The sequence below is a fragment of the Henriciella sp. genome (genome assembly GCF_029936995.1).
GTDB lineage: Bacteria > Pseudomonadota > Alphaproteobacteria > Caulobacterales > Hyphomonadaceae > Henriciella.
In genome coordinates this window covers 336484-393059 of record NZ_JAPYRE010000001.1, presented here as the reverse complement: position 1 = coordinate 393059, position 56576 = coordinate 336484, and the positions used below count along the sequence as shown (strand labels likewise).

The following is a 56576-nucleotide window of genomic DNA, read 5'->3' as shown; positions in this document are numbered from 1 at the left end:
CAATGGCAAGCCCATCGAGCCCGTCCGTGAAGTTCACGGCATTGGCAGATCCCACGACGACAATCATCGCAAAGAGGATGAAGAAGCCCCCCAGGGGCACGAAGAACTCGTTGACGAAGGGAACAGCCACCCCGCCTGAAAAGCTCTGATCGTTCGGCTCGACTGAGGTTTCGGGGGCCAGCGACGCAATGAACTGCGCGACATCATTCAGCGGCCCCCACTCTGCGTGGCCCAGCGGCGTATGAGCACCGTGGATGCCCATGATGAAAGCACCCGCCAGGGCCGCCACAATGAATTCCACCATCAGTCGGGCGGGGGCGGAGACACCTGCCGCACTGTGCTTGGTCACCTTCGCGTAATCATCCAGGAACCCAAGGAAGGCATAGGAGACGGTCACGAACAGGACCGTCCAGATGTATGGATTGCCGAGGTCAGCCCAGAGAAGGGTCGCCAGAACCAGCCCGATCCAGATCAGGAATCCACCCATGGTCGGCGTACCCTGCTTGGACAGTTGCGCCTCAAGCGAGAGATCGCGGATTGGCTGGCCCTTTCCCTGCCGCTCGCGCAACCTGTCGATGACCCAATCCCCGGTCAGGACAGAGAACAGGAAAGCGGTAACAATCGCGCCGCCCGTGCGGAAGGTCGTGTAGTTAAACAGACGGAAGAGCCCGTCATCTGCTGCCAGAAGCTCATACAGCATTCGCACCCCCTGCAGCCCCTTCTGGACCGCGAGACATCACCTGCCCGTCCGCGGCCGCACTCCACTGGCGCAACCTGTCTGCGAGCCGTCCCATCCCGGATGCATTCGACCCTTTTATCAAGAGAAGATCGCCGCCTGTTAATGACTTTTTAACCACAGCTTCCAGCTCATCGGCCCTTGATGCCCAATGCGTCTCGATTCGCGCCTTGAGGGCATCGGCGAGCGGCTTCATTCCTGCCCCAGCGAGAAACGCAAGCGTGGCTCCGCTCTCCAGCACCGGCTCGGCAAGCGTGCGATGCTCAGCCTCTGAAGTGGCACCAACTTCCAGCATCTCGCCGAGCGCGACGACATGGCGCTTGCCTTCCCGGCTCGCAAAGCTGGACAGTGCGGCACGCATGGAGGCCGGGTTGGCGTTATAGGCGTCATCAATGAGCGTCACTTCGCCTTCAGGCAGGACGAGCGCCTCCGATGCCCCCCGCCCTGGCGGCGGGGCATAGCCCGAAAGGTCCTTGCCCGCCTGCACGACATCAAGGGCTTCATCGAGGCCAGCGGCGAGCAGCGCACAGGCGGCATTGTCTGCCCAGTGCTCACCGACTGCCCCGACATTCGTCTCAACCGAATGCCCCAGTACTGTCAGCCGGATTTGGCTCACGCCATTGGCAGAGGCATAAGTATCGACCAGCGACACGCCTTCATGCTGAATATCCTTTATATTCACGAGACCGGCATGCCCGCCAAAAAGATAGAGACCTGCTTCGGGCTTCATCTCCCGGACACGCCCGGCCAGATAGCCCAGCATATCATCACCGAGTGGCAGGCAGACAGACGCCCCCTCTTCTTCCAGAAGGCCAGCGCAAATGTCGGCCTTTTCCTTCGCAACACCCTGGATCGACCCGAGCCCTTCCAGATGAGCCGGCGCAATCCGCGTGATAACGGCAACGTGCGGCGCCACCATGCGTGAGCGCGGGGCGATTTCACCGGGCGTGGACATGCCGATCTCGAAGACGGCATAGCGCGTATCGGCTGGCATCCGCGCGAGCGTCAGTGGCACGCCCCAGTGATTGTTGAAACTCTTGACCGACCAGTGTGCCTTGCCCTGCCCGCGATGAATCCGCGCGATCATTTCCTTTACGCTCGTCTTGCCAACAGAGCCCGTGACAGCAATCCGTGTCGCGTCTTTCGCCCGGTCGCGCGCAAAGACACCGAGCGCCTCAAGCGCGGCCATGACATCTTCAACGATGATGAGCGGCCCCGTCGCGCCCTCGACCTCCCGGCTGACCAGCGCGGCACTGGCCCCGGCCTCGAAGGCACCGGGCACGAACTCATGCCCGTCACGCACATCCTTGAGGGCCACGAAGAGATCGCCCGCCTCGAGAGAGCGCGTGTCGATGGATACACCTGTAGCTTCGAACGGCGTGGTGACGTGCCCACCCGTGGCCGCGGCTATCTCTTCGGAGGTCCAGAGTGGACGGTTCATCCATCCACCTCCGACAGGGCTGCAGCTGCGGTCTCCTGATCCGAGAAGGGTGTGACAGTCGAGCCAATGATCTGGCCCGTTTCATGCCCCTTACCCGCGATAAGCAGCGTATCGCCTGCTTTCAGGCCAGCCACAGCCTTGCGGATCGCCTCAGCCCGGTCTGCGATCTCGATCCCGTTCGGGACAGCCTTGAGGATGGCCTTGCGGATAGAGGCCGGATCTTCCGAACGCGGATTATCGTCCGTCACAATGACGGTATCTGCCTGCCTTGCCGCAACTTCTCCCATGAGGGGCCGCTTCTTGCGGTCCCTGTCGCCCCCGCAGCCGAAGATGACCACAAGGTTGCCCGCCGTATGCGGACGTGCGGCACGGATGAGAACGTCCAACCCGTCTGGCGTATGCGCATAATCGACAAAAACGCCTGCGCCCTCCGCCGTCTTGCCGACAAATTCGAGCCGTCCCTTAACAGGCTGAAGCGCAGCCATGCCCTTGCAGACATCGGCAAGTGGCGCGCCCAGAGACAGCGCAAGCCCAGCTGCTGTCAGCGCATTGAGCGCCTGGAACTCACCGATAAGTGGCAGCTCCACTTCGCAAGCCTCTCCACGCCACTTCAGGAAAAGCTTCTGGCCTGTGGCGCGCGGCATCAACTCTTCGATCTTCAGGTCTTCCCCACGCCAACCGACAGACACCGGCACTAGACCTGCCGCTTTCGCCGCCTGCTCGAAAGCCCCCCGCTCAGGGCTGTCAGCATTAACAACCGCCGGTGCGCCTTGTGGCATGAGGTCGGCGAACAGACGCAGCTTGGCGGCCCGGTACTCATCCATGTCCGCGTGATAATCGAGATGGTCCTGCGTCAGGTTGGTAAAAGCGCACGCAGCAAGCTTTACGGCATCAAGACGGTACTGGACGAGGCCGTGCGACGACGCTTCCATCGCGCAGTGACTGACCCCCTGACCTGCAAGCGTTGCCAGCGTCTCATGAATGGCGACGGGGTCCGGCGTGGTATGGCCGAGGTCGATATGTCCTGACGGGCCGATCGCGCCGAGCGTGCCCATGGACGCCGAAGTCAGCCCTGCGGCTTCCCAGATCTGTCGGAGAAAGTCGACGGTCGAACTTTTGCCGTTTGTCCCCGTTACGGCGACGACTGTTTCGGGCTGGCGGGCATAGAAAGCCGCTGAGGCGACCGCAAGCGCCAGGCGCGGCTCATCCACCTCGATGGCTGCTGCAGCTTCCATCGACGGAAGCCCCTTGCCGATGACAGCCACCGCCCCGTTCTCAAGCGCCTGCGGAATGTAATCACGCCCGTCCGCGCTCACGCCCTGGAGCGCAGCAAAGACGAAGCCCGGCTTTACCTTGCGGCTATCCGCTGACAGTCCTTTGACTTCTATAGCTGTCGCAATGTCGTGACCTGGAAAAAGCGCCGCGAGCTTCATAGCGTACTCCTTCTCTCCGAGACGGAGCGGACCATCGGGTCCTGGTCCCGGTCCGGCTGATCGAAGGACGGCTCGATGCCCAGCATTGGGGCAATACGCTGGATCACACGGCCCGCTGTCGGCGCAGCATTCCAGGCCGCTGTACGTGCACGTCCCGCTTCATCCTTGGGATCATCCAGCACGATCAATACGACATATTCGGGGCTATCTGCGGGAAACACTGCAGCAAACGAGGACAGGTTCTCGTCATGCGAATAGCCACCGGGAATGGGTTTCTCCGCGGTGCCTGTCTTGCCGGCGACACGGTATCCGGCCACCTCGGCATGGCCGCCCGTGCCCGTCATGACGGCCTCGCGCAGCATCCGCGTCATGACTGCCGCGGTCGGTGCGGAAATAACCCGGCGCGAACGCCGGCGCTTTTCATCGAGTATCAGCGTTGGCTCGACCAGTTCACCATTATTGGCAAAAATCGAGAAGGCACTGGCAAAGGCAATTGGCGATACGGCGATCCCGTGACCAAAACTGACGGTTGCAGCGTGGATTTCGTCGAACCGGGCCGGCAGGATGGGCGATGCACTGCCAGACAGCTCCACCGGCGAACGATCGAACAGGCCGAGATTTGCGAGCATTTCCTGCTGACGCCTCGCGCCGAGCATGATGGCGATCTTGACGGTCCCGATATTGGAGCTTTCGGAAACGATCTCCGTCGGCGTCGCAGGGCCCGGAACCCGGTGAGTGTCGCGAATGGTACGCCTGCCGATGACGACAGGCTCACGCACATCGAACCGGTCACTCAGGCTGATAGCTCCGGTGTCTATACCGGCCGCGACCGTCAGTGGCTTGAAAACCGACCCCAGCTCGAACACAGCGTTGGCCGCCCGGTTGAGACGGGCCGGGTCATCCATTGAAAGACGGTGCGCCCTGTTGGGGTCGATTGGCGGCCAGCTGGCCAGGCCCAGCACCTCGCCGTCCCGCGCACTGAGCACGACGCCTGCACCGCCATCGACATCATATTCGCCCGCTGCCGCCGAAAGCTCCGCCTCCAGGGCAAACTGGACATTGGAATCTATGGTTAGCCGGAGCGGCTTTCCTCCATCGGCAAGCTCCCCATTCTGGGTGTACTCGACACCGGACAGGCCATTCCCGTCCGTACCGGCATAACCGATCACGTGCCCGGCCAGCGTGCCGCGCGGATAGGCCCGGCGGCTTTCTTCCCGAAACCCCAGCCCTTCAAGCCCAAGCTCATGCACGGCGCGACGCTGGCGGGGCGTCAGGCCCCGCTTTACCCAGACAAACGCGCGATCACTGTTGGAAAGGTCTGCCGTAAGAGACTGAACATCTATCCCCGGCAGAACGCCGGCGAGCCCCCTGGCTACTTCACCGGGCTCCCATATGGCGCGCGGGTCCGCGAAAAGGGAATAGACAGCGACCGATGTTGCCAGCAGCTCACCATTCCGGTCGACAATATCTGCGCGCTGAACAGGCTCCTCGAATGTTCGCGCTACGCCCGCATCGCCTTTTGCCCCCGTCAGGGCAACAAGACCAGCTTTTCCGGCAATCACCGCGAAACCGAGACACATGACGAAGGATACAAGCTTTGTCCGCAGTGACGCACCTGCGGATGACTCCTGAAAACGCCCGTCAGTCATCGCTGGCCTCCATTCCGGTCTGTGGCGCACTGGCCAGGTGAGCATCCACGGCCGGGCCGAGGCGCTCATCAAGCTCATCTGCACGGATGAACTGTTCCGCCCTGGCCGGCTTCATGCCCAGCTCATTGCGCGCGAATTCCTCGATCCATTCCTGACGCGACAAGTGGCTGAGCTCACCCAGAAGCACCTTGCGCTCCTCGATAGCCTCCTCGATGCGGTTCTCGACGGCCGCAATCTCGTCGGCACTTTCGCGCGCGCCATACTTTGCCCGGTACAGACTGAAAACCAGGAGGCCGATGACAGCCAGACCCACGAGGAATGCACGCCGGCTCATGATGCTGCCTCCAGGCTTCCCAGGTCAGGAAGCTCGACCCCTGTAGAAACGACACCCCCCATCGGCGCAGCCGAGGTGCGAACCGCCACACGCAGCCTGGAAGAGCGCGCCCGTGGATTGACCGCAAGCTCGGCCTCGGAAGGCTCGGTTGCCTTTTTCGAAGCAAGCGCGAAGCTGGGTGCGGGACCCTCATCTTTTTTCGGCATGTGGCGTGAACCGCCCCCCATGAGCCCCGCGCGTTCGCGCATGAACAGTTTCACCATCCTGTCCTCCAGCGAGTGGAAGGTCACGATGACAAGCCTTCCCCCTTCGTCCAGAAGGTGTTCCGACGCCTCCAGCGCCCTGGCAAGCTCGCCCAGTTCGTCATTGACGAACATCCTGATCGCCTGGAATGACCGGGTAGCCGGGTGAGTTTTCGCCCCACGCCTGCCGCCAAGCACGTCCTCGATCAAATCAGCAAGATCGAGTGTTGTGGTGAAAGGAGCCTTAAGGCGGCGCTTAACGATGGCCCGCGCGATGCGACGGGACTGCTTTTCCTCACCAAGCCGGAAGAAAATTGTAGCAAGATCGCGCTCATCCATCTGGTTCACGACATCCGCGGCGCTTGGCCCCGCAAGCCCCATTCGCATGTCCAGCGGCCCGTCCCGCATGAAGGAAAAACCGCGCTCCGCTTCATCGAGCTGGAAAGAGGAGACACCAAGGTCGAGCGTAATCGCATCTACACGCTCAAAGCCTGCGCCCTCGACCAGGGACCGCATGTCACCAAATGCCCCATGAAGCGGCACCAGCTGAGCTTCAGCCCCCGCAGCCACCCTGGCCCGCTCTATCGCATCTGGATCCCGGTCGATACCAAGCACCTTGCAATCGGCTGCCGCAAGAAGGGCCCGCGCATAACCGCCTCCGCCATATGTGCCATCAACATGCACTTCGCCATCTCGCGGCGCCATGGCAACGACTACCTCATCCAGAAGGACCGGGCGGTGTGTCATACCTCAACTCCCCCAGCCGCGAGCCCCGGCAGCCCCCCAGCCGCCATGGCCTGCTGGAACGGCTCCGCCAGCGCATCCTGATTATCCCGTGCGGTTTCAGCCATCTGGCTATCAAATTCGGCGAACCGCGACGGCTCCCAGACATGAAACCTGTCGAAAGCGCCCGCGAAAACGAGCTTCTTTTCTATTCCGGCCGCCTCAAGCAGGGGCGCAGGAATTGAAATGCGGCCCGTATCGTCGACCTTCAAATCGGCCGAGCGAGTAAAGATTGTGTGCATAAAGGCCCGGCGGTTGGGGTCATTGGGCGCCATGCGCGCGAGCGTCTGACGGTAGAGCCCCATCAGGTCATCGCCACCACCCTCCAGACAACCCGAACCATCGATGGCGGGCCAGAGAAAGATACGATTTCCTCCGGAGAGGGCCGCACGAAAGGGTGCGGGCACAGAGACCCGTCCTTTCGCATCAAGCGATGTTTCGTAGGTGGAAACAAACACCAGCCGCTTCCCTTATTCCCCATCCCCCATGATTTGGGACGATTTCATGATTAATTGGGATAGCATGGGTAAATTTGGGAACCAATGGGGCTGAGTCATGATTCGTCGCGTCCACAAGCGCCCAAATCATGAACAAAACAGGAAATTATCAGAACACTATCAACAACCCAAGGAAATCACCCTTGTTTTTTCGATGAAAATTCTTTGTTTACAGAGCGTTAAAAAGAAGCCCAAAAAGCACAGAATTTTTTTACCCTATGCCAGTCCAGACGTGACCTTTATCAGCGGCACGCTTACACGCCCCCAAATGAAGAAATTGACGGCTTCTCAGGATTTTCGGTGTTAGGCCCTTTTTTCTATGCAGATACGTGCCGTCATATTTGCCATCGGGATCATGATCGCCCTTCTGGGCGCCGCCATGCTCCCGTCTGCGCTGCTCGATATTGCCGACGGCAGCGACCAATGGTCGATCTTCCTGATTTCCTCAGCCATAAGCCTGCTTATCGGGGCCGGGCTCGCTGTTCTCTCAGGGGGCGCTCCGCCCTCTACCGGCGCAAGGGAAGCCTTCCTCCTGACCGTCGCGATCTGGATCGTCCTGCCGATTATCGCGACGATCCCGTTCATAAGTTACGGCATGTCCTTCACGGACTCGCTTTTCGAAGCCGTATCAGGACTGACAACGACCGGCTCAACAGTAATGACGGGGCTCGACAGCACGCCTCGCGGCATCCTTCTCTGGCGCGCTATCCTGCAATGGATCGGCGGCATCGGCATCATCGTGACCGCCATCGCTATCCTGCCAATGCTGCGCGTCGGCGGCATGCAGCTTTTCCAGATCGAAAGCTCTGACGTTTCCGGCAAGTTCCTGCCGCGGATCACCGAAATCACTGCACAGACGGGCATTGTGTACATCATCATCTCCATGGCCTGCGCGATTGTCTATGCCGCCTGTGGCATGAGCGCCTTCGATGCGATCGCTCACTCCATGACCACCATGTCGGCAGGCGGCTACTCGACACATGATGCCTCGTTCGCCTTCTTTTCCGATACCCCCGCCGCTTACGCCGCAACCTTCTTCATGTTTATCGCCGGGCTGCCTTTCAGCCTTCTGACACTCATGCTGCTGCACGGGCGCTGGCGCCCGATGATCAATGACCCGCAGCCGCGCCTCTATGTCTGCCTCGCGCTCGGCTTCTCGGCCGTCATCGTGATCTGGCATGAAGCTGTCGTGGACCCGCCCATCTTCGACCACATCTTTCACGGATTCAGGGAGGCGCTGTTCAACATTATCTCGATCATGACCGGCACGGGATACGCATCAGCCCCTTACGACACATGGGGCGAGCCGGTCGTCGTGATCTTCCTGATCGCAACCTTCATGGGCGGATGCGCTGGTTCGGCCGCCTGCGGAATCAAGATGTTCCGGCTGGAGATCAGCTTCAAGGCCGTCATGGCCTACGCAGCACAGATCGTACGCCCTAACCGCGTCGTACGCATACGTTATGCCGGTCGCACAGTACCTGGGGATACGCTCCAGTCCGTCATGGTGTTCGTCTTCCTTTACATGGCAACGTTCGTGGCCGCGACGATCCTGATCTCGATGACGGGGGAGGATCTCCTGACCTCGATTTCCGGGGCGGCCACTTCTGTCTCCAATGTCGGCCCTGGCCTTGGCCCGGTGATTGGCCCATCCGGTACCTTCCAGTCCCTGTCGGACCCCGCAAAATGGGTTTGCCTGATTGCCATGCTCCTGGGACGGCTTGAATTCGTTGCCGTTTTCACCCTCATGACAGCCCGTTTCTGGCGTGGCTGATAGATGCCCTGCTTGCAGCCCTGCTGAACGCGGCTTGTAGTTGCAGCTGCCGCGGCTTTGCTGCAAAAGGCTCGTCATGAGCCAGATCACTGAATCCAACGACCTGACACTGGAAGACTCCATGCTGGAGATGGGCCAGCGTGCCCGCGCAGCATCAACCCGGCTTGGCACGATCACGGCAGAACAGCGCACCACTGGCCTTAATGCCATGGCCGATGCGCTGGAAGCCGCCGAAAGCCTGATACTCGATGCAAACGGGCGCGATATGGCCGCTGCCCGGGACAAAGGGCTGAGCGACGCCATGCTCGACCGACTCGCGCTCGATCCAGAGCGCATCAGCTCCATTGCCCGGGCCGTACGTGACATCGCCAGGCTGCCAGACCCGGTCGGGGCGGAGATTGCCCGTTGGAGCGTTCCATCCGGCCTCGATATCGCGCGTGTTCGCACGCCACTTGGCGTTATCGGCATCATTTATGAAGCCCGACCGAACGTGACCGCAGACGCAGCCGCGCTTTGCCTGAGATCTGGCAACGCCGCCATCCTGCGCGCAGGCAGCGAAAGCCTGCAATCGGCACTCGCCATCGCAACAGCACTTCGCTCGGGGCTCAAGGGTGCCGGCTTGCCGATGGATGCAATCCAGCTTGTCGATACGCCTGACAGGGCAGCCGTGGGCCATATGCTTGCCGGGCTTCAGGGACAGCTTGATGTGATCGTGCCGCGCGGCGGCAAGGGGCTCGTTGCCCGCGTTCAGGCCGATGCGCGCGTCCCTGTTATCGGCCATCTTGAAGGTCTCTGCCACGCATATATCGACTCAGACGCCGCCCCAGAGAAGGCCGTCAGCCTTGTTCTCAATGCCAAGATGCGCCGCACCGGCATCTGTGGGGCGCTGGAAACACTGCTGGTCAACCGATCGCTCGCTCAGACCCTGCTACCGGCAATTGCCGCGCCGCTGCGGGACGCTGGCTGCGAACTGCGCGGCGACGAGGCCGCCCGGGTCATCCTGCCGGAAATGACCTCGGCCAGCGAAGAAGACTGGCGCACCGAATATCTCGCTCCAGTGCTTTCGGTCCGCATTGTCGAAAACCTTGACGAAGCCATGCAGCACATCGCGATGTATGGCACCGGCCATACGGAACTGATCATCACCGAGAACTCCACCACCGCAGAACGCTTCCTTGCCCAGGTCGACGCTGGCATTGTTCTACACAATGCATCGACGCAGTTTGCGGATGGCGGTGAGTTCGGGATGGGTGCCGAGATCGGGATTGCCACAGGCCGCATACATGCCCGCGGACCGGTCGGGGCGGAACAGCTGACCATCTTCAAATATGTCGTACGCGGCACCGGCCAGACACGTCCGTGACAAGGTTCATCCTTTGACGTCTCCCCTGCTGCCACCCGTGCGGACCCTGCCACCGCCTGCAACAACACAACGGATCGGCCTGTTTGGCGGCTCTTTCAATCCGCCGCACTCCGGCCATCTGCACGTTGCCGAAACCGCGCTGAAGCGGCTCGGTCTCGACTGGATCTACTGGTTACCCGCACGGGGCAATCCGCTCAAAACCCCACCCGCCGACTTTTATGACCGGCTGCACGATGTCCGCGAGCTTATCGGCCACAATCCGAGCATGTTCGTCAGCGATTTCGAGCATTGGGCAGGCGTGACCTACACCGTGGATGTGATCGGCCATTTCACGCGACATTGTCCGAATGCACATTTCGTCTGGCTCATGGGTGCAGATAGCCTGAGCAATTTTCATGACTGGCGGAACTGGCGCCAGGTCGCTGACACTCTTCCCATAGGCGTTGTGTCACGCCCGCATGCCAGTACGGATGCCCTGCACTCTCCTTTTGCCAATATCTATGCCGGAGACCGCCTGCGCGAACGCGATGCCGCACTCCTGGCGGAGAGTCCCGCACCGGCCTGGGTCTATCTGAAAGCTCCCTATGACCTGACATCATCCACACAACTGCGCACATCCGGTCAAAAACGCTAGAGAGTGTGCGCCACGCGTGTTATATTCCTCGGAATCGAGATGAAAGGAACTGAAGCCCTGCCTGCTACCAGTACGCAGCCCCTGAAGGCCAAGAATGTCAGCGCTGACGAAATTCGCGCGCTTGCAGACACCGTCACCAACGCCCTCGAAGACGACAAGGCTGAGGATATCACCCTCATCAATCTCGAAGGAAAGTCGTCGATCGCCGATATCATGGTCATCGCGTCTGGCCGTTCGGCACGTCACGTGGCCTCGATTGCTGATCACCTCGCCAAGACTATCAAGGACGCAACCGGACGTCCGGTTCGCCTGGAAGGCATGCCGAATGCTGACTGGGTCCTCCTGGATATCGGTGACATCGTGATCCACCTGTTCCGGCCTGAAGTCCGCGCTTTCTACAATCTCGAAAAGATCTGGTCGGACGGTAGCGCCCACGGCCACGCCTGATCGGCGCCGGGGCAACTGGCGTGCGTATTACCATCCTTTCTGTCGGGCGCCTGAAGTCAGGTCCCGAGCTCGACCTCGTAAAGGATTATGCCACGCGCTTTCGCAAGGCTGGTCGCGCGCTTGGCTATCGCAGCCTCGACATCATTGAAGTTGACAGCAGCAACCTGGACGGTGAAGCCGAAAAGCTCTTGGCTAAACTGCCCCAAGGCGCGCATGCCATACGTCTGGACGAGTTCGGACGTGAATATCGTTCCGAAGACTTCTCTGCCTATCTTGCCCGCCTTCGTGACCGGGGGATCAGCGATCTGTGTTTCATGATCGGCGGGGCGGAAGGTTATGGCGGTGCTGTTCGTGATGCGGTTAACGAAACAATGGCATTCGGCCAGCAGACCTGGCCGCACAGGCTCGTTCGCGCCATGCTTGCCGAACAGCTTTATCGAGCCATAAGCATCGAGGCTGGCCTCCCCTATCACAAGGCTTGAGCGTATATCCGATATGTCCAGAACCGATCTCGCAGCGATAGAGGCTCAGGCCGAACTACATCACCAGTTCTTACTCGGCCTGGAACTCATGGTCGCGACACGAGAAGGTCCGGCCGTCATCGGCGACTGGATGTTCCGTCTGTTCCGCGCCCAGCATGAAGAAAAATTCCTCTCCAGCTTCAGGAAACTCGGCCTCGACGGCCTGCCGGATGCCGTCGCCTGTGCACGTTACCACGTGCTATCCAATAATATGGGTGGAGTCGGCGTCGAATACATGGAAGAAAGCGACACCAAGGCCTGGGTCCGCTTCCGCTATCCGCGCTGGATGTATGCCGGCCCTGCCATCTGTGGAATACCGGTCGAGGCAAGCCGCGGCTTCCTCAATGGATGGTACGCGCAGAATGGGGTGAGCCTCGGTAATCCGCGGCTTGGCTTCGTATGTGTTTCAGAAGACATGACTGGCCAGTTCGGCCTCTGCGGTTATTTCCGGGAATTCGATCACGATCTCTCTGACTCTGAGCGCCTGCAATTCCGTCCGGACGAAGTACCGCCGCCTTACGATCCGGAACAGCAGCCCGCTCCGCCGCCCGGCGAATGGAACGAAACACGCCTCGCCAAGGCCAATCGCAACTATGCTATGGAGTATATCCGCAACGGAGTTCATGAGCTTTGTGGTGTACTCGGAACCCAGAGAGCCCTTGAGCTCGCCTGCCTTGCCGCACGGCTGACGGGGCTTCAACAGTATCGCGCCACAGCCAGCCTTGTCGGCGCAACCGATGGAGGCCCAGCCGATGCGGCCCGGTTTCTTGCCGCCATGTTTGCCGGTATGGGCGACGAAACCGAAATTTCTCCGGCAAGCGGTGACGTGTTCACGTTGACCCAGTCGGGATTGCGTATCGCCCGTGGCCTGGAGGGCCCACGGCGCAGTAATCTCCTTGCCTGCTGGAGCGAACTCTGGCGCGGAGCCATTCACGCGCACCGCCAGTTCATGGACATAGAAGCCCAGATTGGCGTGGACACCCTGGTCTGGAAAATAAGTCCACGCTAGGTCGCTTCCTGTTTGACAGTCTGTCCGGCGCTGAGCATTGGTGCCTGTAACAGCACCAATAATCCGGAGGAGACAGATATGGCGGAACAGGATCTTGCAGGCCGTAAGGCCCTCGTGACAGGCTCTGCAACCGGGCTGGGGCGCTCGATCGCAATTCGGCTGGCTGAACGTGGCGCTGACCTCATCATTAATTGCACGCGCAGCCTGACAGACGCAGAAGAGACAGTGGCGGAATGCAACAGGCTCGGCGCTCAGACACAGCTCGTCGCCGCTGATGTCTCAACCGAAGACGGCTGCCGGAAACTCGCTGATGCCGCCGCCAGCTGGGGACGCCTCGACATCCTGGTCAATAATGCCGGCATTACACGCCATGCCCGCGATCACGCCGACCTTGATGCTCTGACGCGTGAGGATTTCATGGACACCTACGCCGTTAATGTGGCCGGGCCCTTCCTGATGATGCAGGCCTGCAAGCCGCTACTCCTTAAAGCGCACGAGGAAACCGGACGCGCCTCGGCTGTGCTCAACACGTCTTCTATCGCGGGTGTGACAGGCATCGGGTCCTCAGTTGCCTACGCCGCCACGAAAGGCGCGCTCAACACGATGACGCTTTCCCTTGCCCGCGCCCTTGCACCTGCCATCCGCGTCAATGCCGTCTGCCCCGGCTTCATTGGAACACGCTGGTTCAAGGACGAGATGGGCGCCGAACAGTATGAGCGCCTGGAAGAAAGCGTGGCAAAATCAACGCCGCTCGGTGTTGCCAGCGGACCGGACGATATTGCCGATTCCGCCATGTTCTTCCTGACCGACGCGTCCCGCCACGTCACCGGCGAAACACTGCTCGTGGATGCCGGCACCCATCTTGGATATGCGCCACTGACGGCACGCTAGAGCACCGTTCAGCACTTTTTGCAGGCGATTTTTGCGTGCTTTGCCCGAATTTCGGGCGGTTGCGCAAAAATCACCGCCTCAGCGCGCTGCATCATGGAAATAATGCTCAGCTCACCTTCACTCTTGCTCCGTGATGAGGATGCAAAGGAGGTTACTTATGAGCAGATCATTCACGCGTGCCGCTTTACTTGCGGCAGTTGTTGGCATCGGCGCAAGCCCGGCTCTCGCCCAGGAAGGCGCATGGAGCGGCAACGTCACACTGACCAGCGACTATGTTTTCCGGGGCATTACGCAGACCGACGGCGCCCCGATGGTGCAGGGCGGGTTCGATTATGCCAATGACGACTTTTATGTCGGCACATGGGCTTCTGGCGTAGACTTCGGTGACGGCACCTCGACGGAAATCGATTTCTATGGCGGCTGGACGCCAAGTGTCGGCGTCTTCGATCTCGATATTGGCGCGATCTATTATTACTACCCTGACGCTCCGGACAATCCGTCCCAGAACTTCGTTGAAGTCTATGCTGGCGGCAGCACGACCCTTGGTGACTTCGTTGAAGTCGGGGCGTCGGTTGCCTACTCCCCGGACTTCTATCTCGAGACAGGCGACGCCTTCTACTGGTCAGGCAGCGCCGGCATTCCGCTTGGTGAGAACTTCGGCCTTGATGCGACGATCGGCTATTCCGACTTCGAGGAGAGTGTCGGCGGCGATTACACCGACTATTCGCTTGGCTTGACAACGTCCTTCTCGGGCTTCGATCTCGACCTGCGCTATATCGGTACCGATATCGACTCCAATGATGACACCTTCGTCGTCTCGCTGAGCCGCTCACTCTAGGCGCAAACACCTTCGGCTCGACTGGCGTTGCCCTCCTGTAATCGCCGTCGGGCGGAATGGCCGCTGTCCTTCCTCAAGGGCAGCGGTCTTTCTTTTGCCTCATCTCCTGCCATATGACAGAGAAGGAGGCTGGACATGGCGGACGCTGCAACAACACCTGTAGATGCACTTATCCCGGCAATGACGCTTTTGGCGGCTGGCGGGGCGTCTGCGCTCGTCTCGAAGGCGCTCAAGCTCTCGCCGATTGTCGGATACCTGGCCGTCGGCATACTGATTGGCCCACACGCTTTCGGCCTGATCGAGGAAAGTCCCACCACCCATTTGCTTGCTGAACTCGGTGTCGTCTTCCTGCTCTTCGATATTGGTCTGCACGTCTCTCTCAGGGAACTGCGTGAAAGTGGACGCGACCTGGTCGGTCTCGCCCCTGTTCACCTCGTCCTGACGAGCCTGCCCTTCACGATCGCGCTGTTCCTGTTCGGCCTTTCATGGCCCATTGCCCTTGCCCTCGGCATCTCATTCGGGCTGTCTTCCACCGCTGTCGTCTCCCGCGTCATGGTCGAACGCGGGCTTGGTTCCTGCCCGCTCGGGCGATCCTCGACGCATGTCCTCATTTTCCAGGACATTATCGCCATCTTCCTGCTGATCTTTGCAAACTCACTCGGCAATGGCGGCGCAGGCATGGCGCTCGCACTCGAGCTTGCCACAGCAGCAGGCTACGCGATTGTAGCTTTCGCGATCGCCTTCGCTGCGGGCCATTATCTGATGGGACCGATTTTCCGCGGACTAGCCCAGACGCGTAATCACGAGGCATTCACAGCTGTAACGCTGCTGCTTGTCCTGGGCGCTGCATCGGCGACCGCGCAGATCGGGCTTTCCCTGACTCTCGGGGCTTTCCTGGCCGGGCTGGCCGTTTCGGGCACAGCATTCCGTCACCAGATCCAGATGGAAACAGGTCCTTTCCGTGGCCTGCTCCTGTCCTTCTTCTTCATGTCGGTTGGCCTGTCTGTCGACCTCGGTGTTCTTGCGACGCACTGGCCGCTTATCATCGCCATCGCTGCAGCCATCATGGGTATCAAGACCCTGTTTGGCTTTGCCGCGGCACGGCTGAACAAGTGGAGCAATCCCGGCAGCGTACAGCTCGCCTTCCTGCTTGCACAAGGTTCGGAATTCACGCTCGTCGTCCTGTCCATCCTGACAATGACTTCCGGTGCCGTACCAGCTCTCATTTCGACAGTTCTTGTCGCCGCGATTGCGCTTTCCCTTGCAATCGCTCCCTTCTGGGCAGCAGCCGGTATGCGCCTGTCGCGCAAGATTGCATCGATCTTCAAGGGCCAGACGCGGCCGGTCAATGAGATGACACCTGTCGGGCCACGCCGCCCCGTCATCATTTTCGGCATGACCCCCGCCGGGCGACTGGCTGCCGACGCACTGGCGGATTTCGACATTCCGCATGTCTGCCTTGATGCAGAACCTGAACGTTTTGTCTCCGCCATCGCGGATGGCTACAAGGTCTCTTTTGGCAATGCGGCCAATCTGCGTCTCGTGGAAGCTGTTGCCGGCCCCAACCCACGTGCCGTCGTGATCGGGGCGCCGCGCTATGAAACCTCGCGGGACCTGACCCCGGCAGCCCAGCGGGAATTTCCTGATACGCCGCGTTTCGTTGCGGTCGACAATGAAGCTGACCGCCAGCGCTTTTCTGCACTGGGGATGCGCACCTGGCTTTCAATGGGCCAGCCAACCGGTATCGAGATGGCTGCCGATATCCTGCGTCAGCTCGGCGCGGAAGAAGCAAAGGTCGTCGAATGGATATCGCGGGAGGCCGACCGTTTCGATGTCGACAGCCCACCCGACCAGGCTACCGAAACGGTCGAGACCGAAGCCGCCTGATAAAGCCTACCGCAAAAAAAGAGCTGGCCATTGCAGGCCAGCTCCTGATGTCAGCCTTTTAAGGCGCGGACTTACCCGGCGATACGGCGCACATCACCTTCGTCATCCTTGCGCTTGCGGTCACGTTTGCGCTGCGGCTGGAACGCCACTTTCGCATGTTCACCGCAATACGGGCCACAGTCGGCCTTGCGACCGCAGAAGGCGAACTTGGGATCGGCCGGATCTCCGATCGGCCACTTGCACATGGAGTCCCGCAGGGTGAGGATTGTTGCAGCCTCACCATCAGCCACGGGAGCTGGCTGCAGAGCCGAGCTGATGGCCTGATGATCGGAGCGACGAATCCGTGTTTCTTCAGGCAGGTTTGGTGTGGTCGAGACATTCCCGTCCGTGCTCACTCTTGGCTTCGGCCGTGCCAGGCGCGGCGGACGTTTCACCGGCCGGGACGGGGTCGCGCGCCCTGACAGGCCTAGCCTGTGGACCTTCCCGATCACGGCATTGCGGGTCACTCCCCCAAGCTGTTTTGCAATCTGGCTTGCAGAATGACCTTCGGCCCAGAGCTTCTTCAGGACCTCAACTCGCTCTTCAGTCCAAGACATGGCTTGCCTCCTGGCGTTTTGCACCGCTATATATTGTGGCCGCTGTTCTCAGCCGCCCCCGCTAATGTCTATATATCGTATCAGCGGCGAAACGAAACACAATATCCTGATAGGCGTTCTCCACAACCTTTCAATATCTTGTGTCACCTGTGGACAGAGTCGAAAAAATCACGTCAGACAGGCCACTTACCTATCGTCATCGCGGGCAATCCTTCCTAAATAGCGGCGATGACCGAACAGACTCCCGCAGACGCTCGCCCGCTCCCCCAGCCTCCCAGAACCTATGGCGCCATGAACTGGCTCGGCCTATGGACGCTCTACAAGCGAGAGGTGGGCCGCTTCCTGAAAGTCTGGATGCAGACGCTGTTTGCCCCGGTCATTACGACGCTGCTTTTCATGACAGTCTTCAAGCTGGCCTTTGGCAATCGCGGCGAGCTGTCGGGTGATTTCGCGGGACTGGACTATAATTCCTTCCTCGCGCCCGGCCTGATCATCATGTCGATGCTGCAGAATGCGTTCCAGAACACATCCTCCTCACTGACGATCTCGAAGGTACAGGGCAGCCAGGTGGACTTCCTGATGCCACCGCTCTCCCCCCTTGAACTGACACTGGGCTTCATCTTCGGCGCCGTGACACGCGGGCTCATGGTTGGCTGCATTGGCGGTCTGGCGATCCACCTTTCCGGTCTTGCCAGCCTCGAGATCACAAACATTCTGCCCATCATCTGGTTCAGCCTGATGGCGACCATCTTCCTTGCCGCCCTCGGCGCAGTCGGCGGTATCTGGGCAGACAAGTTCGACCATCTGGCCGCAATCACCAACTTCGTGATTGTACCGCTGACCTTCCTGTCGGGCACGTTCTACGACATCAAGGTGCTGGTGGAACCCTTCCAGACGGCGGCTCACTTTGATCCGATCTTCTACCTGATTGATGGCTTCCGCGCGGGTTTCATCGGCGTGTCGAACTCCGATCTCATGGTCGGCGCGATCGCCTCCGGCATCTTCACTTTCCTGGCCTGCCTCTGGGTCTGGTGGCTGTTCCGCATCGGTTACAAGCTGAAAGCCTGAGACCGGCATCTTGACGAAAGGCGCTCTGCGCGCACACGACCTCAGCCATGGCAGATCTTCCAATCCTGCGTCTCGCCGATGTCGAGCTGACCTTCGGCGGCACGCCGATCTTTACAGGCGTCACGTTCACCCTCGCCAAGGGCGAGCGCGCCGCGCTTGTTGGCCGCAACGGTGCGGGAAAGTCGACTTTGATGAAGCTCGTCACGAGCCATCACGAGCCTGACGAGGGGGACATGTGGCGTCAGCCCGGCACCGACGTTGCGGTTGTCGAGCAGGAGCCGGACCTGTCGGCGTTCAGCACGGCTCTGGAATATGCCAGCCAGAACACCGAGGAAAGCTGGATGGCCGAAGCCGAGCTCGGCCTCTTCGGCATAGACCCGGCTGCCGATCCAGCGACCCTGTCTGGCGGCCAGATCCGCCGCGCTGCACTCGCTCGCGCCTTCGCTGAAGATCCTGACATCCTGTTACTTGATGAACCGACCAACCATCTCGACGTGCCCATGATCGAGACGCTGGAGGACCGGCTGAACGCATTTCCCGGTGCCGTCCTGCTCGTCAGCCACGACCGGCGCTTCCTCGAAAACGTCACCACAACGACGCTATGGCTGCGTCAGGGCAAGGTCTGGAAGTCTCCGCGCGGTTATGCCCATTTCGATGACTGGGCCGCTGGGATAGAGGCGGAAGAGGAAAAACACCTCCAGAAGCTGAAAACCCACCTCAAGGAAGAGCATCACTGGCTGGCCCGTGGCGTTACAGCCCGGCGCAAACGTAATATGGGGCGGCTTGCCAAATTGCATGAGCTGCGCGCACAACATGCCAGGCAGCGCGCCCTGCTCAATGAAGCAAAATCAACTGCGGGACTTTCTGCAGAAAGCGGAGATAGCCAGAGCCGGAAAGTGCTCGAGGCTTTCGGGCTCTCCAAGGCGTTCGATGGTCTTGTGATTGCGAAGGACCTTTCACTCCGTATCCTCAAAGGCGACCGTATCGGCATTGTTGGCCCGAACGGGGTCGGCAAGACGACACTGCTCAAACTCCTGCTTGGCGAGCTGACTCCCGATACCGGCTCCGTGAAGACTGCACAGAACCTGACAGTCACCTATCTCGACCAGACACGCGAAACACTGAAACCCGACGATACGCTCTGGGAAGCGCTCGCTCCTTCGGGCGGGGACGCCGTGATGGTGCAGGGCAAGTCCAAGCACGTCGCTGCCTATGCAAAGGACTTCCTGTTCTCGCCCGAACAGCTGCGCCAGCCAGTCTCGGCCCTTTCCGGCGGTGAGCGTAACCGGCTGACACTCGCCATCGCACTGGCCAAGCCCGCCGATGTGCTTGTCCTGGACGAACCAACAAACGATCTCGACATGCAGACGCTCGATCTGCTGGAGGAGATGCTGAGCGACTTTGACGGAACACTGATACTCGTCAGCCACGATCGCGCTTTCCTCGATGCCATTGTTACCTCATGCCTTGTGCCCATGGGGGGCGGTAAATGGGTTGAAACGCCCGGCGGCTGGAATGATGCCGCCCGTCAGGTGCCATCGCTGGTCAACAGGACCGCCGCTGCCCCCTCCAAAGCGGACAAGCCCAAGACAAAACCGACGCAAGCCGCCACCAGCGCGCCGAAACGCGAAACGAAGCTATCCTTCAAGGACAAGCACCGCCTGAAGGAAGCCGAGGAAGCGCTGCCCCGGCTGGAAGCTGAGATAACCGATCTCGAAGCAAAGCTTGGCGACCCGGAACTGTTCAACAGGGACCCCGAAGCCTTCGAACGTATCAGCAAACGCCTCGACCAAGCTCGTCAGGAACTGGAGAGTGCGGAAGAGGACTGGCTTGCGATCGAAGCCCTGAAGGAAGAGCTCGCCTCGAAGTCCTGATGCCTAACCCGATCTTAAGAGGTCTGGGCCAGCCTTTCTCAGTTTACAGTGTCTCGGGAACCAAAAATCATGATGCGCCTCACATCCGCGCTCACCCTCATTCTGGGGCTCTGCCTCACGGCTGAGGGTCAAACTGCTGGCGAGCAGCCACAGATGTCCCCTTCAGGGACTTACAACGAGACTGTTCCCTACCGTTCCCTGCGCGGCACTACGCCTGATGCCTGCGCCGCCAGCTGCGAAGCAGACAATCTCTGCCGCGCCTGGACGCTTACACCGCCGACCTTCAGGCAGGGGCCGCGCTGTGAGCTGAAAACGGCGCCGGATAATATCGACAGGCATCCCGCCGCCATTTCAGGGGTAGACCGGTCAAGCCCACCGACTGGCGCCGCGTATGGCCAGCCAATGGGGCAAGCCTCGCCACCTGCCTCGACAGAGACACTTGCCGGTAGCTCCACGCCAGAATATTCAGAACCATCTACGCAGCCCCCAGTTCAGACCAGGCCGACCGTCTCACCTCAATCCGGAACACCTGCCCGCGCTGGACAGTCTCCGGCTGCAGCTGCCGAACGCGTGCCGGATTTTTCGGAAATGCGCATTACCGTCGAGAGTTACCCGCCCGGCTACGAGCCTGAGAGCACGGCAAGAGAGCCCGCACCTGCGCCAGTCCGGTCCGAACCCGCAGCTCCACAGACCGCACCAAGTCTCAAACAGGCGCCGCCACGCGTAGAGACGCAGCCGGACACGGAGACGTCACCTGTTGCCGAAACGGGAACCAGTGTTCAATCTGAACCGACCCAGCGGGTTGTCCGGACACGTCGCTATACCCGCACCCTTCCAAGGGAGATGGTAACGACCCGCGAGGATGCCGCGCGTCAGTCCGGCAATATGACGCCACCCCCGGCAGCAGAAAACAGCCCTGATAATGAAGCGCCTGCGCCTGAGCCTGAGCTTGAGCCGACAGTCACCCGCCGCACCGTTACACCGCAGCAGGAACAGTCCGAAACCAAGACCAGCACGGCTCGCTCGGACAAACCCGCTGGCCCCTGGCCGGGGCTGAAGCGCACACAGCGAAATACACAACAGGCCGCCCCTTCTGGCGATCGCCCCCTGCCGGGCCTTCGCAAGGATGGCGCATACTCTGTTCAGGAAATGGATGTCCTGCCGGGCGACTATGAAGACAATGCGGGTCTTCAGGGACGCCTGCCATCAGGACACAACGAAGCGTTCGACAAAAAAACTGACGACGAAGACGGCGACGACACGAAAAAGTCGCCTGAGGAATAGCTTCAGCCGGGTGTTCGCGTCTTCAGTGCAAGGGCGTGGAGGTCGCCGCCCATCTTCCCCTTGAGAGCCGCATAGACCATCTGGTGTTGCTTCACGCGCGGCACGCCCGAAAATTGCTCGGACACAATTTCCGCCTGCCAGTGATCATTGTCACCCGCCAAGTCAGTCAGGGTAATTTCCGCATCGGGAAAAGCATCCTTGAGATGCGTTTCGAGTGTCTCGCGATCCATTGCCATAGGCTGTCTCCTTCCGCTGGCACATGGCGCGCAATGGCTCTAGGGTCAAGTGAGCCCTGATCCGAAAGACTGTTATGTTGCGTACCCTGCTTTTCAGCGTGTTTCTTGTTGCGGCCTGCACTGCCGGCTCGCACTCCGGACCAGCCCAATCGGAGACAGCTGAAAACCCGGTCTATGACGCCCAGCATCATCAAGCAGATCGCGCGCTGGCGACACTGCGCACACTATCTTCTGACAGGTTCGCTGGACGCCGGACAGGCACCCCCGGGAACGCACGCGCCATCGCCTGGATCGAAGACCGTCTCACCAGCATGAAAGTGGTCCCCTATGGCGATAACAGCTACCGCCACAGCTTCGCGACCCACAAGTTCAACGCGCCGGACGAGACCGTGAAGGGCACGAACCTGCTGGCAATGATCGAGGGTAAAGGCGGAGCCGATAGCCCGCTCATTGTACTGTCGGCCCATTTCGATCATCTCGGCAAGGTCAATGGCGACATCTACAACGGGGCCGATGACAACGCCTCTGGTGTCGCTGCCCTGCTGGAAACGATCAGCTGGTTCCAGGCCAATCCTCCAGACGCGACGCTCATATTTGCTTTCTTTGATGCAGAGGAAACCGGATTTGGCGGTTCCTCACACTTTGTCCGGACACTCAGCACTACAGACCGCTCCAGGCTGGCTTTCAACCTCAATCTCGACATGGTCGCCCGCGCTGATGATGGTGTCCTTTATGCGGTAGGGGCATATCACAACCCCCGTCTCGTTCCGCTGATAGACCGCACTGCCCGGTCTGCACCAATCACCCTGAAACGCGGTCATGACAGCCCGGAATGGGGAGACGAAGACTGGTCGCTGATGTCAGACCATGCGCCCTTTCTGCGCGCTGGCATACCGATCATCTATCTGGGGGTCGAGAACCATGCCGATTATCACCAGCCAACCGACACGTTCGACCGGGTTGATCAGGCAACCTTTGCGCGCTCTGTCGACACTGTCATCCTTATGGCCGAGGCCGTGGATAAGTGGGTGGCTGCAAAGAAGTAGTAAACTAGAAAGACTTCTGTAACCTTTCTGAAACCATTCTAGGGGGTCTCATCAGGGAACCCTCACGATGGTGCGTATTATGCGGTCCGTCCTGTTCCGGCGCTGGCTGCGTGTGCAGGGCGGCGATGTCTCGATCCTTCCACTTCTCGCCCTCCTGGCCATTGCAATCGGCCTGTCCTATCTCAATGCGCCACGAGGTGAAGTGACCGCCCTGCCAGAAAGTGCCAGCTTCCAGCCCTGTGATGGCCAGCAACGCCTAAACTGTGTCGTTGATGGGGACACGATCTGGGCGAATGGCATGAAGATCCGCCTCACGGACATCGACGCACCTGAAATCTTTTCGCCCGAATGCGACTGGGAAAAACTGATGGGCGAACGCGCCAGCAACCGGCTACTGGACCTTCTCAACGAAGGTCATGTGAAGCTGAAGAAGACCTCATCACGTGACAGTGACAAGTATGGCCGCCTGCTGCGTGTCGCCACCGTCAATGGCCACTCCGTGGGTGACAAGCTTGTGGCCGAAGGGTTTGCCCGGCGCTGGGGCGATCACAGGCGCAGCTGGTGCACATAAGAAAACCCCGGACCCTCCGGCCCGGGGTTTCCTGTCTAGAGCCTGCATAAAGAATTATTACCAGCCGCAGCTACGGCCTTCATTCTCTTCCTCGAGCCAGGTGATCAGCGGATCGAAATACTCGACCATGGCCGAGCCATCCATCTCACGTGTGCCCGTGAAGGTTTCCAGCACGTCCGGCCATGGCTCGGACGCCCCCATTTCCATCATCGCATTGAAGCGGGCACCGACTTCCTCGTTGCCGTAGATGGAACAGCGGTGGAGCGGGCCATCCCAACCAGCCTGCTCACAGGCGGCCTTGTGGAACTGGAACTGCATCACGAATGACAGGAAGTAGCGCAGGTAAGGCGTATTGCCCGGAATGTGATACTTCGCACCAGGGTCGAAGGCGTTTTCCGGGCGTGGCCCGGGCGCCACGATACCTTGATAGGCCGTGCGCTTTTCCCACCACGCCTTGTTATAGTCAGCCGGTTGCGTCGTGCCGTCGAGCACGTCCCAACGCCAGTTATCGACCGTCAGCGCGAAGGGCAGGAAGGCGATCTTGTCGAGCGAGGTGTTCAGCAGGAGCGCGATGTCTGCATCGGCGCCGGGAATCTGGTCTTCGGTGATCAGGCCGATTTTTTCCAGATAGACCGGGGTGATCGACAGGGAAATGAAATCGCCGATCGCCTCGTGGAAGCCGTCATGCGCGCCGTCCTTGTAGAGGTAATCCACGTCCTTGTAGGCACGCTGGTAGTAATTGTGCCCAAGCTCGTGATGGACGGTGTAGAAGTCTTCCGCATTCACTTCGGTGCACATCTTGATACGGACATCTTCCTCGTCATCAAGGTCCCAGGCGGAGGCATGGCAGACGACTTCCCGGTCTTCAGGCCGGGTAATCATGGAGCGTTCCCAGAACGTTGCCGGCAGTGGTTCGAGGCCGAGTGACACGAAGAAGTTTTCCGCCGTCTCGACCATCTTGATGGCGTCGTAATTGGCCTGTTCGAGTTCCTCGGTCAGGTCATAGCCCTGTCCCGGCAGGCCTTCCGGTTTCACGATGGGATAGATGTTCGACCATTGCTGCGACCACATATTGCCCAGCAGGTCGGCACGGATCGGCCCCGTCGCGGGCTGGACCTCGTCGCCATATTCCTCGTTCAGTTCAGCACGCACATAGCAGTGCAGCTCCTCATAGAGCGGCGAAACCTGTCCCCAGAGCCGGTCGACTTCGTTTGCCATTTCTTCGGGCGGCATGTCATACTTCGACAACCACATCGTCTTGAGGTTGTCATAGCCAAGCTCGCGTGCGCCCTCATTGGCGATGTCGACCATGCGGACATAATCATCCTTCATCGGCGGCGAAATGGTGCGCCAGCCTTCCCATACTGTCTTCAGCTCCTGCGGGTCTCGGCTCGTCTCGATGATAGTCGACAACTCGTCGAGATTCAGCTCCTCGCCCTTATAGGTGAAGGTGCCGGTGCCATAGGTTGCTTCCAGCCCGGTGGTAATCTCGGAAAGCTCCTCGGCCGCCCCTTCCGTGGAAGGCGCCGGAATCGTCACACCGGACTGGAGACGCTGCATCTTCCGCGCCAGCTCTGGCGGCAGGTCGGTATCGTTGAACTTCTTCGACTCATTGGCGAGCGACACGGCCAGTTTCGTGGCGCGTGCGCCTGCATCCGCGGCGGCAGCGTTGGTTTCGTCGGTAATATTGGTCGCCTGCTCCCAGAAGATCGGGCTGACCTCCTTGGACATCTGGCCAAGCTCGGCGTCTGCACGTTCGAGGAAGGCGCGCGCCTCCGCGACCGTGGGCGCATCGGCTGCTTCAACCGGGTCGGCTGCCGTGGACGTTGGCGGCGCCGGGGCGTCGGCGGGTTTCAGGTTTTCAGAGCTGCTGCCGGCACAACCGGACACCAGCGCCAGTGATATCGCCGTGGCACTCGCGGTGAAGAATATCTTTTTCATTCTGGGGACCTCCATGATGGCGCATAGCGAAGCGCCAAGCGCGTGCAAGGTCAATGCCCGCGAAGCGATTTTTGCCCTTCAGGCCTCGCAAGCGTGGGACAGCTTTTTATCCAACCGATTTCAGACGCAGGAAAATTGCGCATGAATTGTTTGCAGAACAAGAACACGGAGGCGTCATCCCGAAATTCGCGCCAGCGAATATCCGGGACCTAGTTTGCCCGAACAGACATCAAATTACTGGGTCCCGGGTCTCCCTGCGGTCGCCCGGGATGACGCGGAGAGACCAGGCTCAACCTTCATCCGACATATAACGCGGCAACCAGCCTTCATGGGCATCGCGAAGCACAGAAAGCTTCACTCTGTCCGTCTTTTCCGCACGCACTTCGCGCACCAAGCCAATCACGGGTTCAGCCTCGAAGCTGCCAAGCATCAGGCTGGGTATCTCACGCTCATATGCCTCGACCTGGTCGAGCACGGCATCTGCATCCTTCACGCTCAACAGGTAACCAGCCCCTCGCTCCCCGAAGAGCGCACTCACGCGGTCTGCTTCACCGAAGCGCTCACCCATATCGAGCGTGACACCTACCCCACTCGCCAGCGCCATTTCAGCCGCTGCACAGGCAATGCCCCCATCGCTGACATCGTGGACGGCATTGACCAGCCCCTGCTCGATCAGGCCCCGCACAAATGCGGCGTTAGTCTTCTCCACCTCCAGATCCACTGGCGGCGGCGGCCCAAGCGCCTCGCCTTTCAGGCCAAGCCATTCGCGGGCATAGAGCGAAGCGCCGAGATGGCCCTTGGTCTCACCGATGAGGATCAGCGCGTCCCCCGGCTGCGCGCCTTTCAGTGTCGCGACCTTCGAGACATCTTCGATCAGGCCCACACCGCCGACCACGGGCGTGGGCGGGATCGCCTTGCCATTGGTCTCATTGTAAAGACTGACATTGCCGGAGACGACCGGGAAGTCGAGCGCACGGCAGCCTTCCGCCATGCCTTCAATGGCTTTCACGATCGTGCCCATTGTGGCGGGCTTTTCCGGGTTGCCGAAATTGAGATTGTCGGTGATCGCAATCGGTGTCGCGCCCACGGCTGAGAGGTTGCGGTAGGCTTCCGCCACCACAGCCTTGCCGCCTTCATAAGGGTCGGCGGCGACATAGTGCGGATTGCAGTCGGAACAGATCGCCAGCGCCTTGTTCGTGCCGTGGATACGCACGATCGCCGCGTCGCCCATGCTCTGCGAGCTATCGATTGTATCGCCCATGACGTGGCGGTCATACTGTTCCCAGATCCAGCGCTTGGACGCCATATCCGGGCACGACATGAGCTTCAGCAATACCTCGCCATAATCCTCCGGCTCGGGATGCTTCGAGATATCAAAGGCCGGGCGCGGTTTTGGCTCGGTCCATGGCCGGTCATAGTTCGGCGCATCTTCGGCCAGCGGCGCGACCGGAATATCGCAGACCACCTCACCGAACTGCTTCAGCACCATGCGGCCGGTATCGGTCGTCATGCCGATCACCTCGGCATCTAGATCGTACTTCTCGAAGACCGCTTTGGCTTCGGCCTCCTTGCCGGGCTTGAGTACCATGAGCATCCGCTCCTGGCTCTCGCTCAGCATGATCTCGTAAGCGCTCATCCCCTCTTCGCGCTGGGGCACCTTGTCGAGGTCCATCTCGATGCCGATGCCACCCTTGTCGGCCATTTCCACGCTAGACGATGTGAGACCGGCTGCCCCCATGTCCTGAATGGCCTGGATCGCATCTGTCTCCATCAGTTCCAGACAGGCTTCGATCAGCAGCTTCTCGGTAAACGGATCGCCAACCTGCACGGTCGGGCGTTTTTCTTCCGCCTCTTCAGAGAACTCCGCAGATGCCATGGTCGCGCCGTGAATGCCGTCACGGCCCGTCTTGGAGCCGACATAGAAGATCTGGTTCCCGGGTGTTGCGCCGCGCGCATAGAAAATCCGGTCCTGATCGGCGAGACCGACGGCCATCGCATTGACGAGGATATTGCCGTTATAGCCCTCGTCGAACTGCGTTTCGCCGGCCACCGTCGGCACGCCGACACAATTGCCATAGCCCCCAATGCCAGAAACGACACCCGCCACCAGAGAGCGCGTCTTCGGATGATCGGGCGAGCCGAAGCGCAGGGCATTCACCAGCGCGATCGGGCGCGCGCCCATCGTGAAGACATCTCGCAGGATGCCACCAACCCCGGTCGCCGCGCCCTGATAGGGCTCGATGTAGGAGGGATGGTTATGGCTCTCCATCTTGAAGATGGCCGCCTGCCCGTCGCCAATATCGATGACACCCGCATTCTCGCCCGGCCCCTGGATGACCCGGTCATTCTTTGTCGGAAACTTCGACAGGTGCCGGCGCGAAGACTTGTAGGAGCAATGCTCCGACCACATCACCGAATAGATGCCAAGCTCGACAAGATTTGGCTTGCGGGTCAGGCGCGTGATGAGCCGGTCCCACTCCTCGGCATTGATGCCGTGGCCTGAAGCATCGGCTTCACTCTGTTCGGCCTTGAGGTGGGCCAGGATAGCGGAAGTGTCTGTCATGCCCGCTCCTTAACGCCAGATGCTGCGAGTCGCCAGATAGGTGGTGGAAATTCCTCACAAGGTTGCTTAAACGGGAAACGGATGATCATTTTCCGGGTTAATATCCCGAACCGATTGGAGGAATGCCCCATGCGCCATCTCTGCCTGAGCCTGGCCGCTCTCTCACTCGCCGCCTGCGGCGGCGGCGATGTCGACCCTGATGCCCGGATGCCGGAACCGCATCCCGAAGGTAGCGACGGGTCAACCGTCGAGCTGACTGAGTACGAAAATTCCATCGGCTCTACCGAAGCCTCCGGCGACGCCATGGAAGGAACATGGTCGTCTGCGGACATCGACGGGAATTCAGCCGTGGCCTTCGAAGACGCTGAAGAAAACCGGCAACTCGCCGTGATCTGCCGTGAGGGCGGTGAGGATCAGTCGAACTCGATCACGCTGCGCCGCTATGTCGATGAAGACGAAGTAGGCGAGAACACCGCCATTGCTGTCTTCACGTCTGCTGGCAACAAATCCTATCAGGCCACCGGCGCCCCGGCTGACGTCACAACCCCGATGGATGACTATTTCGCCACCATGATGGGCGCAGCCCGCGGCGAGATACGTGTCGTTGTCGGTGAAGACATCATCATCGTTCCTGCGTCCGAAGCCGTCAGCGAGCTCGTCTCAGACTGCCGCCCGGAAATGGAATACCAGGGCCCGGAATCTGAAGAAGAAGACGAAGAGGGTGATGAGGAAGAGTCTGAGGACGACGCCGAGTAAGCGCCCGCTTCACAAGCATTTATATAGGCCGGACCTGCTGAGCGAGTCCGGCCTTTTTCGTTATCTCTACCTGAAACAGGGCCATTCTGCGGCAAGACGGCTTTAAGCCTTGTCTTGGCGCGACCTCTTGCGCAGAGATATTGTGCAGGATGAAAAGGATCAGGCCAGTGATGAAGCGGCGCGAAATGCTGGCAGGGCTCGGTGGTATTACACTTGGCGCCTGCACCACGACAACACCCGCCTCCCCGGCCACCACCCCGAGCACTTACACGCCCGGACGTACTTACGCCCCCGTCGATTCGTCGCTGGACCGCGTGACACGCACGGTTGTCGGCCTGCGGCCCTACCGCCCCCAAGGCTATCGCCTTGAAGGCGAGCGTCTTGGGAGCAAGACCGTCATTCACAATTACGGACATGGCGGCTGTGGTGTAACAATGAGCTGGGGCACAAGCGAAGCTGCAGCCGGCATGGCAGGGGCAACTGGCAATGAACAAATTGCCGTAATTGGCGCTGGCGTCATGGGCCTGACCACCGCCCTCCTGCTTGCCCGGCACGGTCACGATGTCACCGTCTATGCGGCAGAGCTTCCTCCGAACACCACCTCGAATATCGCAGGCGTCCTGTGGTTTCCGACCGGCTATTTCGATGATGACGCCGTCAGCGAGGACTTTCTGCGCCGCAACCGCGTTTTGATCCGGGCGGCCCGGCAGGGCTTCCTGCCATATGTGAACCGGCCGGGTTATGGCGTCTACTGGTCCGATCACCATGCGCTCTCAGGCCGGGAACCCGGCAGCTATAATACACTCCCCGGCGGCGATGACATCTATCCCGAGCTTCAGCGTGTCCACGAGAACACCCTGTTCGGCTATAACTATATGGAGCGCTTCAAGGCGCTGATTATCGACCCGGATTATTATCTCGACCGCATCATGAAGGATGCCCAGCTTGCCGGGGCAAAGTTCATAGCAGCAAGACTCGACACACTCGATGACGTTCTTGCGCTGCCACAGACCACGATCGTGAACTGCACCGGGCTCGGCGCACGCGACCTGTTCGGGGATGAAAGCCTGACGCCAATCCGCGGTCAGCTGAGCCACCTGCTGCCACAGCCGGAGATCGACTATTCATACGTCGCACCGACCTCTGAAGGCGTACTCTATATGTTTCCACGCCGGACCGGGATCGTGCTGGGCGGCACACATGAAATGGGCGAGAGCCGGATGGAACCGGACCCTGCCCAGGTCGAACGAATGGTCAGAGGTCATGCCGACCTTGCCAGCCGCCTCTCCAGTCAGGCCTGACCAGCAGCCAGCCTAGTTTTCAGCTTCGTTGGCTGCCTGACGGGCTGACCAGGTTTCGCTCTGTGCCGCCACGATATCCAGCAGGTTGCCCATCGCGACATTCATGTCGATCAGGTGCAGGCCCCAGTCGCGCAGTGTGTTGCCCTGCGCGATCACATCTCCCGAGATATCATCGGCCCGCGGGTCTGACGGATCACCATCGACTGTAACTGACAGCCATGTATGGTTTTTGCCTTCGACACATTCTGCCGACAGCATGCCGGGCAAAGCTGCATAGGGTGTCTCGATACTGCTGCCATCGACAAAACTGGCATTCTCCAGACCGAAGAAGCCTGCCCTGGAAAGCCGTGCATCCAGTTCGCCATCACCCCCGGAAAGCTCTGCCGGGTTAACGCATATCGCCCTGCGGCCATCGGTATGGCTCACGCCAAAGCGGCTTTCGGGAGGTGGCGGAAAATCGGACCGAAAGCTGACATAGCTGATGAGACATCCGGTCTGATCTTTCGTGGTGCAGAGTTCAAACGGACCGACCGCGCCGGTGTCGTCATCCCCATACATCGTATAGCCGATGGGCATGGCAGAGACGATCAGCTGTTCTGCCTCACTGCCAGTGACGTCTTCACGCAGGAGGCGTTCGACCATCCGCGCGCCCTGTGAATGTCCGATCAGCACGACACCACGGCCATTATTCGACGTCTCCAGGTAGTGATGCCAGGCATCCTTCACATCGCCAAAGGCCAACTCGGTATCGGCAGTGAATTCTCCGCCCCGCATGACCGTCTGCAAGTGTGGCAGCGTCACCTGCCTGTAGACAGGAGCGAACAGTCGGCAACTTTCAGCGAAACTTCCAAACTGGCTGGCCGCGACACGCTTCTCCTCCGCTCCCGCATCGAGGTCACTGTTCGGCGTTACGTCCATTGAAATGGTCGGATAGACGTAAAAGCAGTCGACTTGCGGATTCTCCGCCGCCTGGAATGTCTTCACATCCAGTTCCCCATCCGCGTTCACGACAGTGTAATCACGCTCGCCGGAACAGGCATCATCAGCCTTGTTCGCATGGCACAGCCAGTTATCCATACTGGTATAATCTGCCTGTTGAGCGCTAGTGCTGCCATCTGCTTCAGCGACTGTCGCAGTCTCTTCCTTACCCGTGGCTTCTTCCGGCTTTGCCCCGGCACGCTCCTCATTGTCCGGACTGTCGCCCGACTGGCCGCACGCCATGACCAGCATGAGCGACGATAGCACTGCCCCATATGCTTTTTTCATTCTCTTCCTCCCTGAGCGCCAAGCATGCACACAATTCCCTACCCCGCCAATCGTCTTGCACGCGAGTTTATTCGAACAGATTAAATTTAGGCGCTGGATTTCTACTTTAGAGGCGGTAATCTGATACAGTCATGTCCGGAGGGACTGGGGAATGACTGCAATACGTCAGATTGTACCGGAAGATATTCCGGCAATTGCCCGGCTGGTCGAAGACGCCGGATTTCCTGTTCGCAGTGAGGCGGGCTGGCGATGGGTCCTGTTTGGCAACCCCCAGCAGAATGATGTTCCGCCGGGGCTGGTGGCCGAACGGGGCGGGCGCCTGGTCGCAATGATCGGTTTGCAGGCGCGTGACTTCGTGGCCGACGGCACACCCATCCAGGCGGTCTGCGGACACACCTTCATCTCTGGAAAGGAAGGCCGGGGCGCAGGCTTTGCGCTGGCACGAAGGGCACTCAAGCTACATGGCAGCACCGCAATCTATTCCCTGAACAACAATGCCATCGCCGGGACTTTTCACAAGAAGATTGGCCTTGAAGCCTGGCTCGGCGCACCGGGCCGGGTGCGGATGGAGTGGCCCGTCCAGCCACTTTCCATGGTGACCGGGCAAATCCTCACATGCCTCGCCAGACGTGAATCCATTTATGACTGGCTAAGTGAACGGGAACTCTTTGCCAGCGTGTCTGTCCTGCCAAACGACATACCCGGCGCTGCGGACGGGATCATACGGCTGCACCCTGAACAGGATGCGCATGCCCGCCTGATTGATGAGTTCGGCAAGGCCGTTTCCACGGCCAGCATGGCAGCACCAGCAAGAACAGCCGCCGTCTATGACTGGCAGATGAGTGATCCCGATGCCCCTGGGCGTTCAATCCTGCTGGGACTGATCGACAACTCCATGATTGACGGTCTCATCCAGTTGGTTGTCACCAAACCCAACAGCTTCGAGCCCCCCGAACTGGAAATCAGTGACATGGTCGTGCGCCCCGGCCTGGACCCCGTTGCAATTGTTCCACGCCTCGTGCGAACAGCCCGGAAACTGGCACACCGGGCCCGCCTTGCCCGTGTACGCCTGCCCTTCTCGGCCCGCTTTGAGGATATCTGCTTCAGGCAGACAGGTGTTCGTGTGAAGCGTCGCTACGCGTACGATCCTTCTCATGCGTCGTTCAGCGACAAGTCGGACCCGCTTGCAACCAGCTGGGTGCCGACAGGTATGGAGGGAGATATGTTCTTCGCCTTGCGCATCGCGCCTGAGCAGCCTGCCAGGTTCACCGGAAGGCGCCAGAAATACTTAAAAAATGCCAAGACCTGAAGCCCGGTCAGGCTAGCGGTCAGACAGCCTGCAGAAGGCTTTCAAACATGGCGCGACCGTCAGAACCGCCCTCATGCCCGCCAATGGCACGCTCCGGGTGCGGCATCAGGCCAAGGACACGGCCATTCTCAGACAGGATGCCGGCAATATCACGTGAAGAGCCGTTCGGGTTGCCCGCATAACGGAACGCCACACGGCCCTCACCTTCAAGACGGTCCAGCGTCTCCTCATCGGCAACATAATTCCCGTCATGATGGGCTACGGGGAAAGCCACCTCGTTCGTGCCCGCATAGGCGCTGGTGAAAGCGGAATTCGCATTCTCGACCTTCAGCGGCTGTGGCTTGCAGATAAAGTTCAGCTCTGCGTTGCGCAGGAGCGCACCCGGCAGGAGACGTGTTTCAGTGAGCACCTGAAAACCGTTACAGACACCAAGCACGTAGCCCCCGCGTTCGGCATGGCGCTTCAATGCCCCGATCACGGGAGAGTTGGCCGCCATCGCCCCACAGCGCAGATAGTCGCCATAGGAAAACCCGCCCGGCACGACCACAAGATCGGTCTCTTCGGGAATATCGCCATCCTTGTGCCAGACCATGGCCGGCTCCTGGCCGGTGACCTCCCTGAGAGCGGTCTGGGCATCGCGATCGCAGTTCGATCCGGGGAAAACAATAACGGCGCTTTTCATGACAGCTCCTTTAGCAGGGAGTCGGCCCATTTGGGAATGTCACAGTCGCAGATTTCACGCTGTCTGCTGCGGCTTTCATGCCAGTACGCATGGAACTCGCCGGGCGTTCGCGATTTATGTTGCCAAATATCAGCCCTCATATGATATTTGCGGGCCTGTTCAGGAGATATAAGCCAATGAAAAAACTTGCTTTGGTACTTTTTGCACTGTTTTCACTGCCCGCACTGACAGCCTGCAACACGGTTGAAGGATTTGGTGAGGACGTTTCCACGGCTGGCGACGCCCTTTCACGCGAAGCTGACGAAGCCCAGCGCTAGACCTTGCAAGACTGCCGGGCGACCTGCCGCGGCAACTGGAACCGGGCGGTCTGCTCTGGCATAAGCTTGCCTCATGACCGTCCGTGTTTCCGCCTTCTACAAATTCATGTCCGTCGAGGCTCCTGATACACTGCGTGATCAGGTTGAGACTGCGCTATCGAAGCTCGGCGCCAAAGGAACTGTCCTTGTTGCTAGCGAAGGCCTCAACGGCACCATCGCGGCAGAAGGTGATGCCCTTGATACCGCAATGACAGCCCTGAGATCGCTGCATGGGCTTGCCGACCTGGATGCAAAGGAAAGCCACGCTGAGCACATGCCGTTCTGGCGGCTGAAGGTTCGCGTGAAGCAGGAAATTGTCACTATGGGCGTGGCAGATACAGATCCGAACCACCTCGTCGGCACCTATGTCTCGCCTAAGGCCTGGAACGAGCTGATAAGCGATCCTGATACCATTCTCATCGACACACGAAACGATTATGAAGTCGGGATCGGGACCTTCGAAGGCGCGATTGACCCGGAAACAGCGAGCTTCCGGGAGTTTCCGAACTGGTTTCGCAAGTTCCGCCAGTCAGTTGAAACCCAGGGCAAGGCCCCAAAAGTCGCCATGTTCTGCACGGGCGGCATCCGCTGCGAGAAGGCGACCAGCTTCCTGAAAGCCGAAGGCATAGAAGAGGTCTTCCACCTCAAGGGTGGAATTCTCAAATACCTCGAAACCGTGCCCCAGCCGGAAAGCAAGTGGCAAGGCGAATGCTTCGTCTTCGATCAGCGCGTCTCCGTCGGCCACGGGCTCGAACTGGGCAGCTACACATTATGCCATGGTTGCAAGCGCCCGGTCGGTGAAGACGAACGGGCCGATCCACGCTACGAGGAAGGAGTTTCCTGCCCGGCCTGTTATGATCGGCTTAGCGATGAGCAGCGCGCCCGTTTTGCCGAGCGCCAGCGACAGGTCGAGCTTGCCCACAAGCGCGGGGAAGCCCACATCGGTCGCACACCTGTCCGCACAGGAGATACATGACCCGGCCCATCCTCTATTCCTTTCGCCGCTGCCCCTATGCCATGCGCGCGCGTCTGGCCCTTGCCGTATCCGGCCTAGAATGCCGCCTGCGGGAAGTCGTGCTACGCGACAAGCCCGCCGCGATGCTGGAAGTTTCGCCCAAGGGCACCGTCCCGGTTCTGGTCCTGGAAAATGGCGAAGTTATCGAAGAGAGCTTCGAGGTGATGCAGCATGCGCTCGGTCGTCACGACCCCGAAAACTGGCTCGACCCCGAAGACGGAACGCTGGATGACATGCTGGCCCTGATCGAGGTTTGCGACGGTCCGTTCAAGCACAATCTCGATCGTTACAAGTACACAACCCGGTATGAGGGCGAGGATTCAAACCAACACCGCGCTGAGGGCCTGCGGTTTCTGGAGCAGCTCAATGAGCGCCTTAAGACCCGTGAACAGCTGTTCGGTGCACGCGTGTCGCTGGCAGACATGGCAATCATGCCTTTCGTCCGCCAATTCGCGAACGCCGACCGTGAATGGTTCGATGCCCAGCCGCTTGAAGCCCTCCAGCGCTGGCTAAAGGGCCACCTGGAAAGCGCGCGCTTCAGGGCCGTCATGCCAAAATTCAAGCAATGGCAGCCCGGCGATAACGAGCCCGTCTTTCCCCAGGCCTGAGACAGCCTCAGCCTGCCAGTGCTTTCCTGACAGCCTCAAGCGCGGCTTCGGCCTTGTCACCGTCTGGTCCACCGGCCTGCGCCATGTCAGGGCGGCCACCGCCCCCCTTACCGCCAACTTCAGCAGACGCCACGCGCACCAGGTCGACGGCCGACACCTTGTCCGTCAGGTCGTCCGTCACACCGACAGCCACACCGGCCTTGCCATCATTCACGCCGACAAAGACGGCGATGCCGGAACCGAGTTTCGTCTTGGCCTCGTCGACAAGTCCGCGCAGATCCTTGCCGCCTACACCTTCGGCCACGCGGGCAATCAGCTTGTACCCGCCGACCTCTTCCGGGCCGGCTGGCGCAGCTGATCCGCCGCCGCCCATGGCCAGCTTGCGTTTGGCCTCGTTCAGTTCACGCTCAAGGGCGCGGCGTTCATCACTGAGCTGGGAAATCTTGCGGCCCACATCCTTGAGGGGCACCTTAAGCTGGTCAGCGAGATCCACGGCGACCTGGGCGCGCCCCTTCAGGAAGTCGAGCGCTTCTGCCCCTGTGGCAGCCTCAATCCGGCGAATGCCGGCCGACACACCACCTTCCGATGTGATCACGAAAGCCGCGATGTCTCCGGTGCGGGCGACATGGGTGCCCCCGCAGAGTTCGACCGAATATGGCAGGTCACTACTTTCGAGCGGCTTGCCCATAGAGAGGACACGGACCTCATCGCCATACTTCTCGCCGAACAGGGCAAGCGCACCCGCCTCGATCGCCTTGTCAGGGGCCATGACCTCGATCTGCGCCTCGTCATTCTGGCGGATCACCTGATTGACCTGGTCTTCGATGGCTTCAAGCTCAGCTGCTGTGACCGGACCGCCATGTGAAAAGTCGAACCGCAGGCGGTCCTCCTCGACGAGCGACCCCTTCTGCGTGACATGCGGGCCAAGTACGCTGCGCAAGGCGGCATGCAGCAGATGCGTTGCGGAGTGATTGGCACGGATACGCTGGCGGCGCTCATAGGCTGCCTCAAGCCGGGCAGGTTCGCCCACTGAAACTTCACCATCCGTCAGCTCGCCGATATGGACGTGAAGGTCACCGGCTCGCTTCAGAACATCGCGAACGATAAAGCGTGCGCCGTTCTCGAAGTGAATTTCGCCATGATCGCCGGCCTGACCACCGCTTTCGGCATAGAAAGGCGTCCGGTCGAAGACGAGGCTGCATTCGCCGCCGTCGCAGCGCTCCTGCATCGCACCATCTGCGACAATCGCTTTCAGTATGCCTTTATCCTCTGTCCCGTTATAGCCAAGAAATTCGGTTGCCCCGATCTTGTCGCGCACCCGGAACCAGACGGCTTCTGATGCGGAGTCACCAGAGCCCGACCAGGCATTGCGTGCGGCGGCTTTCTGTTGCGCCATTGCCTTGTCGAAACCGGCCTGGTCGACAGCCATGCCACGCCCCCGAAGGATGTCCTGCGTGAGATCGAGCGGGAAGCCATAAGTATCATAGAGCTTGAATGCCGTTTCGCCAAGCAGCTCACCGCCATCGCCCATGCCTTCAGTGGCATCATCGAGCAGCGCAAGCCCACGCCCGAGCGTGCGCTGGAAGCGGGCTTCCTCCTGCTCGAGGGCGGCTTCAATCGCGGGCCGGGCCCGGTTCAGCTCAGGAAAGGCTTCGCCCATTTCATTCGCCAGCGTTCCGACCAGCCTGTACATGGCCGGCTCGCGCGCGCCGAGCATGTGTCCATGCCGCATGGCACGGCGCATGATCCGGCGCAGCACGTAGCCGCGGCCCTCATTCGACGGCGTCACGCCGTCGGCGATCAGGAAAGCAGACGTGCGAAGATGATCGGCAATGACTCGGAATGAGGCAATCTGGTCGTCACTGGCCTTTGTTTTATATACATCTTCCTCTGCCGCGATCAGCTTCAGGAAGAGATCGGTTTCATAGTTGTTATGCTTGCCTTGCAGTACGGCTGCCATACGCTCGAGCCCCATGCCCGTGTCGATGGACGGCTTCGGCAGCTCGGTACGTGACCCGTCTGCATGCTGCTCATACTGCATGAAAACAAGGTTCCAGATCTCGATGAAACGGTCGCCGTCCTCATCCGGTGAACCGGGAGGGCCGCCGGGGACATCGGGGCCGTGATCGAAAAAGATTTCAGAGCATGGGCCGCACGGGCCTGTATCGCCCATGGACCAGAAATTGTCCGAGGTCGAAATCGGGATGATCTGGCTGTCGGAAAGGCCTGCCACCTTCTTCCACAGGCTCGCAGCTTCCTCGTCTTCGGAATAGACCGTAACAAGCAGGCGCTCCTTGGCCAGGCCGAAGTCCTTCGTCACCAGCTGCCAGGCAAAGTCGATGGCCTCATCCTTGAAATAATCGCCAAACGAGAAATTCCCCAGCATCTCGAAGAAAGTATGATGGCGTGCGGTATAGCCGACATTGTCGAGATCATTGTGCTTGCCACCAGCCCGCACGCATTTCTGCGAGCTCGTGGCGCGTGGCGCAAATGGGGTTTCCGCACCCGTAAAGATGTTCTTGAAAGGCACCATGCCGGCGTTGATGAAGAGCAGGCTCGGATCATTATCCGGCACAAGCGGCGCAGAGGCGCGGCGCGTATGGCCCTTTCCCTCGAAGAAGGACAGGAAGGTCTCGCGGAGATCGTTGACGCTTGTCATCTATGGTCCGTTACTATCGCTTGTCACACTGCTCACGGGTTCAGGCCGCAAACATTACTCCACCGCGATATAAAGGGTCACCTGCGGCCCGCCAAGCGCCGGGCGTGCCACAGGCTGGAAAGATTTACAGTTGGCCTGCCTGACTTTAGCCGGTTTCAGCTTCGCCTGTCTCTCCGGCATCGCTTTCATCGCTGCCCTTGTCGGAAAGCAGGACATCCGACAGCAGGCCGGAGCGGGTGCGGATCTCGGTCTCGATCTCGGCGGCAATATCGGGATTGTCCTTGAGAAACTGCCGCGTCTTTTCGCGGCCCTGACCGATCCGGTCATCCTTGTAGGAATACCAGGAGCCCGACTTGTCGACCACTTCGCACTTGACGCCGAGATCGATCAGCTCGCCGGTTTTCGAAATACCTTCTCCATAGATGATGTCGAACTCGACCTGCCGGAATGGCGGGGCAACCTTGTTCTTGACCACCTTCACCCGCGTCTGGTTGCCGATAACCTCATCACGATCCTTGATCTGGCCGATACGGCGGATGTCGAGGCGCACGGAAGAATAGAATTTCAGCGCGTTGCCGCCTGTCGTCGTCTCCGGGCTGCCGAACATGACGCCAATTTTCATCCGGATCTGGTTGATGAAAACCACCATGCACTTCGACTTGGAGATCGAGCCGGTCAGCTTGCGCAGCGCCTGGCTCATCAGCCGGGCCTGCAGGCCGGGCAAGGAGTCCCCCATCTCGCCCTCGATTTCCGCCCGTGGCGTCAGGGCCGCCACCGAATCGACCACGAGCATGTCGACTGCACCGGAGCGAACCAGCGTATCGGCGATTTCAAGGGCCTGCTCCCCCGTATCGGGCTGTGAAACAAGGAGATCATCCAGGTCCACCCCAAGCTTTGCAGCATAGGTCGGGTCAAGCGCATGCTCTGCGTCCACAAAGGCACAAACACCACCATTCTTCTGCGCCTCGGCGATTGCGTGCAGGGATAGTGTCGTCTTGCCGGAACTCTCCGGCCCGAAGATTTCAATAACCCGCCCTTTCGGCAGGCCGCCAATGCCAAGGGCGATGTCCAGACCGAGCGAACCGGTTGAGACCGCTTCGACGTTTGCAGCCTGCTTGTCGCCCAGCCGCATGACCGAGCCCTTGCCAAAGGAGCGTTCAATGTTGGAGAGCGCTGTTTCGAGTGCTTTCTGCTTATCCACGCCGGATTCCTTGTCCACGAGTTGCAATGCGGGTTTGGCCATGAGTCGTCTCCTTAGGTCCATATCTGACCCTGCAATGCAAGGCCGGCGTTTCATCTTGAGCGACGCATGTACCACAAATGTTCTTAGAACAAAACAAAAACTTTTGACCGCTTTGCGGGCCTTGCTACGCGCTGGGAATACAGCCTAAACTCAACCTATAAGGACGCTTACGGAGCCCCGCTTGATCGCGCTTTCCAGACACATTCCGGCGCTCACCACGGGCGCTGTTGCAGGTCTTGTCATGACAGCCGCAGGCCCGGCAGCTGGGCAGGCGGCACAACAGACGCAGGACGACCCGCCACCTACAACCCTACCTTTTGAACCGACCGTGAGATCGGCACCGCCAGCCAATCCGACCTATCCGAACCGGCGCCCCCCGCCGGAGCCCGCCCCGCCACCTGACACATTATGTACGGAGATCGGTCCTATTATCCGGGCGGGCGTCACGCCCAGCCGGTTTGCCAGCCTTTCTCCGTCAACAGAAGAAGGCGCCGTGATCGGTACATATGAGACTGGCGGCGGAATTGGGGAAATCGGTGCCAGTTACTGCACCGTCGTCATCCCGGCGGCGGATCCACAGACCGCCGGTTCACCGTATAACCAGGTGACCTGCCAGCTCGGCCTGGGGCATGGCGAAAGCCCATACCTTGACGATCTGCGCGCCCGCCGGGACAGGATCGCCAACCGCATCAGCGAATGCCCCGCCGTGGCCGAGTGGACAGGCTCCCGCCCCGGTGAAACCCCGCTGAGCACGGGCGCTGTCACTGAAGATCATGTCTTCAATCATCCGGATGTCGATGTGCAGATCGTGATCCGCGCGAGCCACCATGAAATGAGCGGCGACTGGCCGCTTGACCATCTGCGCACGCTCTCACTCATCTTCCGAACGCCGAACCCGGACCGGCCAGCCCCCGGCGCATCGGATGAGAGTGCCGGCCTGCCCTGAGGATGGCCCCTTCCATCCGGGCCGAAACATCGCCATTATAGCGCCATGCTGACACGTACAGGAACACCCCCCGGAGAAGCAAAGCTCCGCTATCTCGACGCCGATCTCGATGTGATCGAGCCTGGCGACTATGTCGTCTGCGCCGTCACCGGACGGAAGATTCCGATTGCGGCACTGCGTTACTGGAGCGTCGATCTCCAGGAACCCTATATTGATGCTGCCGCTGCTGCGAGCCGCATGGTTCCCGACAGGAGCTGAGACCGGCGTGGCCGTCTTGCACAAACTATCCCTGCTGGCCCCGCTTGTATTGCTGCTCGCCAGCCCGGCCCGCACAGAGCCCCCGCCCCCGGCAACAGCTCTGACCTGTACCGGCGTGACGAAACAGGGGGGACTGCTTGTCTGCGAAGGCCCGCCGGAGACTGCAATCCACGTCACCTCCCCAAAGGACAAGCATGATCGCACCGTGCGCACGGATGAAGCAGGTACGGTCCTGATCGGTCTGCACCAGAAAGAGGCGTCAACGCTCACCCTGACGCCTGACCCCGGCCAAATCCCGCCGGTTACGGTTCAGGTCGCCCCACGCGATGATGACTTCAGGCTGATCAGGGGCTTCAACTGCGACAAGGTCGATGCACGTACCGAGGCCCAGAAACAGCACGCCGCTGAAAGCTGGGTGAAAAAGCAGGACGCCTTTGCCCGCTTCAATACCGGCCCCGCTCTCTCGAAGGGCTTTATCAAGCCGGTGAACGGACCTGCCTCGTCGCCCTTCGGTCCAACACGGAAATATGTCGGCACTGGCGCGAATGGCGACCCGTGCGAAAAAGTCTCCGTACATGAGGGATTTGATTTCGCCGTACCGACCGGCACACCCGTCTCGGCGCCAGCTGGCGGGACCGTGGTGCTGGCCGATACGGACCTTTATTATGAAGGCGGAACAGTGTTCCTCGATCATGGGGGTGGGCTCGTATCAGTCTTCCTCCACCTTTCCGCTGTCGACGTGACGGAAGGCGATGTCGTCTCCCAGGGCGACCGGCTGGGCGCGACGGGCAATACCGGCCGTACGACCGGCCCGCACCTCCACTGGGCCGTGAAGTGGCGCAATGAGGAAACTTCCGGGCGGGACAGGGATTTCTATGTGGACCCGGCGCTGCTTCTGGCGCTTGAGCCACACTAGGAGAGATCACATGACCCGAGCCGAGAATGCCGTCATCACAGGCGGCGCCTCCGGCATGGGCCTGGAAATGGCCCGCTACATCATAGACCGCGGTGGCCAGGCCTTCATTGCGGACATGGATGACAACAGCCTCAACAGTGCCCGCGAAGCACTTGGCGCACGAGCGACCGTGCACAAGGTTGACGTTTCCAGCGAAGACGACGTTGAAGCCATGGCGCGGACGGCCTTTGACGAACTTGGCCATGTCGACCTGGTTTTCGCCAATGCCGGCCTCCAGTTCGACGCCCCCGTCATCGAAGCAAGCGCCCACGAGTTCGACCTGCAGATCGGCACTAATATCAAGGGAAGCTGGATGACGGCCAGGGCCTTTGTCCGAAGGTGGATCGACCGAGAGGAGACAGGCCGGATCTGCTTTACCGGCTCTGAACACAGTCTCGGCTTTCAGCATGACGGTGCCGCGCTCTACACAGCCACCAAGCATGCCATTCTGGGGCTTGCCGATGTCATGCGCCGGGAAATGCCGGACAGCGTCGGCATCAGTGTCTTCTGTCCCGGTCTCGTCAATACGAGCTTCTATGCAAGCCGGGAGAAGGCAGGGCTCAAGGAAAGCGAAGAAGCCCTGACGACAGGCGAAAAACTGATGTCCATGGGTATGCCGGCGAGCCAGGCTGCTCAGGCAGCCGTCGAGGGCGCACGCGCTGGCAAATGGCTGATCGTGACACATGCCGTTGCCAGGGAAGGCGCGAAGGAACGCTGGCAGGAAATCGACGAAGCCTTCCAGGACCAGGCACCGCCCGGATCAGACGCGCGCAATTACAAGGTTCGCGAGCTTAAGCGGCAGATCAGTCAGGATAGCTGACAGACTACAGGCTGCCTTTCAGGCTTTGATCCTGTTTATGCGTCAAAACTTGGCAATTGTCGGAACCTGCCCGCCCGCGGGTCTGTTATTTTCCCGAACAGCTGAGAAAGGACATTCCCATGTCGACAGACACATTTGCCATGACAAAGATTGTAGGCACCTCGAAGACCTCGATTGAAGAGGCGATCGACGGCGCTCTAAAATCGGCGAGCAAATCCATCCGCAATCTCGACTGGTTTGAAGTGGTATCGACACGCGGATATATCGAGAATGGCGAAGTCGGATACTATCAGGTGGTTCTCGAGCTTGGCTTCAAATATGAGGACAAGCCATAGGCTACCGGCTCCTCGGCGCGAAGCCTAGCCTGCAGGTATATTGGTGGCCGGGTCTAGACATAGTCCGGCCTTTTCGACCTGCTCGGCGAAGAACAGTGTAGTCCTGTCCCCGAACTGCGGCCCCAGTGCCTGCACACCTGTCGGCAGTCCTTCCTTCGTGACTTCGAGTGGGATGGCTGTTGCCGGCAGGCCGGGGAACGTGGCCAGTCCAGCCCATACGAGCTGGCTGGCAAATTCCACCGGCTCACCATCGATGATGTAAGGCGGAGAACTCCAGATCGCCTGATCGGCATGGGGAAAAGCCGTCATGCTGGCAATCGGGGCGAGAACGGTATCAAATTCTCCGAAGAGTTTATCCCAGCGCCTCTGAAGCCGCATCTGTATGTTCAGCAGCTCCATCCACTGGTGCGCATCAATCGGTTTTGCTTCAGGCGTGCCTCGCGTAATCACTGTATTCAGCATACGCACATAATGTTCATGCGCGACCATGATGTCCGGCAGAAGCCCGGTCTCATACCGTACATCGCAACCTGCCGCATCAAGGCGTTCAGCAAAGCGGTTGATTGCACCCGACACCTCACCTGCGACACGCGGCAGGCCATCTGCCGGCAGGACGAGCACCCTGTACTCTTCTAACCGGGTCTTTCGGGCCGGCGCGAGATCAAGCGTCCAGCCCGGGCCTGCCGGTCCGGCCACTGTGGTAAATGCCACGTCGAGATCACGGGCAGACCTTGCCATAGGCCCGACGACGGCTAACGGGACTTCCACCCCGTCCGTGCCCGGCAGTGCATGGCCCTTGAGCGAAACCGCCCCATAGGTCGGCTTGTGTCCGAAAATCCCGCAGAAGTGCGCAGGTGCCCGGATTGAGCCACCTATGTCGGAGCCAAGCTCCAGCGGCACCATCCCGGCTGCCAGCGCGGCAGATGACCCGCCTGATGACCCGCCAGGCGTGCGGCTGGTGTCATGCGGGTTCACAGTGCGCCCATAGACCGGGTTGAAGCTCTGCCAGTCTGCCAGAGCAACCGGCGCATTGGTCTTGCCAACAATCACCGCCCCGGCATCTTTCAGGTGCTTTACTGCAAGCGCATCCGTATCCGGTCTGTAATCCGCAAAAGCCTCCATCCCCCATGTCGTGGGAAGGCCGGTCATGTCGTTGGATTCCTTGACCGTCATGGCCACGCCGAGAAGCGGCTTGCCGCTCAGGTCTGACAGGTTCGCGTCGATTGATCTTGCCGCCTTACGCGCACGCTCGAAATCCCGTACAACAACAGCATTAATGGCATTGTCCAGCCGCTCTATCCTGTCAATTGCCGCGTCGCAGACCTCAAGCGCCGAAACCTCTTTTCTGCGCACGAGGTCCGCCGTCTCGAGCGCATCAGCACTGCCCAGATCGGTCACCGTTCTTGTCATCCTGTCCTCCTCATCGCCTGACTGGCATTTATGAAATGACTATCACGACGGTTTGCGGCTGGCAACCTTGTTCCCGTCTGGCCGTATCATGTAATGAAAATGTCATACGATGAGACAGACTTATGGACGGACTGAATTTCCAAACCTCGATTGCGCTGGCCGACATGGGCGTAAGGCTCGGCCTGGCAGGCCTTTGCGGCTTCCTGATCGGGTTCGAGCGGGAAGCGCGTGAACGCCCGGCGGGCTTGCGGACCCATATGCTCGTCTCGCTGGCTGCGGCGGTATTTGCCCTGATCGCGCTTGAGATGATCGCGCAATTCGGTTCCGAGGATGACCGGACACAGCTTGATCCGATCCGTGTGGTCGAAGCCGTAACCGCAGGGGTCGCCTTCCTTGCAGCAGGCACGATTATCCAGTCGCGCGGCGCAGTGAAGGGCCTGACTACCGGCGCGGGCATGTGGCTGGCTGGGGCAATCGGCCTTGCGAGCGGGGCCGGTTTTATCACCATCGCCCTCATGGGCACAGGCTTTGCGCTTCTGGTCCTCGTTCCGCTCAGAACGATTGAAGGACATGTCTTCGACAAGTCCGGCAACGACAATGAAGACAGCCGGAACTGAAACGCCCCGGCCGCCAGAGTTCAGCTTCCCCGGGTTCAGGGTTTCAGCAGCGTCGCCCCCGTGGTCTTGCCGCTCTCGATGGCACGATGCGCTTCTGCGGCGTCTGCCAGGTCGAAAGTCTGACCGACATGCGCTTTGAAGGTTCCTGCTCTCAGAGCTCCAAAAAGAGCGGACGCGCCTTTGTGGAGCCCTTCTTCGGTATTTATGAAATGGAACAGGCCAGGCCGTGTCATCACCAGCGACCCCCGCTTGGACAGCTCGACCGGCGCGATCGGGTCAACTGCACCTGAGGCATTACCGAAGCTGACAAACCAGCCACGTGGCTTGAGGCTGTCGAGGGAGGCCATGGCCGAGGATTTGCCGACACTGTCATAGGAAACATCGACGCCCTTACCGCCAGTCAGCGCCTTGGCGCGGCTGGCCACATCCTCATGGCTGAAGATCACGTCACTGGCGCCTGCTTTGCGAGCCATTTCCGCTTTCGCCTCAGACGAAGTGACAGCCAGGACGCGTACTCCGAGCGAGGTCGCCCACGGCACCAGCAATGAACCGACCCCGCCAACAGGGGCCCAGACGAGGGCCGTTTCTCCGGGTTCCGGCCGATAGACTTCAAACAGCAGCATCCACGCCGTCAGCCCCTTGAGCAGGGTCGCTGCGCCTTCTTCCTCGCTGACGCCTTCAGGTAACTTGAGCATGCGCGAGGCCGGGCCGGTAAAATGGGTCGCATAGGCCCCGGCTCCGAGATAGGCGACCCTGTCACCCGGCTTGATATTCTCAACCCCGTCTCCGACAGACTCGACCGTGCCTGCACCTTCTGAACCGAGGGTGAATGGCATCTTCACCGGGTAGAGACCTGAGCGATGGTAAGTATCGATGAAATTGAGCCCGACGGCGCTCTGACGGACAAGGGCTTCGCCGGGTCCGGGTCGGCGCGGCTCCATGGAAACCCGGGTCAAAACCTCCGGGCCGCCCGTCTCGTTAATCTGAATGCAATATGCGTCGCTCATGGTGAATACTCCCGGAATCATGGTCTATTGGTTATAGATGAGGAACATAAGCATGATCTGCGGTATAGACGAGGCCGGACGTGGCCCCTGGGCAGGACCTGTGACCGCAGGCGCAGTGATCCTCGACCCGGACAACCCTGTTGGTGGACTTACAGATTCCAAGAAACTGAGCGAAGCGCGGCGAGAAGCGCTTTACTGTGAGATCAAGGCCAAGGCGCTTGCCTATGGCATCGGCTGGGCCAGCCCGGTCGAGATTGACCAGCTCAATATTCGCGAGGCCACTTTCCTCGCCATGAAACGGGCCATCGCGATCATGGGGCTGGTCCCGAGCGAAATTCTCGTTGACGGCAACTGCCTGCCGCAAGCCCTGCCATGCCCGGCAAACGCCATCATCAAGGGCGACCTCAGCGAACCGGCCATCTCGGCAGCCTCTGTGCTGGCGAAAGTCGCGCGTGACCGCGCCATGGTCGAACTCGCCAACCGCTTTCCCGGCTACGGGCTTCGCCGGCACAAGGGATACGGCACCCCGCAACATGCCGAAGCGCTGGACATGCTGGGCCCGTCAGGTTGCCACCGGATGAGTTTCGCGCCTGTCCGCCGGGCGGCACACGCCGCCTGACCCCGCGACCGGAAGCGGTGCTGACCTGTCACATCCGCTAGCCGACGCCACGTAACCCCTCCCCGATGCCCCGGTTTTCTGGTTAAAGTGCCGGAAAACATCACATAACGGGAGGTAGCCTCATTATGGGCAACAGCATCTTCAATCTGGGGGACATGCTGGACGCGGTCGGCAAAGCGCTCGGGCCGGACGATCCAGCGCTCATTCACGGTGACCGTGTCATCTCCTGGCCGGAGATGACGGCGCGTTCCAACAATGTCGCCCGCGCCCTGCATGAACGCGGCGCCGAAGCTGGCGACAAGGCCGGCTTCTACCTGCGCAACCAGCCGGAATACATGGAAGGGCTGGCGGCCTGCTTCAAAGGGCGCTTCACCCATGTGAACGTCAACTATCGCTATCTCGACGACGAGCTCGTCTATATCTTCGACAATTCCGATTCCGCGATCGTCTTCTTCGACCGCGAATTCCGTGAGAACGTCGAGCGGGTCCGCGAACGTCTCGACAAGGTGAAGATCTGGGTCGAGGTCGGCGGTGACGGCTCCGATACGCCGGATTACGCTGTCGCCTACGAGGCGCTGGCAACCGAAGGCAATGGCAGCCCACTGGAAATCGAACGTTCCGACGACGATCAGATATTCCTCTATACCGGCGGCACAACCGGCATGCCCAAGGGCGTGATGTGGAGCCACAGGATCTGGCGGGAGTCCTCGCTGGAATCGATGAAGAAGATTTACGGCTTCGCACCGGAATCGATGGAACAGCATCTGATGCTGGTGAACGAAATGGGCAAGCTGTCGCGCCAGCTGCCCGCCTGCCCGCTCATGCATGGCACCGGATTGTTTACAGCCATGGGCGCCATGGTCGGCGGCGGGGCAATCGTAACGCTTGAAAACACGAAGAAATTCGATCCTGTCGAGCTCTGGGACACGGTCGACCGGCGCGGTGTGACCGCCATGGCGATCGTCGGGGATGCCTTCGCCAAGCCGATGCTGCGCGTGCTGGAGGAAAACCCCGGCAAATATGACCTCTCCACTGTGCAGACCATAACCAGCTCCGGCGTGATGTGGTCGATGGACGTCAAGCGTGGGCTTATCAAGCACATGCCACAGGCCGCGCTGATGGACAGTTTCGGCGCGTCAGAAGCTGTCGGTTTTGGCATGTCGGTGTTCACAGCCGAAGGCGAGCAGCAGACCGCCAAGTTCGAGCTGGGCGAGAACTGCAAGGTGTTCACTGAAGACCGCCGCGAGGTCAAACCCGGTTCAGGTGAACCCGGCTTCATCGCCCGTGGCGGTGCGGTACCGCTTGGCTATTACAAGGACCCGGAGAAGACCGCCAAGACCTATTGGGAAGTCGATGGGGTTCGCTATGCCGTGCCGGGTGACTGGTGCACTGTCGAGGAAGACGGCACCATCACGCTGCTCGGGCGCGGCTCCAACTGCATCAACTCGGCCGGTGAAAAGATCTACCCCGAAGAGGTCGAGGAGGCGTTGAAGAACCATGAAAGCGTGCTCGACGCGCTCGTGGTCGGCCTTGAAGACGAGAAATGGGGCCAGGCAGTCACAGCCGTCGTTCAGCTCAATGAAGGCGCCAGCACGGATGAAGACACGCTGCGCGCTTTCGTGAAGACACAGCTTGCCGCCTACAAGGCACCCAAGAAGATCCTGTTCAAGCCATCGCTCGGCCGCGCGCCGAACGGCAAGGCCGACTACAAGTCGATCAAGAACTTCGCGATGGAACAGCTCGGCGCCAGCGCCTGATACGGTCGGGTGAATTTTTTCCATCCGGTCGCACTGGCGGCAATTTGCATGGTGTGACAGCGGTACAGCAGCGGTGTGAGAGCGGTCCAGAAATGGGCCAAGGCTCGTACCGCTGCTTTCGCTCAACTTCTCCTCGCCCGATACAAGAGGAAGCTCGATAGCCCCGTCATGGCCTGATGACAGCCTTGATCTTGCCTTACCGCTGTGGTGACTACAGAGCGGGACAAGCGAGGGGGGACATGCGGGGACATGTTACGGGCGCTCATTGCGATACTGGTTCTCGGTGCCATCGGCGCGCTTGGGGCTGGAGCTGTCTGGCTGCTTCAGCCGAAGACCAGCCTTTACCATCCTGACTTCGGAGCCGACTGCCGCGAGCTTCTCACAGTCGACACTGAAAACGCGGTCGACTGCGTGCGGGTCTTCTATGGCACCAACCGGAATGTGCAATTCGATGGTGAGGCCCCTGCTCCGGACTCCGAGATAGATACAGGCGAGATCGTCGCCGAAGACAGCCAACAACTGCATCTGGGGCGTGCGGATGTCTGGCTGCCCAGACTCATCGAAGAGGGCGGCACACGAGAGCGCGGTGAGACACCGTACCTCGAGGGTGAGGTTCCGGAAGAAGACAGTGAGCTGGTCAAATATGTCTTCCTGACCCGTATTACCAAGGCCGGCCGCGCGCATTTCCTGGCTGACCTCGATGACGTCCTGATTGATCAGGACTCATATTCAGCGCTTCTCTTCGTTCACGGTTTCAACACACCGTTCGAGGACGCACTCATCCGTTCAGCCCAGTTGTCGGTGGATCTCTCACGCCGCGATGTCTTCGACGTCGGTGTGCCCCTCCTGTTTTCATGGCCGTCGGCGGGCAAGGTCTCCTATAGTGAGTATCGCGGAGACCAGGACCGCTCCATCGCCGCAGCTCCCTACCTTGAGGAATTTCTCGACCTGATTGTCGAGAACGCCGATATCGACCGCATCAACATCGTCGCTCATTCCATGGGCAACCGTATCCTGACCAAGGCCCTGGAAGATTACGCGGCCGATTACCTTGAGCGCCAGGAGCGTCGCGACATCGAGTTTCGCATCGTGCTGGTGGCCGCAGACGTCGACCGTGACATATTCGACGGCATCACGGGCGTGCTCGACAATCTCGAGGCCAATGTCACGATCTATACCTCAGACGCGGATCGCGCGCTGCATGTCTCGGAAATCGTGAACCAGAACCTGCGCCTCGGCGATACGGACGGCAACCGGCCCTATATCCGGCGCAATGACTATTACGAGACCGTGGATGCCAGCGGTGTCGCGACAGAGCTGTTTGGACTGGGTCACAACTATTACTCCGACAACCCCTTCATCCTCGGCGACATGCTGTGTGCGATGGCAGAGCACAATCCGGAAGACCGCGCTCTTGAGGAGCGCCGCTATGCCGACACACCCGAGGGCGATCCGTACTTCCGTGTGAGCACCGATATCGCGCCGGGATATGAGGGCTGCTCCCTGTTTCGCACCGCTTTTCCGCTTGAAAAGGCAAGCCAGGCCCCAGCAGACGAAAGCCCGATGCGTATCTTCGCGCCGCCCGCTTCACCGCCACCGCCTCCGCCGCCTCCACCTTCTGAGCCACGGGCCGCTATGCCGGCCGAAGAGATCGAACTCACCATACCAGTTGAGGACCGTGATGATTTCAACGCATGGGTCTATGGTTTGCGAGTTCTGGAGGCCTCTGAAGGCCGTGGGATAAGCGCCATCCGGATCGTCGCTCATACGGACACCATTGGTGAGGCCGATGCCAATGGACTGCTGAGCTTCCAGTGGGCCAATGCCGTGAAGGACTATCTTGTCGAACAGGGCATCGATGAGAGCCTTATCTCGGCCGAAGGGCGCGGCGAAAGCCAGCCAGCCATTTCCACAGAAGATGACGTCGCCGAGCCGCAGAACCGCCGCATCGAGATCGTCATAGAGTTTGAGTAACGCTCGGCTCCCACAGGTGAGCACCGCTCTGGCCCTGCTGGCCCTTCCTGTGGCAGAAGCCGCACATGGCTGATGACATGATGACAGGCATGGTGCCGCCGATCTTCGCCGATGTGCCGAAGAGTGTGAGCTTCAAGAAGCTGCGCAAGCGGATCGTGCGCAGCGCGCTGCAGGCTGTTGACCAGTATGGCATGGTTAACCGCGCGCGCGAGGGCGAACCGTCGAAGTGGCTGGTCTGCCTGTCGGGTGGCAAGGACTCCTACGCCCTGCTCGCCGCGCTCATCGACCTGAAATGGCAAGGGGCGCTGCCGGTCGATCTCATCGCCTGTAATCTCGACCAGGGCCAGCCCGGCTTCCCGAAACATGTCCTGCCCGAATGGCTGGACACTGTGGGCGTGAAATACCGCATCGAGACCGAAGACACCTATTCCATCGTCACCGAGAAAGTGCCGGAAAACCGCACCTTCTGCGCCATGTGTTCACGCCTGCGCCGGGGGATACTCTACCGCGTCGCGCGCGAGGAAGATTGCGAGGCGATCGTGCTCGGCCATCACCGCGACGATGCACTCGAGACGTTCATGATGAACCTCGTGCATGGCGGGCGGCTGGCCGCGATGCCGCCGAAGCTGCTCAATGATGCCGGCGACATGTTCGTCCTTCGCCCCCTGATCAACTGCGCCGAGGCCGATCTCGCCAAGTTTGCCGAGGCGATGGAGTTTCCCATCATCCCGTGCAATCTCTGCGGCTCACAAGATGGCCTGCAGCGCCAGGCGATGAAGGCGATGCTGGATGAGTGGGAGGCCAAGAAGCCCGGCGTGCGCCAGGTCATGGCCCGTGCGATGACGACGGTACGTCCGAGCCACCTGCATGACACGAACCTGTTCGACTTTGCCGGACTGGCACTCGGCGGCGCCGGCGAGGACGACCCGAACGTGCCGTTCTAGCTTCACCGTTCCGGCGTCATCCCGGCATTCGCGCCAGCAAATATCCGGGGGGACGGCACAAATGACAGGAACCTATGGCGTTTATGTGATTTGCGCAGACATGCGCAGCTCGTTACGCCTTCATCCCATGACAGAGACAATCCGGCTTTCCGCCGTGCAGGCCGCGCCCCGCCTTTTTGACAAGCAGGCAAGCCTTGAGCTGGCCTGTGACTGGATTGCGCAGGCTGCGAAGGACAGGCCCGACGTTATCGCCTTCGGGGAAAGCTGGCTGCCCGGCTATCCGTTTTTCATCGACAGCCCGCTTTCGCCAGTCTGGTGGGATGCCGCTGCCGAGCTGCTGGCCAATGGTGCGCGACTCGATGGACCGGAGGTCTCTACGCTGAAAAAGGCCGCCAAACAGGCCCGCGCCGATCTCGTCATCGGGATCAACGAACTCGATCCACAGACAGAGGCCACGCTCTACTGCACGCTCCTGTTCATCTCGCGCGATGGCGAGCTTCTGAACCGCCACCGCAAGCTGAAACCCACACATCATGAACGTTCCGTCTGGGGCGATGGAGACGCGAAAGGGCTGCACCCGGTGCAACGTGACTGGGGGCGGCTGTCGGGGCTCAATTGCTGGGAGCACAATGCCGTCCTGCCGGGCTATAGCCTGATGGCACAAGGCGTGGATGTGCATGTCGCTGCATGGCCAGGCCGCGAACCGGAGACCGCTCCGGAAGAACCGGTCTGGGCAAGACAGCTGCTGCTGAGCCGCGCCTTTGCCAGCCAGGCCGGCGCCTGGGTGATCTGTTCAGCCGGCCTGCGCATGGAAGACCATGTGCCCGAACGTTTCAGGGAACTCTACCTGTTCGACCATAATGGCGCCACCGCCATTATCGATCCACGCGGCGAAATCGTTGCCGGGCCGCTGACCGGCGAGGAAGGTATCCTGACGGTGGACGCCGACCTGTCGCTGGCCCGCAAGTGCAAGGTAGCAAGCGACCCGGCCGGGCATTATTCGCGGCCAGACCTGTTCCGGCTGGAAGTAGCAGGTCGTGAAATCTATCCCGGCGAACGGGGCTAGGCATATAGACTTGCCCCTAGCCTGCCCCGTTCAGACGTTGCGTGCACTCCTCCACCCCGGATTCCATCTCTGCCTGTTCGTATAGGTCACGGGCCTCCCGCCAGCAGGCGGCTGCTTCGACCGTGTCATCTATCCGGTCATACAGCTTTGCCAGCGGCCGGATGGCATTGGCGAGCGTTACAGGGCCAATACCGTCCAGCTCGCGGTAGAGCTCAAGTGCTTCCTCGTAATGTGTCTGGGCCATGCCATATCGGCCAAGCTCGGCAGCGACGTCACCAAGGTGACGGATGACATGGGCAGTCACGAGCGCGTCGACATCCTCGCGCCGGCAAAGATTGGCGGCCTCGATATAGAGGGTTTCTGCATCCCCGTATTGGCCCTCATCGCGGTAGCACTGCCCCTTGGCCATAAGTGCCCGCACTAGCAGCTCCGGGTCACGGGCCCCGCGCGCATACTCGACTGCGTCGGTGGCAAACATGTGGGCGTCATCGGGGCTTTCGTCCCGCCGGGCGGTATAGACCCTGTCTACAAGCTCCCTGACGTCCTGTTGCATGATCTATCCGCCATAACACATTTCCACAGGGCTGGCACCTGAAAGCGACCTGCGACCGAATTCTATCGGAACTGCGATAGTCCAGAAACATTGCCTATGTGGCTGAAACTGAACCGGACGGGCAGTTTGAACACTTTTCTCTCCACCTGGCACGAAGCGGCGATGACGTCCGCCGGCCTGTTCTGGATGGCCCTCTGGGCCTTCGGGCTTGGTTATCTCGTCTCTTCCATGATCCAGGTCTTCGTCACCCGTGAGCGGATGAAGAAAACGATGGGCGGGCGTGGCCCCAAAGCTGTCGGTCTCGGTACATTTTTCGGTTTCATTTCCAGTTCGTGCTCGTTTGCAGCGCTTGCCACGACACGCTCTCTGTTCGCCAAGGGGGCGGGCCTTATCCCGGCGCTCGCCTTTCTGCTCGCCTCCACGAACCTTGTGATCGAACTCGGTATCATCATCGCGGTCTTCCTCGGCTGGCAGTTCGTCGTCGGGGAGTATGCCGGGGGTATCCTGCTGATCCTGCTGACATGGCTGATCGTGCGGGTGACCGGCGCATTCGGACTGACGAAAAAAGCGCGAGAGCGCGCGCAGGCGCAGGAGGGCAGCGACGACAACGGCGATGTGCCGGACTGGAAGAAGCTCATGGCCAGCCGCGAAGGCTGGCGCAAGGTCGCCCAGCGCTATGTCATGGAGTGGGGCATGGTGTGGAAGGATGTCACGGTGGGCTTCACCGTGGCCGGGATCATCGCCGCCTTCGTGCCGCGCAGCTTTTTCGAGGCCCTCTTCATCGGCTCGGGCAGCGACGATCCGGCTTTCTGGCAAGTTGCCGCACAGACCGTGATCGGGCCTGTGGCGGCCTTCTTCACCTTTATCGGCTCAATGGGGAATATCCCGCTCGCCGCTGTGCTGTTTTCCAACGGGGTGAGCTTCGCCGGGATCATGGCCTTTATCTTTTCGGACCTTGTAGTCCTGCCGGTGCTGCGCATACAGGCGAAATATTATGGCTGGGGCATGGCGCTTTATATCGCTGGCGTCTTCCTCCTCGCTCTCGCCGCGACCGCGCTGGTGCTCCACTACGCCTTTGCGGGCATGGGGATTCTGCCGGATGCCGGAAGTGTGAAGAGCGTGACCGACCGGGAATTCTTCAACGTCGACTATACCCTTTTCCTCAACCTCGCCTTTCTCGCGCTCTCGGGGGTTTTCCTCTGGTGGAAGGCAGTGACGGCCGGGTTCGGCAATCCGATGGGTACAGGGATCACGGAAAGGGTGCTGTTCGGCCTTTCGGTCATCGCCTGTCTGTGGCTTGCAGGCGGGCTTTTGATCGCGCCACTTCTGACAGGCTAGCCCGCGTCTTCGGCCCAACCGAAGACATCCTCAAGGCCGACACCGAAAAGACGGGAAATGCGAAAGGCGCTTTCGAGCGAGGGCGAATAACGCCCCTGCTCTATGGCAATGACGGTCTGGCGCGTGACGCCAATTGCCTCTCCAAGCGCGGCCTGGGACATCTGTCCGTGGGCCTCGCGCAGCTCTTTCACGCGATTGGTGATGGGCGGGCGTTTCGCCATCTCAGACGCCCCGCCGGTAATGCCAGATCTTTGAGGCATACTCGCCCAGGCTGGCGATCATCATCGCTCCAAAGGCAATGTGGAAAAGCTGGTTGCCATCATAATTCATGAGATAGCCCCCAAGCCCACTCAGCACACCGATCCCCAGCAGGACACCGCTGAAGGAGCCCGCCCGGCTTGCAATGATCCGGTCACGCTCATCCATCGTGTCGTCGGCTTCTGAAGGCTTTGTGATGGCAATCAGGACATGGCCGATGATCGACAGCACGATGATCGCAATAATGTAGGCCACGACCAGCGGCAGGACGGGGGGCGCAATCTCGCCCATTGCTGCCGACATCTCCGTAACGGTCTTGAAATAGAAGATGGCCCCGGCCAGCAGGACGGCCCCCATCACCCAGGCGGATTTTTCATGGAATGACATTGTTGTTCTCTTTCGTGTCAAAAATACCTGACATGCAGATATGTATAAAATTTTTTACTGTCAAGAATTTTTAACAAGAAAATTTGACATAGGATAGTCAGCTTCATCCTCCGGCGGGCTAAGGATGAGGTTTGGCCCTGGATATAAATAGATAGAGAGAGCCGCTAGTCCGCCCGGCTGACGCGCCAGACCGTGTTGCCGACATCGTCTGTCACCAGCAGTGCGCCGTCCGCGGCGGTAGCGACGTCGACGGGCCGGCCAAGCGCCTTGTCATCGACACGGAAGCCGCCAAGCACCTCACGCGGGTTCCCGGCCGGACGGGCGCCATTGAAAGGCACAAAGACGACCTTGTAGCCGCTTGGCGGTTCACGATTCCAGGAGCCGTGCTGGCCGATGAAGACGCCTTCACCATAGGCGTGACCGAGACTTGCCCTGTGCGAAAACTCCAGGCCGAGCGAGGCGGTGTGGCTGCCCAGCGCATAGTCCGGCGCGATGGCGCGGGCCACCATGTCCGGACGGGCCGGTTCAACGCGGGTGTCGACATTTTCGCCCCAATAGCTCCACGGCCAGCCATAGAAAGCCCCGTCCTGCACGGAAGTCATATAATCCGGCACGAGATTGTTGCCGAGCTCGTCACGCTCGTTCACCACCGTCCAGAGTGCGCCTGAAGCCGGGTTCCAGTCCATGCCGTTGGGGTTGCGAAGACCGGTCGCGAAGAGACGTTTTTCGCCTGTTGCGACATCGACCTCCCATATCGCCGCACGGCCCTGCTCGGCGCTCATGCCATTCTCGGCAATGTTCGAGTTGGAACCGACCGTGGCATAAAGTTTCGATCCGTCCGGCGAGGCAATGATATTCTTGGTCCAGTGATGGTTGATCTCACCGGCTGGCAGGGAGGTCAGGATTCGCCCCTCTGCCGCGATGCCTGTCGCGCCCGGCTCATAGGGAAAAGCGACGATGGCGTCAGTATTGGCGACATAGAAGGTATCGCCGATCAGCTCCATGCCGAAAGGCGAGTTAAGCCCATCGAGGAAGACATGCCGCTCATCGGAGACGCCATTTCCATCCGTATCGCGCAGGAGGGTAATCCGGTTGGCGCTCGGCACGGCCGCACCGGCCTTCTTCATCGCCTGCTTCATGAAGAAGCCACGGATGCCGTCGCCATCCTCCGGGCGCGGCGGGGCGTTCGTCTCGGCCACCAGTACATCGCCATTCGGCAGGACGTGCAGCCAGCGCGGGTGATCGAGCCCACCTGCAAAAGCCTGTACCTCAAGACCTTTTGCAGCGCGTGGACGCGCACCTTCCGGCCAGCCTGTCGCCTTCGCGATGTCCACCGTGGGGATGAGGCTTGTCTTCGGCTCCGGCAGGACGGGCGACGGGCCATAACCGATCGAGACCGGCGCCTGGCTTGACGTGGCACATGCCACCACCCCCACACTCAGCAGCGACAACAGGGAGATGGTGGAGGCGATACGCATGGAACGGTTTCCTTTCATAATGAACAAGATGGTCCGATAGGCCCTGGTTCCAAGCTCGACACCCTATGGCCCGGCTCTCACCTTCCGCATGCAGTGAATTCCTCCCGCGCCCTCGCTTTTGGCCAGCGTGAATGCTTTTATAGCCGCATCAGTCTGTAACCGGAACGGGCACGACAGGCCCGTTATCCGAAGAAGAGGTTCATTGCATGAAAAAGCTCCTGACCGCCAGCGCCGGTCTGGCCGCCCTGATCGCCGCCCCCGCCAGCCTCTCCGCCCAGGCACCGGCCGACACCCCGGACGATGTTGCAGGCGCCGGGACCGTCTACACGGTCCTAACGAGCGGGACAAAAATCGGGGAAATGGTGGTCACCGAATCCGGCCCGGCCATCAGCATCGACTATGAGTACCGCAATAATGGGCGTGGCCCGACCATGGACGAGACCATCGTGCTCGGCGAAGACGGGGTGCCTGTGGCCTGGACGGTCGAGGGCAACACGACCTTCGGCAGCGCTGTCGATGAGAGCTTTTCCCTGAGCGCGGGGACGGCCCAGTGGATGGACTCGACAGGCAAGGGCTCTGCCGACATTCAAGAGCCATCTGTCTATATCACGCAGTCGGGTTCGCCCTACCAGCTGGCGGTCTATGCCGGAGCACTGATGGCCGACGCGGACATGTCTATGCCCGCCCTACCCGGCGGCACGCTGACCTTGCAGGAGCTGGAAAGCTTCGAGCTTGAAGGCGCAGACACGTCCGTCTCCGCAACCTCCTATGCACTGGTCGGCCCGGACCTCGACCCGACCTATTTCGTGATGGACGCGGCGGACGACTTCGTCGCCATGATAACCCCGGAATTCCTTGTCGTGCGCGAAGGCTTCGAGGCTGAAGACAAGCGCCTGCGCGACATGGCCGTGCGTTATTCCACAGAGCGGTTCGAGCAGTTGCAGGAAGACACCGCCCACACATTCGATCAGCCGGTGCGGATCACGAATGTCCGCCTGTTC

At 60.3% G+C, this 56576-nt stretch carries 54 protein-coding genes (2 of these 54 only partly in view); 33 read left to right on the top strand and 21 right to left on the bottom strand.

The features are described 5' to 3' along the window. The 7 genes in view from mraY to Q1K31_RS01905 are tightly spaced (each overlapping or abutting the next) and all read right to left on the bottom strand, a layout consistent with a single transcriptional unit that may run on beyond the window. On the bottom strand, positions 1-700 hold the 5' portion of the coding sequence (gene mraY, locus Q1K31_RS01935; RefSeq protein WP_300376141.1) for a phospho-N-acetylmuramoyl-pentapeptide-transferase. Its footprint begins 494 nt before the window's first position; only the first 700 of its 1194 coding nucleotides appear in the window; its start codon is at positions 698-700; its stop codon lies off the left edge, out of view. Continuing rightward, positions 690-2177: a UDP-N-acetylmuramoyl-tripeptide--D-alanyl-D-alanine ligase gene (gene murF / locus Q1K31_RS01930; RefSeq protein ID WP_300376139.1), complete on the bottom strand. Its 1488-nt coding sequence runs from the start codon at positions 2175-2177 to the stop codon at positions 690-692. Before murF ends, mraY begins: the two co-directional genes overlap by 11 nt. Beyond that, complete coding sequence (locus Q1K31_RS01925; RefSeq protein WP_300376137.1) at positions 2174-3610, bottom strand: UDP-N-acetylmuramoyl-L-alanyl-D-glutamate--2,6-diaminopimelate ligase; 1437 nt, start codon at positions 3608-3610, stop codon at positions 2174-2176. The genes murF and Q1K31_RS01925 overlap by 4 nt, the downstream gene beginning before the upstream one ends. Beyond that, complete coding sequence (locus Q1K31_RS01920) at positions 3607-5259, bottom strand: penicillin-binding protein 2 (protein WP_300376135.1); 1653 nt, start codon at positions 5257-5259, stop codon at positions 3607-3609. The genes Q1K31_RS01925 and Q1K31_RS01920 overlap by 4 nt, the downstream gene beginning before the upstream one ends. Beyond that, entirely contained in the window at positions 5252-5593 is a 342-nt protein-coding gene (locus Q1K31_RS01915) for a septum formation initiator family protein (RefSeq protein ID WP_300376133.1), read from the bottom strand. The genes Q1K31_RS01920 and Q1K31_RS01915 overlap by 8 nt, the downstream gene beginning before the upstream one ends. Beyond that, on the bottom strand, positions 5590-6582 hold the full coding sequence (gene rsmH / locus Q1K31_RS01910; protein WP_300376131.1) for a 16S rRNA (cytosine(1402)-N(4))-methyltransferase RsmH: 993 nt from the start codon (positions 6580-6582) through the stop codon (positions 5590-5592). The genes Q1K31_RS01915 and rsmH overlap by 4 nt, the downstream gene beginning before the upstream one ends. Next, on the bottom strand, positions 6579-7076 hold the full coding sequence (locus tag Q1K31_RS01905; protein WP_300376129.1) for a hypothetical protein: 498 nt from the start codon (positions 7074-7076) through the stop codon (positions 6579-6581). Before Q1K31_RS01905 ends, rsmH begins: the two co-directional genes overlap by 4 nt. 358 nt (positions 7077-7434) lie before the next feature. Here Q1K31_RS01905 and Q1K31_RS01900 point away from each other — a divergent pair, with 358 nt between their 5' ends. The 9 genes from Q1K31_RS01900 to Q1K31_RS01860 all read left to right on the top strand — a co-directional run bounded on the left by Q1K31_RS01900 (position 7435) and on the right by Q1K31_RS01860 (position 16479). After that, positions 7435-8889, top strand: coding sequence for a TrkH family potassium uptake protein (locus Q1K31_RS01900; protein WP_300376127.1), 1455 nt, complete (start codon positions 7435-7437; stop codon positions 8887-8889). Between the two features lie 76 nt (positions 8890-8965). Next, positions 8966-10252, top strand: coding sequence for a glutamate-5-semialdehyde dehydrogenase (locus Q1K31_RS01895; protein ID WP_300376125.1), 1287 nt, complete (start codon positions 8966-8968; stop codon positions 10250-10252). Between the two features lie 13 nt (positions 10253-10265). Continuing rightward, positions 10266-10886, top strand: a complete 621-nt coding sequence (nadD, locus tag Q1K31_RS01890) for a nicotinate (nicotinamide) nucleotide adenylyltransferase (protein ID WP_300376123.1) — start codon at positions 10266-10268, stop codon at positions 10884-10886. Positions 10887-10925: 39 nt separating this feature from the next. Next, a complete protein-coding gene (gene rsfS / locus Q1K31_RS01885) occupies positions 10926-11333 on the top strand; it encodes a ribosome silencing factor (RefSeq protein ID WP_300376121.1) in 408 nt (135 codons plus the stop codon). A 20-nt stretch (positions 11334-11353) separates the two neighbouring features. Next, positions 11354-11815: a 23S rRNA (pseudouridine(1915)-N(3))-methyltransferase RlmH gene (gene rlmH / locus Q1K31_RS01880; protein WP_300376119.1), complete on the top strand. Its 462-nt coding sequence runs from the start codon at positions 11354-11356 to the stop codon at positions 11813-11815. A gap of 13 nt (positions 11816-11828) precedes the next feature. Next, entirely contained in the window at positions 11829-12863 is a 1035-nt protein-coding gene (locus Q1K31_RS01875; protein WP_300376118.1) for a hypothetical protein, read from the top strand. Positions 12864-12941: 78 nt separating this feature from the next. Next, positions 12942-13754 (top strand): SDR family NAD(P)-dependent oxidoreductase, encoded by an 813-nt coding sequence (locus Q1K31_RS01870; RefSeq protein WP_300376117.1) that lies wholly within the window; start codon positions 12942-12944, stop codon positions 13752-13754. 157 nt (positions 13755-13911) lie between these two features. Next, positions 13912-14592: a TorF family putative porin gene (locus Q1K31_RS01865; protein ID WP_300376116.1), complete on the top strand. Its 681-nt coding sequence runs from the start codon at positions 13912-13914 to the stop codon at positions 14590-14592. A gap of 135 nt (positions 14593-14727) precedes the next feature. After that, positions 14728-16479, top strand: a complete 1752-nt coding sequence (locus Q1K31_RS01860; protein WP_300376114.1) for a cation:proton antiporter — start codon at positions 14728-14730, stop codon at positions 16477-16479. 71 nt (positions 16480-16550) lie between these two features. Here the strand turns inward: Q1K31_RS01860 and Q1K31_RS01855 are convergent, their stop codons facing one another. Then, positions 16551-17075: a GcrA family cell cycle regulator gene (locus tag Q1K31_RS01855; protein WP_300376112.1), complete on the bottom strand. Its 525-nt coding sequence runs from the start codon at positions 17073-17075 to the stop codon at positions 16551-16553. A 228-nt stretch (positions 17076-17303) separates the two neighbouring features. Between Q1K31_RS01855 and Q1K31_RS01850 the strand changes: the two genes are divergently transcribed. From Q1K31_RS01850 to Q1K31_RS01840, 3 genes are all read left to right on the top strand, one after another. Beyond that, positions 17304-18143 carry an ABC transporter permease gene (locus tag Q1K31_RS01850; RefSeq protein WP_300376110.1) on the top strand — a complete coding sequence of 280 codons (840 nt, stop codon included), beginning with the start codon at positions 17304-17306 and terminating at the stop codon, positions 18141-18143. Between the two features lie 47 nt (positions 18144-18190). Continuing rightward, entirely contained in the window at positions 18191-20017 is a 1827-nt protein-coding gene (locus tag Q1K31_RS01845) for an ABC-F family ATP-binding cassette domain-containing protein (protein WP_300376108.1), read from the top strand. A 69-nt stretch (positions 20018-20086) separates the two neighbouring features. After that, the gene (locus Q1K31_RS01840) at positions 20087-21301 is read left to right on the top strand and encodes a PAN domain-containing protein (protein ID WP_300376106.1); all 1215 of its coding nucleotides are present in this window, start codon (positions 20087-20089) and stop codon (positions 21299-21301) included. A 2-nt stretch (positions 21302-21303) separates the two neighbouring features. Here Q1K31_RS01840 and Q1K31_RS01835 read toward each other — a convergent pair whose 3' ends face one another. Then, positions 21304-21537: a BolA family protein gene (locus tag Q1K31_RS01835; protein ID WP_300376104.1), complete on the bottom strand. Its 234-nt coding sequence runs from the start codon at positions 21535-21537 to the stop codon at positions 21304-21306. Between the two features lie 74 nt (positions 21538-21611). Here Q1K31_RS01835 and Q1K31_RS01830 point away from each other — a divergent pair, with 74 nt between their 5' ends. Together Q1K31_RS01830 and Q1K31_RS01825 are read left to right on the top strand one after the other, a co-directional pair. Further along, a complete protein-coding gene (locus Q1K31_RS01830) occupies positions 21612-22583 on the top strand; it encodes a M20/M25/M40 family metallo-hydrolase (protein ID WP_300376102.1) in 972 nt (323 codons plus the stop codon). Positions 22584-22650: 67 nt separating this feature from the next. Next, on the top strand, positions 22651-23154 hold the full coding sequence (locus Q1K31_RS01825) for a thermonuclease family protein (protein WP_300376100.1): 504 nt from the start codon (positions 22651-22653) through the stop codon (positions 23152-23154). 57 nt (positions 23155-23211) lie between these two features. Here Q1K31_RS01825 and Q1K31_RS01820 read toward each other — a convergent pair whose 3' ends face one another. Next, positions 23212-25095 (bottom strand): M2 family metallopeptidase, encoded by a 1884-nt coding sequence (locus Q1K31_RS01820; RefSeq protein WP_300376098.1) that lies wholly within the window; start codon positions 25093-25095, stop codon positions 23212-23214. 289 nt (positions 25096-25384) lie between these two features. Continuing rightward, positions 25385-27658, bottom strand: a complete 2274-nt coding sequence (purL, locus tag Q1K31_RS01815; protein ID WP_300376096.1) for a phosphoribosylformylglycinamidine synthase subunit PurL — start codon at positions 27656-27658, stop codon at positions 25385-25387. A 129-nt stretch (positions 27659-27787) separates the two neighbouring features. Between purL and Q1K31_RS01810 the strand changes: the two genes are divergently transcribed. Next, a complete protein-coding gene (locus Q1K31_RS01810; RefSeq protein ID WP_300376094.1) occupies positions 27788-28414 on the top strand; it encodes a hypothetical protein in 627 nt (208 codons plus the stop codon). 170 nt (positions 28415-28584) lie between these two features. Next, positions 28585-29715: an FAD-dependent oxidoreductase gene (locus Q1K31_RS01805; protein ID WP_300376092.1), complete on the top strand. Its 1131-nt coding sequence runs from the start codon at positions 28585-28587 to the stop codon at positions 29713-29715. Positions 29716-29727: 12 nt separating this feature from the next. On the opposite strand, the gene Q1K31_RS01800 is transcribed toward Q1K31_RS01805, so the two are convergent. Further along, a complete protein-coding gene (locus tag Q1K31_RS01800; RefSeq protein WP_300376090.1) occupies positions 29728-30981 on the bottom strand; it encodes a DUF3089 domain-containing protein in 1254 nt (417 codons plus the stop codon). Positions 30982-31132: 151 nt separating this feature from the next. Between Q1K31_RS01800 and Q1K31_RS01795 the strand changes: the two genes are divergently transcribed. Next, on the top strand, positions 31133-32290 hold the full coding sequence (locus tag Q1K31_RS01795; protein WP_300376088.1) for a hypothetical protein: 1158 nt from the start codon (positions 31133-31135) through the stop codon (positions 32288-32290). Positions 32291-32309: 19 nt separating this feature from the next. Here the strand turns inward: Q1K31_RS01795 and purQ are convergent, their stop codons facing one another. Further along, on the bottom strand, positions 32310-32972 hold the full coding sequence (purQ, locus tag Q1K31_RS01790; RefSeq protein ID WP_300376086.1) for a phosphoribosylformylglycinamidine synthase subunit PurQ: 663 nt from the start codon (positions 32970-32972) through the stop codon (positions 32310-32312). Positions 32973-33148: 176 nt separating this feature from the next. Here purQ and Q1K31_RS01785 point away from each other — a divergent pair, with 176 nt between their 5' ends. The 3 genes from Q1K31_RS01785 (at position 33149) to Q1K31_RS01775 (ending at position 34951) form a co-directional block, all read left to right on the top strand. Beyond that, positions 33149-33289 (top strand): entericidin A/B family lipoprotein, encoded by a 141-nt coding sequence (locus Q1K31_RS01785; protein ID WP_300376083.1) that lies wholly within the window; start codon positions 33149-33151, stop codon positions 33287-33289. Positions 33290-33362: 73 nt separating this feature from the next. After that, positions 33363-34304, top strand: a complete 942-nt coding sequence (locus Q1K31_RS01780) for a rhodanese-related sulfurtransferase (protein WP_300376080.1) — start codon at positions 33363-33365, stop codon at positions 34302-34304. Next, positions 34301-34951 (top strand): glutathione S-transferase, encoded by a 651-nt coding sequence (locus tag Q1K31_RS01775; RefSeq protein WP_300376077.1) that lies wholly within the window; start codon positions 34301-34303, stop codon positions 34949-34951. Before Q1K31_RS01780 ends, Q1K31_RS01775 begins: the two co-directional genes overlap by 4 nt. Before the next feature lie 7 nt (positions 34952-34958). Here Q1K31_RS01775 and alaS read toward each other — a convergent pair whose 3' ends face one another. Both alaS and recA read right to left on the bottom strand, forming a co-directional pair. Beyond that, on the bottom strand, positions 34959-37610 hold the full coding sequence (gene alaS / locus Q1K31_RS01770; protein ID WP_300376075.1) for an alanine--tRNA ligase: 2652 nt from the start codon (positions 37608-37610) through the stop codon (positions 34959-34961). 145 nt (positions 37611-37755) lie between these two features. Beyond that, positions 37756-38853: a recombinase RecA gene (recA, locus tag Q1K31_RS01765; RefSeq protein WP_300376073.1), complete on the bottom strand. Its 1098-nt coding sequence runs from the start codon at positions 38851-38853 to the stop codon at positions 37756-37758. Positions 38854-39034: 181 nt separating this feature from the next. Between recA and Q1K31_RS01760 the strand changes: the two genes are divergently transcribed. The 5 genes from Q1K31_RS01760 to Q1K31_RS01740 all read left to right on the top strand — a co-directional run bounded on the left by Q1K31_RS01760 (position 39035) and on the right by Q1K31_RS01740 (position 42167). Then, positions 39035-39799 (top strand): hypothetical protein, encoded by a 765-nt coding sequence (locus Q1K31_RS01760; protein WP_300376071.1) that lies wholly within the window; start codon positions 39035-39037, stop codon positions 39797-39799. Positions 39800-39844: 45 nt separating this feature from the next. Further along, positions 39845-40057 (top strand): DUF2093 domain-containing protein, encoded by a 213-nt coding sequence (locus Q1K31_RS01755; RefSeq protein WP_300376069.1) that lies wholly within the window; start codon positions 39845-39847, stop codon positions 40055-40057. A gap of 16 nt (positions 40058-40073) precedes the next feature. After that, positions 40074-40973, top strand: a complete 900-nt coding sequence (locus Q1K31_RS01750; RefSeq protein WP_300376067.1) for a M23 family metallopeptidase — start codon at positions 40074-40076, stop codon at positions 40971-40973. A gap of 10 nt (positions 40974-40983) precedes the next feature. After that, complete coding sequence (locus Q1K31_RS01745) at positions 40984-41832, top strand: SDR family oxidoreductase (RefSeq protein WP_300376065.1); 849 nt, start codon at positions 40984-40986, stop codon at positions 41830-41832. Between the two features lie 119 nt (positions 41833-41951). After that, positions 41952-42167, top strand: a complete 216-nt coding sequence (locus tag Q1K31_RS01740) for a dodecin (RefSeq protein ID WP_300376063.1) — start codon at positions 41952-41954, stop codon at positions 42165-42167. A gap of 24 nt (positions 42168-42191) precedes the next feature. On the opposite strand, the gene Q1K31_RS01735 is transcribed toward Q1K31_RS01740, so the two are convergent. Further along, complete coding sequence (locus Q1K31_RS01735; RefSeq protein ID WP_300376061.1) at positions 42192-43577, bottom strand: amidase family protein; 1386 nt, start codon at positions 43575-43577, stop codon at positions 42192-42194. A 122-nt stretch (positions 43578-43699) separates the two neighbouring features. Here Q1K31_RS01735 and Q1K31_RS01730 point away from each other — a divergent pair, with 122 nt between their 5' ends. Then, positions 43700-44194 carry an MgtC/SapB family protein gene (locus tag Q1K31_RS01730; RefSeq protein WP_300376059.1) on the top strand — a complete coding sequence of 165 codons (495 nt, stop codon included), beginning with the start codon at positions 43700-43702 and terminating at the stop codon, positions 44192-44194. Positions 44195-44229: 35 nt separating this feature from the next. On the opposite strand, the gene Q1K31_RS01725 is transcribed toward Q1K31_RS01730, so the two are convergent. Continuing rightward, positions 44230-45201, bottom strand: coding sequence for a quinone oxidoreductase (locus tag Q1K31_RS01725; RefSeq protein ID WP_300376057.1), 972 nt, complete (start codon positions 45199-45201; stop codon positions 44230-44232). Positions 45202-45253: 52 nt separating this feature from the next. On the opposite strand from Q1K31_RS01725, the gene Q1K31_RS01720 reads away from it, so the two are divergent. From Q1K31_RS01720 to Q1K31_RS01700, 5 genes are all read left to right on the top strand, one after another. Next, entirely contained in the window at positions 45254-45820 is a 567-nt protein-coding gene (locus tag Q1K31_RS01720; RefSeq protein WP_300376055.1) for a ribonuclease HII, read from the top strand. Between the two features lie 125 nt (positions 45821-45945). Next, the gene (locus Q1K31_RS01715) at positions 45946-47577 is read left to right on the top strand and encodes an acyl-CoA synthetase (RefSeq protein ID WP_300376053.1); all 1632 of its coding nucleotides are present in this window, start codon (positions 45946-45948) and stop codon (positions 47575-47577) included. 249 nt (positions 47578-47826) lie between these two features. Next, positions 47827-49551 (top strand): alpha/beta hydrolase, encoded by a 1725-nt coding sequence (locus Q1K31_RS01710; RefSeq protein ID WP_300376051.1) that lies wholly within the window; start codon positions 47827-47829, stop codon positions 49549-49551. A 65-nt stretch (positions 49552-49616) separates the two neighbouring features. After that, positions 49617-50495, top strand: coding sequence for a tRNA 2-thiocytidine(32) synthetase TtcA (gene ttcA / locus Q1K31_RS01705; protein WP_300376049.1), 879 nt, complete (start codon positions 49617-49619; stop codon positions 50493-50495). A gap of 61 nt (positions 50496-50556) precedes the next feature. Continuing rightward, positions 50557-51561 (top strand): carbon-nitrogen hydrolase family protein, encoded by a 1005-nt coding sequence (locus Q1K31_RS01700; protein ID WP_300376047.1) that lies wholly within the window; start codon positions 50557-50559, stop codon positions 51559-51561. Between the two features lie 16 nt (positions 51562-51577). Here the strand turns inward: Q1K31_RS01700 and Q1K31_RS01695 are convergent, their stop codons facing one another. After that, on the bottom strand, positions 51578-52114 hold the full coding sequence (locus Q1K31_RS01695) for a tetratricopeptide repeat protein (protein WP_300376045.1): 537 nt from the start codon (positions 52112-52114) through the stop codon (positions 51578-51580). Positions 52115-52210: 96 nt separating this feature from the next. On the opposite strand from Q1K31_RS01695, the gene Q1K31_RS01690 reads away from it, so the two are divergent. Beyond that, positions 52211-53452, top strand: a complete 1242-nt coding sequence (locus Q1K31_RS01690) for a permease (RefSeq protein ID WP_367187494.1) — start codon at positions 52211-52213, stop codon at positions 53450-53452. On the opposite strand, the gene Q1K31_RS01685 is transcribed toward Q1K31_RS01690, so the two are convergent. The 3 genes from Q1K31_RS01685 to Q1K31_RS01675 all read right to left on the bottom strand — a co-directional run bounded on the left by Q1K31_RS01685 (position 53449) and on the right by Q1K31_RS01675 (position 55575). After that, complete coding sequence (locus Q1K31_RS01685; RefSeq protein WP_300376041.1) at positions 53449-53673, bottom strand: helix-turn-helix transcriptional regulator; 225 nt, start codon at positions 53671-53673, stop codon at positions 53449-53451. The two genes, Q1K31_RS01690 and Q1K31_RS01685, sit on opposite strands and share 4 nt — an antisense overlap. Position 53674: 1 nt before the next feature. Continuing rightward, positions 53675-54097 (bottom strand): hypothetical protein, encoded by a 423-nt coding sequence (locus Q1K31_RS01680; protein ID WP_300376039.1) that lies wholly within the window; start codon positions 54095-54097, stop codon positions 53675-53677. 164 nt (positions 54098-54261) lie between these two features. Then, positions 54262-55575: a sorbosone dehydrogenase family protein gene (locus Q1K31_RS01675; RefSeq protein WP_300376037.1), complete on the bottom strand. Its 1314-nt coding sequence runs from the start codon at positions 55573-55575 to the stop codon at positions 54262-54264. Positions 55576-55781: 206 nt separating this feature from the next. On the opposite strand from Q1K31_RS01675, the gene Q1K31_RS01670 reads away from it, so the two are divergent. Then, a protein-coding gene (locus Q1K31_RS01670; RefSeq protein WP_300376035.1) for an amidohydrolase family protein crosses the window boundary here: on the top strand, positions 55782-56576 show its 5' end (the start). The gene runs 1272 nt beyond the window's last position; 795 of the gene's 2067 nt are visible here — the first part of the coding sequence; its start codon is at positions 55782-55784; its stop codon lies beyond the right edge, outside the window.

What these genes read in the sequence shown, in the direction of transcription:
- murF (WP_300376139.1), bottom strand. Translation starts at nt 2,177, where the DNA reads ATGAACCGTCCACTCTGGACCTCCGAAGAGATAGCCGCGGCCACGGGT.
- Q1K31_RS01925 (WP_300376137.1), bottom strand. Translation starts at nt 3,610, where the DNA reads ATGAAGCTCGCGGCGCTTTTTCCAGGTCACGACATTGCGACAGCTATA.
- Q1K31_RS01920 (WP_300376135.1), bottom strand. Translation starts at nt 5,259, where the DNA reads ATGACTGACGGGCGTTTTCAGGAGTCATCCGCAGGTGCGTCACTGCGG.
- Q1K31_RS01915 (WP_300376133.1), bottom strand. Translation starts at nt 5,593, where the DNA reads ATGAGCCGGCGTGCATTCCTCGTGGGTCTGGCTGTCATCGGCCTCCTG.
- rsmH (WP_300376131.1), bottom strand. Translation starts at nt 6,582, where the DNA reads ATGACACACCGCCCGGTCCTTCTGGATGAGGTAGTCGTTGCCATGGCG.
- Q1K31_RS01900 (WP_300376127.1), top strand. Translation starts at nt 7,435, where the DNA reads ATGCAGATACGTGCCGTCATATTTGCCATCGGGATCATGATCGCCCTT.
- Q1K31_RS01895 (WP_300376125.1), top strand. Translation starts at nt 8,966, where the DNA reads ATGAGCCAGATCACTGAATCCAACGACCTGACACTGGAAGACTCCATG.
- rsfS (WP_300376121.1), top strand. Translation starts at nt 10,926, where the DNA reads ATGAAAGGAACTGAAGCCCTGCCTGCTACCAGTACGCAGCCCCTGAAG.
- Q1K31_RS01875 (WP_300376118.1), top strand. Translation starts at nt 11,829, where the DNA reads ATGTCCAGAACCGATCTCGCAGCGATAGAGGCTCAGGCCGAACTACAT.
- Q1K31_RS01870 (WP_300376117.1), top strand. Translation starts at nt 12,942, where the DNA reads ATGGCGGAACAGGATCTTGCAGGCCGTAAGGCCCTCGTGACAGGCTCT.
- Q1K31_RS01865 (WP_300376116.1), top strand. Translation starts at nt 13,912, where the DNA reads ATGAGCAGATCATTCACGCGTGCCGCTTTACTTGCGGCAGTTGTTGGC.
- Q1K31_RS01860 (WP_300376114.1), top strand. Translation starts at nt 14,728, where the DNA reads ATGGCGGACGCTGCAACAACACCTGTAGATGCACTTATCCCGGCAATG.
- Q1K31_RS01855 (WP_300376112.1), bottom strand. Translation starts at nt 17,075, where the DNA reads ATGTCTTGGACTGAAGAGCGAGTTGAGGTCCTGAAGAAGCTCTGGGCC.
- Q1K31_RS01850 (WP_300376110.1), top strand. Translation starts at nt 17,304, where the DNA reads ATGACCGAACAGACTCCCGCAGACGCTCGCCCGCTCCCCCAGCCTCCC.
- Q1K31_RS01845 (WP_300376108.1), top strand. Translation starts at nt 18,191, where the DNA reads ATGGCAGATCTTCCAATCCTGCGTCTCGCCGATGTCGAGCTGACCTTC.
- Q1K31_RS01840 (WP_300376106.1), top strand. Translation starts at nt 20,087, where the DNA reads ATGATGCGCCTCACATCCGCGCTCACCCTCATTCTGGGGCTCTGCCTC.
- Q1K31_RS01835 (WP_300376104.1), bottom strand. Translation starts at nt 21,537, where the DNA reads ATGGCAATGGATCGCGAGACACTCGAAACGCATCTCAAGGATGCTTTT.
- Q1K31_RS01830 (WP_300376102.1), top strand. Translation starts at nt 21,612, where the DNA reads ATGTTGCGTACCCTGCTTTTCAGCGTGTTTCTTGTTGCGGCCTGCACT.
- Q1K31_RS01825 (WP_300376100.1), top strand. Translation starts at nt 22,651, where the DNA reads ATGGTGCGTATTATGCGGTCCGTCCTGTTCCGGCGCTGGCTGCGTGTG.
- Q1K31_RS01820 (WP_300376098.1), bottom strand. Translation starts at nt 25,095, where the DNA reads ATGAAAAAGATATTCTTCACCGCGAGTGCCACGGCGATATCACTGGCG.
- purL (WP_300376096.1), bottom strand. Translation starts at nt 27,658, where the DNA reads ATGACAGACACTTCCGCTATCCTGGCCCACCTCAAGGCCGAACAGAGT.
- Q1K31_RS01810 (WP_300376094.1), top strand. Translation starts at nt 27,788, where the DNA reads ATGCGCCATCTCTGCCTGAGCCTGGCCGCTCTCTCACTCGCCGCCTGC.
- Q1K31_RS01805 (WP_300376092.1), top strand. Translation starts at nt 28,585, where the DNA reads ATGAAGCGGCGCGAAATGCTGGCAGGGCTCGGTGGTATTACACTTGGC.
- Q1K31_RS01800 (WP_300376090.1), bottom strand. Translation starts at nt 30,981, where the DNA reads ATGAAAAAAGCATATGGGGCAGTGCTATCGTCGCTCATGCTGGTCATG.
- Q1K31_RS01795 (WP_300376088.1), top strand. Translation starts at nt 31,133, where the DNA reads ATGACTGCAATACGTCAGATTGTACCGGAAGATATTCCGGCAATTGCC.
- purQ (WP_300376086.1), bottom strand. Translation starts at nt 32,972, where the DNA reads ATGAAAAGCGCCGTTATTGTTTTCCCCGGATCGAACTGCGATCGCGAT.
- Q1K31_RS01785 (WP_300376083.1), top strand. Translation starts at nt 33,149, where the DNA reads ATGAAAAAACTTGCTTTGGTACTTTTTGCACTGTTTTCACTGCCCGCA.
- Q1K31_RS01780 (WP_300376080.1), top strand. Translation starts at nt 33,363, where the DNA reads ATGACCGTCCGTGTTTCCGCCTTCTACAAATTCATGTCCGTCGAGGCT.
- Q1K31_RS01775 (WP_300376077.1), top strand. Translation starts at nt 34,301, where the DNA reads ATGACCCGGCCCATCCTCTATTCCTTTCGCCGCTGCCCCTATGCCATG.
- alaS (WP_300376075.1), bottom strand. Translation starts at nt 37,610, where the DNA reads ATGACAAGCGTCAACGATCTCCGCGAGACCTTCCTGTCCTTCTTCGAG.
- recA (WP_300376073.1), bottom strand. Translation starts at nt 38,853, where the DNA reads ATGGCCAAACCCGCATTGCAACTCGTGGACAAGGAATCCGGCGTGGAT.
- Q1K31_RS01755 (WP_300376069.1), top strand. Translation starts at nt 39,845, where the DNA reads ATGCTGACACGTACAGGAACACCCCCCGGAGAAGCAAAGCTCCGCTAT.
- Q1K31_RS01745 (WP_300376065.1), top strand. Translation starts at nt 40,984, where the DNA reads ATGACCCGAGCCGAGAATGCCGTCATCACAGGCGGCGCCTCCGGCATG.
- Q1K31_RS01740 (WP_300376063.1), top strand. Translation starts at nt 41,952, where the DNA reads ATGTCGACAGACACATTTGCCATGACAAAGATTGTAGGCACCTCGAAG.
- Q1K31_RS01735 (WP_300376061.1), bottom strand. Translation starts at nt 43,577, where the DNA reads ATGACAAGAACGGTGACCGATCTGGGCAGTGCTGATGCGCTCGAGACG.
- Q1K31_RS01730 (WP_300376059.1), top strand. Translation starts at nt 43,700, where the DNA reads ATGGACGGACTGAATTTCCAAACCTCGATTGCGCTGGCCGACATGGGC.
- Q1K31_RS01725 (WP_300376057.1), bottom strand. Translation starts at nt 45,201, where the DNA reads ATGAGCGACGCATATTGCATTCAGATTAACGAGACGGGCGGCCCGGAG.
- Q1K31_RS01720 (WP_300376055.1), top strand. Translation starts at nt 45,254, where the DNA reads ATGATCTGCGGTATAGACGAGGCCGGACGTGGCCCCTGGGCAGGACCT.
- Q1K31_RS01715 (WP_300376053.1), top strand. Translation starts at nt 45,946, where the DNA reads ATGGGCAACAGCATCTTCAATCTGGGGGACATGCTGGACGCGGTCGGC.
- Q1K31_RS01710 (WP_300376051.1), top strand. Translation starts at nt 47,827, where the DNA reads ATGTTACGGGCGCTCATTGCGATACTGGTTCTCGGTGCCATCGGCGCG.
- ttcA (WP_300376049.1), top strand. Translation starts at nt 49,617, where the DNA reads ATGGCTGATGACATGATGACAGGCATGGTGCCGCCGATCTTCGCCGAT.
- Q1K31_RS01700 (WP_300376047.1), top strand. Translation starts at nt 50,557, where the DNA reads ATGACAGGAACCTATGGCGTTTATGTGATTTGCGCAGACATGCGCAGC.
- Q1K31_RS01695 (WP_300376045.1), bottom strand. Translation starts at nt 52,114, where the DNA reads ATGCAACAGGACGTCAGGGAGCTTGTAGACAGGGTCTATACCGCCCGG.
- Q1K31_RS01690 (WP_367187494.1), top strand. Translation starts at nt 52,211, where the DNA reads ATGTGGCTGAAACTGAACCGGACGGGCAGTTTGAACACTTTTCTCTCC.
- Q1K31_RS01685 (WP_300376041.1), bottom strand. Translation starts at nt 53,673, where the DNA reads ATGGCGAAACGCCCGCCCATCACCAATCGCGTGAAAGAGCTGCGCGAG.
- Q1K31_RS01680 (WP_300376039.1), bottom strand. Translation starts at nt 54,097, where the DNA reads ATGTCATTCCATGAAAAATCCGCCTGGGTGATGGGGGCCGTCCTGCTG.
- Q1K31_RS01675 (WP_300376037.1), bottom strand. Translation starts at nt 55,575, where the DNA reads ATGCGTATCGCCTCCACCATCTCCCTGTTGTCGCTGCTGAGTGTGGGG.